45 protein-coding genes and 1 pseudogene (1 of these 46 only partly in view) are annotated in these 56,940 nt (G+C 75.0%); 22 read left to right on the forward strand and 24 right to left on the reverse strand.

Annotated features, from left to right (window positions below; all coding sequences use genetic code 11):
• The 4 genes and pseudogenes from ACIOHG_RS17705 to ACIOHG_RS17720 all read right to left on the reverse strand — a co-directional run.
• Positions 1-422 (reverse strand): annotated as a pseudogene (locus tag ACIOHG_RS17705) (electron transfer flavoprotein subunit alpha/FixB family protein); the annotation flags it as partial.
• A gap of 221 nt (positions 423-643) precedes the next feature.
• Entirely contained in the window at positions 644-1,429 is a 786-nt protein-coding gene (locus ACIOHG_RS17710) for an electron transfer flavoprotein subunit beta/FixA family protein (protein ID WP_400951214.1), read from the reverse strand.
• A 124-nt stretch (positions 1,430-1,553) separates the two neighbouring features.
• Positions 1,554-2,000, reverse strand: coding sequence for a hypothetical protein (locus ACIOHG_RS17715; protein WP_400951217.1), 447 nt, complete (start codon positions 1,998-2,000; stop codon positions 1,554-1,556).
• Between the two features lie 135 nt (positions 2,001-2,135).
• Entirely contained in the window at positions 2,136-3,758 is a 1,623-nt protein-coding gene (locus tag ACIOHG_RS17720; RefSeq protein ID WP_400951220.1) for an FAD-dependent oxidoreductase, read from the reverse strand.
• 108 nt (positions 3,759-3,866) lie between these two features.
• On the opposite strand from ACIOHG_RS17720, the gene ACIOHG_RS17725 reads away from it, so the two are divergent.
• Positions 3,867-4,514, forward strand: a complete 648-nt coding sequence (locus ACIOHG_RS17725; RefSeq protein ID WP_400951223.1) for a helix-turn-helix domain-containing protein — start codon at positions 3,867-3,869, stop codon at positions 4,512-4,514.
• Positions 4,515-4,581: 67 nt separating this feature from the next.
• Here ACIOHG_RS17725 and ACIOHG_RS17730 read toward each other — a convergent pair whose 3' ends face one another.
• Both ACIOHG_RS17730 and ACIOHG_RS17735 read right to left on the reverse strand, forming a co-directional pair.
• Positions 4,582-5,244 (reverse strand): Tat pathway signal sequence domain protein, encoded by a 663-nt coding sequence (locus tag ACIOHG_RS17730; protein WP_400951226.1) that lies wholly within the window; start codon positions 5,242-5,244, stop codon positions 4,582-4,584.
• Between the two features lie 253 nt (positions 5,245-5,497).
• Positions 5,498-6,460, reverse strand: coding sequence for a hypothetical protein (locus ACIOHG_RS17735; protein WP_400951229.1), 963 nt, complete (start codon positions 6,458-6,460; stop codon positions 5,498-5,500).
• A gap of 650 nt (positions 6,461-7,110) precedes the next feature.
• Between ACIOHG_RS17735 and ACIOHG_RS17740 the strand changes: the two genes are divergently transcribed.
• The 4 genes from ACIOHG_RS17740 (at position 7,111) to ACIOHG_RS17755 (ending at position 10,263) form a co-directional block, all read left to right on the forward strand.
• A complete protein-coding gene (locus tag ACIOHG_RS17740; RefSeq protein WP_400951231.1) occupies positions 7,111-7,740 on the forward strand; it encodes a DUF6230 family protein in 630 nt (209 codons plus the stop codon).
• The gene (locus tag ACIOHG_RS17745; RefSeq protein ID WP_400951233.1) at positions 7,730-8,269 is read left to right on the forward strand and encodes a DUF6114 domain-containing protein; all 540 of its coding nucleotides are present in this window, start codon (positions 7,730-7,732) and stop codon (positions 8,267-8,269) included. Before ACIOHG_RS17740 ends, ACIOHG_RS17745 begins: the two co-directional genes overlap by 11 nt.
• Positions 8,270-8,655: 386 nt before the next feature.
• Positions 8,656-9,312 (forward strand): allophanate hydrolase subunit 1, encoded by a 657-nt coding sequence (locus ACIOHG_RS17750; protein ID WP_400951235.1) that lies wholly within the window; start codon positions 8,656-8,658, stop codon positions 9,310-9,312.
• An 18-nt stretch (positions 9,313-9,330) separates the two neighbouring features.
• On the forward strand, positions 9,331-10,263 hold the full coding sequence (locus ACIOHG_RS17755) for a biotin-dependent carboxyltransferase family protein (RefSeq protein ID WP_400951238.1): 933 nt from the start codon (positions 9,331-9,333) through the stop codon (positions 10,261-10,263).
• A 47-nt stretch (positions 10,264-10,310) separates the two neighbouring features.
• Here the strand turns inward: ACIOHG_RS17755 and ACIOHG_RS17760 are convergent, their stop codons facing one another.
• From ACIOHG_RS17760 to ACIOHG_RS17770, 3 genes are read right to left on the reverse strand one after another with little or no spacing between them, the layout of a single operon-like run.
• Positions 10,311-11,594: a VWA-like domain-containing protein gene (locus ACIOHG_RS17760; RefSeq protein ID WP_400951241.1), complete on the reverse strand. Its 1,284-nt coding sequence runs from the start codon at positions 11,592-11,594 to the stop codon at positions 10,311-10,313.
• Positions 11,591-12,898 (reverse strand): AAA family ATPase, encoded by a 1,308-nt coding sequence (locus ACIOHG_RS17765; RefSeq protein WP_400951243.1) that lies wholly within the window; start codon positions 12,896-12,898, stop codon positions 11,591-11,593. The genes ACIOHG_RS17760 and ACIOHG_RS17765 overlap by 4 nt, the downstream gene beginning before the upstream one ends.
• A 58-nt stretch (positions 12,899-12,956) precedes the next feature.
• Entirely contained in the window at positions 12,957-14,348 is a 1,392-nt protein-coding gene (locus ACIOHG_RS17770; protein ID WP_400951244.1) for a hypothetical protein, read from the reverse strand.
• 163 nt (positions 14,349-14,511) lie between these two features.
• Between ACIOHG_RS17770 and ACIOHG_RS17775 the strand changes: the two genes are divergently transcribed.
• From ACIOHG_RS17775 to ACIOHG_RS17785, 3 genes are all read left to right on the forward strand, one after another.
• Entirely contained in the window at positions 14,512-15,486 is a 975-nt protein-coding gene (locus ACIOHG_RS17775) for an oxygenase MpaB family protein (protein WP_400951247.1), read from the forward strand.
• 472 nt (positions 15,487-15,958) lie between these two features.
• A complete protein-coding gene (locus ACIOHG_RS17780; RefSeq protein WP_400951250.1) occupies positions 15,959-16,141 on the forward strand; it encodes a hypothetical protein in 183 nt (60 codons plus the stop codon).
• Between the two features lie 178 nt (positions 16,142-16,319).
• Positions 16,320-16,613, forward strand: coding sequence for a WhiB family transcriptional regulator (locus ACIOHG_RS17785; protein ID WP_400951253.1), 294 nt, complete (start codon positions 16,320-16,322; stop codon positions 16,611-16,613).
• Positions 16,614-16,688: 75 nt separating this feature from the next.
• Here ACIOHG_RS17785 and ACIOHG_RS17790 read toward each other — a convergent pair whose 3' ends face one another.
• The 3 genes from ACIOHG_RS17790 to ACIOHG_RS17800 all read right to left on the reverse strand — a co-directional run bounded on the left by ACIOHG_RS17790 (position 16,689) and on the right by ACIOHG_RS17800 (position 18,823).
• Positions 16,689-17,156: an ATP-binding protein gene (locus tag ACIOHG_RS17790; protein ID WP_400951256.1), complete on the reverse strand. Its 468-nt coding sequence runs from the start codon at positions 17,154-17,156 to the stop codon at positions 16,689-16,691.
• Positions 17,157-17,391: 235 nt separating this feature from the next.
• The gene (locus ACIOHG_RS17795) at positions 17,392-17,760 is read right to left on the reverse strand and encodes an STAS domain-containing protein (protein WP_400951259.1); all 369 of its coding nucleotides are present in this window, start codon (positions 17,758-17,760) and stop codon (positions 17,392-17,394) included.
• Positions 17,761-17,887: 127 nt separating this feature from the next.
• Entirely contained in the window at positions 17,888-18,823 is a 936-nt protein-coding gene (locus ACIOHG_RS17800) for an RNA polymerase sigma factor SigF (RefSeq protein ID WP_400951260.1), read from the reverse strand.
• A gap of 411 nt (positions 18,824-19,234) precedes the next feature.
• On the opposite strand from ACIOHG_RS17800, the gene ACIOHG_RS17805 reads away from it, so the two are divergent.
• On the forward strand, positions 19,235-19,624 hold the full coding sequence (locus ACIOHG_RS17805; RefSeq protein WP_400951263.1) for a hypothetical protein: 390 nt from the start codon (positions 19,235-19,237) through the stop codon (positions 19,622-19,624).
• Positions 19,625-19,707: 83 nt separating this feature from the next.
• Complete coding sequence (locus ACIOHG_RS17810) at positions 19,708-20,103, forward strand: SsgA family sporulation/cell division regulator (RefSeq protein ID WP_400951265.1); 396 nt, start codon at positions 19,708-19,710, stop codon at positions 20,101-20,103.
• Between the two features lie 96 nt (positions 20,104-20,199).
• Here ACIOHG_RS17810 and ACIOHG_RS17815 read toward each other — a convergent pair whose 3' ends face one another.
• A complete protein-coding gene (locus ACIOHG_RS17815; protein WP_400951268.1) occupies positions 20,200-20,556 on the reverse strand; it encodes a PRC-barrel domain-containing protein in 357 nt (118 codons plus the stop codon).
• 215 nt (positions 20,557-20,771) lie between these two features.
• A complete protein-coding gene (locus tag ACIOHG_RS17820; RefSeq protein ID WP_400951270.1) occupies positions 20,772-21,257 on the reverse strand; it encodes a MarR family transcriptional regulator in 486 nt (161 codons plus the stop codon).
• 53 nt (positions 21,258-21,310) lie between these two features.
• Between ACIOHG_RS17820 and ACIOHG_RS17825 the strand changes: the two genes are divergently transcribed.
• Positions 21,311-22,174: an SAM-dependent methyltransferase gene (locus ACIOHG_RS17825; protein WP_400951272.1), complete on the forward strand. Its 864-nt coding sequence runs from the start codon at positions 21,311-21,313 to the stop codon at positions 22,172-22,174.
• Positions 22,175-22,256: 82 nt separating this feature from the next.
• Here ACIOHG_RS17825 and ACIOHG_RS17830 read toward each other — a convergent pair whose 3' ends face one another.
• Together ACIOHG_RS17830 and ACIOHG_RS17835 are read right to left on the reverse strand one after the other, a co-directional pair.
• Complete coding sequence (locus ACIOHG_RS17830) at positions 22,257-24,104, reverse strand: cellulase family glycosylhydrolase (protein ID WP_400951273.1); 1,848 nt, start codon at positions 24,102-24,104, stop codon at positions 22,257-22,259.
• Between the two features lie 208 nt (positions 24,105-24,312).
• Positions 24,313-25,530 carry a PucR family transcriptional regulator gene (locus tag ACIOHG_RS17835; protein ID WP_400951276.1) on the reverse strand — a complete coding sequence of 406 codons (1,218 nt, stop codon included), beginning with the start codon at positions 25,528-25,530 and terminating at the stop codon, positions 24,313-24,315.
• A 149-nt stretch (positions 25,531-25,679) separates the two neighbouring features.
• Here ACIOHG_RS17835 and ACIOHG_RS17840 point away from each other — a divergent pair, with 149 nt between their 5' ends.
• Positions 25,680-27,206, forward strand: coding sequence for a flavin-containing monooxygenase (locus ACIOHG_RS17840; protein WP_400951279.1), 1,527 nt, complete (start codon positions 25,680-25,682; stop codon positions 27,204-27,206).
• Positions 27,207-27,260: 54 nt separating this feature from the next.
• Here the strand turns inward: ACIOHG_RS17840 and ACIOHG_RS17845 are convergent, their stop codons facing one another.
• The gene (locus tag ACIOHG_RS17845) at positions 27,261-28,637 is read right to left on the reverse strand and encodes a glycosyl hydrolase family 28-related protein (RefSeq protein WP_400951282.1); all 1,377 of its coding nucleotides are present in this window, start codon (positions 28,635-28,637) and stop codon (positions 27,261-27,263) included.
• Between the two features lie 122 nt (positions 28,638-28,759).
• Positions 28,760-29,968, reverse strand: a complete 1,209-nt coding sequence (locus ACIOHG_RS17850; protein ID WP_400951285.1) for an FAD-dependent monooxygenase — start codon at positions 29,966-29,968, stop codon at positions 28,760-28,762.
• Positions 29,969-30,106: 138 nt separating this feature from the next.
• Here ACIOHG_RS17850 and ACIOHG_RS17855 point away from each other — a divergent pair, with 138 nt between their 5' ends.
• A complete protein-coding gene (locus ACIOHG_RS17855) occupies positions 30,107-30,754 on the forward strand; it encodes a TetR/AcrR family transcriptional regulator (protein WP_400951288.1) in 648 nt (215 codons plus the stop codon).
• Positions 30,755-31,041: 287 nt separating this feature from the next.
• Positions 31,042-32,331 (forward strand): enoyl-[acyl-carrier-protein] reductase FabV, encoded by a 1,290-nt coding sequence (locus ACIOHG_RS17860; RefSeq protein WP_400951290.1) that lies wholly within the window; start codon positions 31,042-31,044, stop codon positions 32,329-32,331.
• A 61-nt stretch (positions 32,332-32,392) separates the two neighbouring features.
• On the opposite strand, the gene ACIOHG_RS17865 is transcribed toward ACIOHG_RS17860, so the two are convergent.
• Complete coding sequence (locus ACIOHG_RS17865) at positions 32,393-33,025, reverse strand: SMI1/KNR4 family protein (RefSeq protein ID WP_400951293.1); 633 nt, start codon at positions 33,023-33,025, stop codon at positions 32,393-32,395.
• 371 nt (positions 33,026-33,396) lie between these two features.
• On the opposite strand from ACIOHG_RS17865, the gene ACIOHG_RS17870 reads away from it, so the two are divergent.
• The 3 genes from ACIOHG_RS17870 to ACIOHG_RS17880 all read left to right on the forward strand — a co-directional run bounded on the left by ACIOHG_RS17870 (position 33,397) and on the right by ACIOHG_RS17880 (position 45,501).
• The gene (locus tag ACIOHG_RS17870; RefSeq protein WP_400951295.1) at positions 33,397-36,600 is read left to right on the forward strand and encodes an AMP-binding protein; all 3,204 of its coding nucleotides are present in this window, start codon (positions 33,397-33,399) and stop codon (positions 36,598-36,600) included.
• Positions 36,601-36,715: 115 nt separating this feature from the next.
• Positions 36,716-42,382 (forward strand): amino acid adenylation domain-containing protein, encoded by a 5,667-nt coding sequence (locus tag ACIOHG_RS17875; RefSeq protein ID WP_400951297.1) that lies wholly within the window; start codon positions 36,716-36,718, stop codon positions 42,380-42,382.
• The gene (locus tag ACIOHG_RS17880; RefSeq protein WP_400951300.1) at positions 42,379-45,501 is read left to right on the forward strand and encodes an amino acid adenylation domain-containing protein; all 3,123 of its coding nucleotides are present in this window, start codon (positions 42,379-42,381) and stop codon (positions 45,499-45,501) included. The genes ACIOHG_RS17875 and ACIOHG_RS17880 overlap by 4 nt, the downstream gene beginning before the upstream one ends.
• 11 nt (positions 45,502-45,512) lie before the next feature.
• On the opposite strand, the gene ACIOHG_RS17885 is transcribed toward ACIOHG_RS17880, so the two are convergent.
• Complete coding sequence (locus tag ACIOHG_RS17885) at positions 45,513-46,160, reverse strand: NADPH-dependent F420 reductase (protein WP_400951302.1); 648 nt, start codon at positions 46,158-46,160, stop codon at positions 45,513-45,515.
• Between the two features lie 89 nt (positions 46,161-46,249).
• Between ACIOHG_RS17885 and ACIOHG_RS17890 the strand changes: the two genes are divergently transcribed.
• On the forward strand, positions 46,250-46,621 hold the full coding sequence (locus ACIOHG_RS17890) for a winged helix-turn-helix transcriptional regulator (protein WP_400951303.1): 372 nt from the start codon (positions 46,250-46,252) through the stop codon (positions 46,619-46,621).
• Positions 46,618-46,887, forward strand: a complete 270-nt coding sequence (locus tag ACIOHG_RS17895; RefSeq protein WP_400951305.1) for a hypothetical protein — start codon at positions 46,618-46,620, stop codon at positions 46,885-46,887. Before ACIOHG_RS17890 ends, ACIOHG_RS17895 begins: the two co-directional genes overlap by 4 nt.
• On the opposite strand, the gene ACIOHG_RS17900 is transcribed toward ACIOHG_RS17895, so the two are convergent.
• Positions 46,859-50,032 carry an AMP-binding protein gene (locus tag ACIOHG_RS17900; RefSeq protein WP_400951687.1) on the reverse strand — a complete coding sequence of 1,058 codons (3,174 nt, stop codon included), beginning with the start codon at positions 50,030-50,032 and terminating at the stop codon, positions 46,859-46,861. The genes ACIOHG_RS17895 and ACIOHG_RS17900 overlap by 29 nt on opposite strands.
• Positions 50,033-50,480: 448 nt before the next feature.
• Between ACIOHG_RS17900 and ACIOHG_RS17905 the strand changes: the two genes are divergently transcribed.
• Positions 50,481-51,413, forward strand: a complete 933-nt coding sequence (locus ACIOHG_RS17905) for a hypothetical protein (protein WP_400951307.1) — start codon at positions 50,481-50,483, stop codon at positions 51,411-51,413.
• A complete protein-coding gene (locus tag ACIOHG_RS17910; protein ID WP_400951310.1) occupies positions 51,410-52,345 on the forward strand; it encodes a hypothetical protein in 936 nt (311 codons plus the stop codon). The genes ACIOHG_RS17905 and ACIOHG_RS17910 overlap by 4 nt, the downstream gene beginning before the upstream one ends.
• A gap of 56 nt (positions 52,346-52,401) precedes the next feature.
• Here the strand turns inward: ACIOHG_RS17910 and ACIOHG_RS17915 are convergent, their stop codons facing one another.
• Genes ACIOHG_RS17915 through ACIOHG_RS17925 form a run of 3 tightly spaced genes read right to left on the reverse strand, consistent with a single transcriptional unit; the run spans position 52,402 to position 55,630 of the window.
• Positions 52,402-53,307 carry a hypothetical protein gene (locus ACIOHG_RS17915; protein ID WP_400951313.1) on the reverse strand — a complete coding sequence of 302 codons (906 nt, stop codon included), beginning with the start codon at positions 53,305-53,307 and terminating at the stop codon, positions 52,402-52,404.
• Entirely contained in the window at positions 53,304-54,731 is a 1,428-nt protein-coding gene (locus ACIOHG_RS17920) for a hypothetical protein (RefSeq protein ID WP_400951315.1), read from the reverse strand. The genes ACIOHG_RS17915 and ACIOHG_RS17920 overlap by 4 nt, the downstream gene beginning before the upstream one ends.
• A complete protein-coding gene (locus ACIOHG_RS17925; RefSeq protein WP_400951317.1) occupies positions 54,731-55,630 on the reverse strand; it encodes a hypothetical protein in 900 nt (299 codons plus the stop codon). Before ACIOHG_RS17925 ends, ACIOHG_RS17920 begins: the two co-directional genes overlap by 1 nt.
• A gap of 425 nt (positions 55,631-56,055) precedes the next feature.
• Between ACIOHG_RS17925 and ACIOHG_RS17930 the strand changes: the two genes are divergently transcribed.
• Positions 56,056-56,940, forward strand: the 5' portion of a protein-coding gene (locus ACIOHG_RS17930) for an RCC1 domain-containing protein (protein WP_400951319.1). 363 nt of this gene lie beyond the right edge of the window; the window shows 885 of its 1,248 coding nt (coding positions 1-885); the start codon lies at positions 56,056-56,058; the stop codon falls past the right edge of the window.

Genomic DNA, 56,940 nt, shown 5'->3' on the forward strand with positions numbered 1-56,940 from the left:
TTCACCTGGAAGGAGGCGGCGAACACCGACTGGGTGGCGACGGGGCCGTCCGTGCCGGCTTCGAGGTCGACGGCGTCGGTGATCAGGCCGGAGCCGAGGCGCAGGGCGGTGCGGGCGGCGATCTCCTTGCCCTCGCCGGAGGAGGTGACCAGGACGGCGGCGGCGCCGGTGTGCTGGGCGATCTGGGTCAGGGCGTCGACCTTGGGCACGACCAGCTGCGCGGCGAACTCGGCGGCGTCGGCGGTGTAGACCTTGGCGGCGCCGTACTCGGCGGCCTTGGCGGCGATCTCGGCGGCGGCGTCGCCGGCGCCCAGGACCACGGCGGAGGGGGTGCCCAGGCGGCGGGCCAGGGTCAGCAGTTCGAGGGCGGGCTTGCGCACCGCACCGTCGACGTGGTCGACGAGGACCAGGATCTCGGTCATGATCGGTTGCTCCTGACGAGGATGCGTGGAGAGGGAGGCGGAGGAGGGGCGGACGCCGGGGCCCGTCGGGCCGCGTGCGGCGCCGCACCCGGAGGACGGCCTACCGCGCGGGCGGACCGTCGGCGGCGCGGCCGAGCCCGGTGCGCCGGGGCCCGGGGCGCCGTCCGGGGCCGGTGAACGGCCCGGACGGGACACCGCGGGGGCGGCGCGCCGAGGGTGCGTCAGATGAACTTCTGCTCGGCGAGGTAGGCGGCGAGCTGCTTGCCGCCCTCGCCCTGGTCGGTCACGATGACGCCCTTGGTCCGCGCCGGGCGGGCCGCGACGTCCTCGACCTTGGTCCACGACCCGGCCAGGCCGACCGCGTCGGCGTCGATGCCCAGGTCGTCCAGGTCCAGCGAGGCGACCGGCTTCTTCTTCGCCGCCATGATGCCCTTGAACGACGGGTACCGGGCCTCGCCCGACTGGTCGGTCACCGACACCACCGCCGGCAGCGCCGCCTCGACCTGCTCCGAGGCCGCGTCACCGTCCCGGCGGCCCTTCACCGCGCCGCCCTCGACCGACACCTCCGACAGCAAGGTGGCCTGCGGCACGCCCAGGCGCTCGGCCAGCAGCGCCGGCAGCACACCCATCGTGCCGTCGGTGGAGGCCATGCCGCACACCACCAGGTCGAACCCGGTCCTCTCCAGCGCCGCCGCCAGCACCGCCGAGGTGGCGATCACGTCCGAGCCGTGGATGTCCTCGTCGTTGACGTGCACGGCCTTGTCCGCACCCATCGACAGCGCCTTGCGCAGCGCGTCCTTCGCGTCGTCCGGGCCCACCGTCAGCACCGTCACCTCGGCGCCCTCGTTCGCCTCCGCGATCCGCAGCGCCTGCTCCACGCCGTACTCGTCCAGCTCCGACAGGAGGCCGTCCACGCCCTCCCGGTCGGTGGTGGCATCGTCCGCGAAGCGACGGTCACCGGTCGCATCGGGCACGTACTTCACACAGACAACGATCCTCAAGCTCACGGCTGCGTCGTCCTTTCCTGCCGGAGGGAACTCAGTACCCCCACTAGACCACACTCCGTGCCACAGATCCACTCCCGTGCGGAGTGATGGGGGCCTCAGTGTCCAGGGTGGAGGGAACTGAGTGTCAGGGGAGTGGGCGCAGTGGCAGCGGGCGGGGGCGGGCGGCCCAGCGCAGCGCGTACCAGGAGAGCAGGGAGAGCAGGACGGCGCTGGGGAGCTCGGCGCTGTAGGCGAGCAGTTCGGCGGTGCGGAACGCCTCGCCGCGGTGGGCGGACCAGAGGTCGAAGAAGGCGTCCATGCCGAGCAGTACGGCGGTGGCGGAGGCGATCGGGCTGGTGGCCAGGTGGCGGCGGCGGATCAGGGCGGCCAGCAGCAGGAGCGAGGCGGACTCGATCACGTCCAGCCAGATCCAGGAGTTGGCGAGGTTGCGGGCGCCGAAGCGGCCGTGCACCGTCAGCGCTAGGTCGACGATCCACGGCAGTAGCAGGACGGCGGCGACCCGCAGGGCGATCGGCAGGACGCGCAGGACGGTGTCCTCGTGGCGGGCCGCCGCTTTTCGGAAGTCGAACACCCGGCGATCATAGGGCGGCCGACGCCACCGGCCCGCACCGCGCCCGGCCGGTGGGGCTTGGCGGTACGGGCCGGGCGGCGGTGCGGGCCGGGTGTGCGGTACGGGCCGACGACGGCCCGCCCGGCGGACGGGGCGTCAGGCGGTGCGGCGCACGCGGACGGTGGAGTCGCGGTGCGGCCGGGCGTCGGGGTCGGCGACGGGGTGGCCGGCGTGGTCGTGCCGGGGGTGCTCCTCGGCGCGCTCCACCGTCCACGCGCCGGGGTCGAGCCGCAGCGCGGCCAGCGTCTCCGCCGGGGTGGGGAAGTGCATCTCGGGGTGCGGGTGGCCGGGCCGGGCGGGGTGCACGGCGTGGCTGGTGATCAGCAGGGTACCGCCGGGCGCGACCGCCTCGGCGGCCCGGCGCAGCACCCGCTCGCGCGGGAACTCGGCGGGGGAGTGCAGGAACTGCGCGGACACCAGGTCGTAGGAACCCAACGGGAAAGCGTTTTCCAGGTCCACGGCCAGGTCCACCCGCCGCCAGTCGATCCGGTCGGCCACGCCCTCGACGGCGGCCCGGGCGGCGGCCCGCTCCAGGGCGACCCGGGAGAGGTCGACGGCGGTGACCCGCCAGCCCCGTCCGGCCAGCCAGATCGCGTCGCCGCCCTCGCCGCAGCCCAGGTCCAGCGCGCTGCCCGGGGCGAGGTCGGCGGCCTCCACGGTCAGCGAGGCGTTCGGGCGGCCGCTCCAGATCTGCTCGCTCTCGCCGTAGCGCCGCTCCCAGAACGCGACGGCCTCGACGGCGAGCCGGGTCTCCTCGGCGATCAGGTCGGCGTTGATCGCGGCGGCGGCGCGCAGGGCGTCGGCGGTGGCGACGGCGACCTGCGCGAGCGGGTCGGTGAGGTTGCCGGCCGCCCACACGCCGGGGACGCCGGTGGCGCCCGTCGGGTCGGTGGTGGCCAGGTGGGTGCCGAACCGGACGCCCTCGCGGACCAGCTCGGTGGTGGTCAGGCCCAGGTCGGCGAGGAACGGCGCGTCCACCGCCAGTTCGGTGCTGACCGCCAGCGCCTCGCAGGCGACCTCGGTGCCGTCGGCGAGCCGGACGCCCGTCAGCGCGCCCGCCCCGTCCTCGGGCAGCACGGCGGCGACCTCGCCCGCGACGACGGTGACGCCGCGGGCGGCGAACTCGTGCAGCTGCTGCTCGGTGAACGGCTCGGCGGTGTGCGCGAGCACCGTGACCTCGGCCGTCCACTGCCGCCACAGCAGCGCCTGGTGCGCGGCCACCGCCGGGTGGCCGGCCAGTACGGCGATCCGGCGGTCGCGCACTTCCCAGCCGTGGCAGTACGGGCAGTGCAGCACCCCGCGGCCCCAGTGCGCGGCCAGGCCGGGCAGCTCGGGCAGCAGGTCGGTGGTGCCGGTGGCCAGCAGCAGGCGGCGGGCGTGCACGGCGGTGCCGTCGGACAGCTCGGCGCGGAACCCGCCGTCCGCCTCGCGGACCACCGAGCGCACCTCGCCGTCGTGGAACTCGCCGCCGTACGAGGCGACTTCGGCCCGGCCGGCGGCGACCAGCTCGGCCGGGGACACCCCCTCGCGGCCGAGCAGGCCGTGCACGCCCGCGGCGGGCGCGTTGCGCGGCCGGCCCGCGTCGACGACCAGGACGGAGCGGCGGGCCCGGGCCAGGGTCAGGGCGCCGCCGAGACCGGCGGCGCCGCCCCCGACGACCAGGACGTCGTGGTGGCGGGTGGGGTGCGGGGGCTGCTGGTGGCGGTGCGTCGTGGTCATGGCTCGATGGTGCGCCGGGCCCGCCGGATTGACAAACATTGTTGCTGGGGCGGCAAATAGTGAGGTGGGGGCGGGTGCGGGGCCGGTGCGGAGCGGAAGGAGCGGACCATGGGCGAGCGCGGCGAGCGGGACGGACAGGGCGGCCAGGGCGTGCCGGGAGAGGACTTCGAGGCGGTGCTGACGGCGGTCGGGCCCCGGCTGCGGGCGATCCGGCAGCAGCGCGGCACCACGCTGGCGCAGCTCAGCGAGACGACCGGGATCTCGGTCAGTACGCTCTCCCGGCTGGAGTCCGGCGGCCGCCGTCCCACCCTGGAACTGCTGCTGCCGCTGGCCCGGGCGTACGGCGTCGCCCTGGACGAACTGGTGGACGCCCCGCCGACGGGCGATCCGCGGGTGCGGCTGCGCCCGTTCGTCCGGCACGGGTGGACGTACCTGCCGCTGGCCCGCAACCTCGGCGGGATGCAGGCGTACAAGATGGTGGTCCCGGCGGGCAGCAGCCGGGAGGACTGCGAGCAGCGGACCCACGAGGGGTACGAGTGGTTGTACGTGCTGTCGGGGGAGCTGCTGTTGCGGCTGGGCGAGCACGAGGTGGTGCTGAAGGCGGGCGAGGCCGCGGAGTTCGACACCCGGACGCCGCACCTGTTCACCAACGTCGGCCGTCGGCCGGTGGAGTTCCTGAGCCTGTTCGGCCCGCAGGGCGAGCGGGTGCACGTCCGGGCCCGGACCGCCGAGTCGCCTGGAAAGAAAGCGAATTGACTGGCAGCCACGGCGGAGAGCCGCGCCCTGGGGTGGGCGCGGCTTCCGAACTGTGTTGCGGGACGGTTCAGTTGACGAAGACGGTGCCGCCCAGGGTGGTGTCGGTGACCGGGCCGTACGCGGCGGAGAAGTCGATCGACGCGAAGCAGATGCTCGGGCCGGTCAGCTTGGTGAAGTTCTGGTTGGACATGGTGATCTTCGGCGGGGTGTTGGTGGCGCTGCCGTTGAGGCTGCCGGAGGTCGACTTGTAGGTGCAGATGGCGTTGCCCGCCAGGGTCTTGAGGTTGACGGCGGCCTGGACGGAGCCGCTGGCCGCGGTGAGGCTGACCGGGAAGCCGGCCGCGTCGGAGATGCTCAGCGTGTAGGGCAGGTTGGTCATGGTCAGGCTGTTGACGCCGGTGACGCCGACCACGTTGGAGGTACAGCCGGAGAAGGTCAGCGTGGAGACCGGACCGGAGGCGGTGCCCGGGGCGGTCGGGTTGCTGCTGACGGTGCCGCCGATGGTGGAGACGGTGCACTTGACGCCGGTGGTGGTGCCCGGGTTGTACATCGTCGCCAGGGTGCCGCTGACCAGGCCCGCCGAGAGGCTGTCGCCGACCGCGACCGCGGTGGAGGTGCCGGCGATGGTCAGCACGGGCGTGCCGGTCGCTCCGGCGGGGGAGGTGGTGAGGGCGAGCAGGGCGGTGGCGGCGGCCACGGCGGCGGCGCCGGCGTAGAGACGGTTGCGCACGAGGGTTCCTTCCGGTGGGTGGGGCATCCGGGTGGTGCCGTCCCGGCGGTGTCGCCGGGACGTGCGGCTCCGCAGCGCGGAGCCCGTGCCCGCCCCGGTCGAGGGTGGGGCGGGCACGAGTCGGTGGGGGCGCGAGCGGGGAAACGCGGCCGGCGGCTTCTGACGGCTCCCGGCGGCTCCGGGTGGTTCGGGGCGGCTCTCAACGGCCGGCGGTGGTCCGGGCCGGCTCTCGGGGGTGCGGGGCGTCGGCGACTCAGTGCGCGGCGCTGTCCTGGAGCGAGGCGGTGAGGTCGGCGATGTCGGTGTCCAGCACGAAGGAGGCGTTGGTCTGCTGGAAGCTCACCGAGTTCTTGCCGGGGGCGGCGGGCAGGTTCATGGTCCAGTCGATGATCTGGTCCAGCGAGCCGAGCAGGCCGCAGCCGTTCGCCCCCGGGGTGGCGAAGGTGTTGTCGACCATGGCGGCGTTGGTCTCCGAAATGACCAGCGCGTTGTGGCCGTTGGGGTCCATGGTGTACCCGAGCGTCCCCGGGTCGCCGGTCATGGGGGAGGCCGGCGCGGGCGGGGCGGTGATCCCGGTGGTGGGCTTGAGGATCAGCGGTGCGGAGTCCGAGCCGACGTAGCAGTGCGAGCCGAACAGCGCGTTGTAGAGGTGGAGTTTGATCGGCAGCTGGAACACCGGGTACGGCTCTCCGGTCGCCAGCGGGGTGAACTTGGTGACGGGGCCCGCGAGTTCGACCTGCGCGAAGACGCTGGTGATGCCGGGCAGGAAGTTCTGGATGCCCGGGATGGTGATCTGCACCATCGGCGCGCTCATCAGCGGGCCGTTGGTCGGCGGCACCACGGTGTACTGGTTGGCCGTGCTGCCGTCCGGGAACGACACCTCGGGCGCGGACTTGTCCCAGTAGAAGCCGAACTGCAGCTTGATCGGTGAGTTGAACGGCACCACCGTGCTGCCGAGGGTGAACTTCCCCGCGTTGGTGACCGACACCAGGCAACCCACCTGGAGGTTCTCCGGGTTGGTCATGGCGGGCGCGGCCAGCGGACAGTTCCCCATCCCGGTGTACGGGGCGCCCGGCGTGACGGCGGCCGCCGACGCCGGGGCGGTGGAGGCCAGCAGCGCGGCGGCGGCGAACACCGCGACCGGTGGCGCGAGGCGTCCGAGCCGGCGACGACGGGAGGCGGTGCGGGGGGAACCGGCGCGCGGGGTGGGGCGCATGGGGACTCCTCAAGGCAGGACGGCAGGAGAGCGGGACGACAAGAGAAGGGGGACGGCAGGGCGGAGCTGCGCGGCGTACAGGAACAGCGGCGCAGCGGCACTGCGGGGCGCGGCGGTGTGCGGCGCGGGTGCATGCGGTGCGGGTGCTGGACGTGGCGGACGCGGCGGACGCGGCACGGAGAGGTGGGCGAGAACGTGGCGCAGGAGGTGCGCGGGGCGGGCGCTCGACGCCACGAGCGACCGGCCCCGGGGTGCGACTGCGACTGCCACTGCCGCGCCGCGACGGTCCGCCCTGCCGGGGGCGCGCCGTGACGACGCGGTTACCGCCGGGTACCCGCCAAGTTCTAGGCCGCGCTCGGCTTCAACGTCAAGGAGGGGAACGGAAGTTGGAATGAAGGTGAGTGGAGTTTCGATCGTCCGTGTGCTCAATTTCCTCTTCAGTCACAGGAGTTGACTGGAGTTCCGGCAACCGGAAGCGGTGCGCGAAGTATTGACCCGCCATGTACCCCGGGGTAACTTCCAGTCAGCTCGCCGTTGTGAGAATGATCGTCAATTATGCTGCCGGGCAAGAGAGTTGATCGATCGATCGTCCACGCCAGGGCCTCGCCGGTGCGCTGCGGAATCCCCCACTCGACCCTCTGGAGCTGCACATGGCCCCCTCCGCAGAACAACCCGCCGCCACCTCGAACGGGCGCGGCCGGGTCCGGCTGCGCCGCGCCGCCCTGATGGCGATACCCGCCTGCGTGACCGCCGGCGTCCTGGTGACGCTGACCGCGCAGAGCGTCCTCGCCAACCAGTTCGCGATCTCCGGCATGGCCTTCCAGGTCACCGCCGACCGCCTCGACGGCTCCGGGTTCGAACAGTTCGGCACCCTGGACAACATGATCGAGAACAGCCCCAACGCCGGCGACACCGGCGGCCAGCTGTTCCTGATCCAGACCGTGGTGAAGAAGGCCTCGCTCGCCAAGCTCTGCCAGAGCGTCAACCTCGGCGGCATCAACCTGCTGATCACCGCGGGCGACAAGGGCACCCCCGTCACCGCCGAGAACCTCACCACCGACTCCGACCTGATGAGCGGCGACGCCGAGTTCAAGGGGCTGGAGGTCGGCCGGGACGCCAGCACCTTCGACAAGGGCGGCGTGGCCGGCCCGCCCGGAATGTTCGGCCAGCAGGGTGACACCGTGGCCGTCGACCACTTCCGCCAGCAGAACTACGCCACCACCGCCGGCACCTTCCGGCTGCCCAACATGCACCTCAGCTTCAGCGCCGATGGCTGCTGAGCACGACCCGGCACCGGACCGGGCGGCCGACCCCACGGCCGCCCGGCCCACCGGGGCCGGGAACGCAGGGGACGCCGAAGCCGCAGGGGCCGCGGCGGGGGACGCCGGGGAGTCCGGGGCCGCCACGGCTGCGCCCCCGGGCGGCTTCGCCGGGTGGCGCGGGCGGCGCCCGTTCTGGGGCGGCCTGATGGTCGCCCTGGCCGGGGCCGAGATCCTGTTCACCGAGAAGGCCCCGATGCGGATGATGATCCGCATCGGACTGCTCGGTCTGGCCGGCTACGTCATCCCCGTGCTGATGGTGCTCTGCGGCCTGCTGCTGATCTTCCATCCCGTGCAGCGGGTCTTCTACTCCCTGCTCTCCGTCCTCGCCACCCTGGGCAGTTGGATCACCTCCAACCTGGGCGGCTTCTTCGTCGGCCTGATCCTCGGACTGGTCGGCAGCACCCTCGCCTTCGGCTGGCTGCCCGACCAGCCCCGGCGTGTCGGCCGACGGGCCCGCCGCGCCGAACGCCGAGCGACCCCGGCCTGACCGGGGCGGACCGGCGGCGGAGCGTGGCCGCCGCCGGGTACGACCGGTCGTGGTTCCCGCACACCGAGCGGGCGGGGACCGCGACCGGACCCCAGCGCGTTCCGGGGTGCCCCGGAGGCATGCTGATCGGTCGGACGGGCAGTCGGGCGGTCGGACGGTCGGGCAAGCGAACGGTCCGATGATCTGACGGTCCGACAGAACGCCAATCCGAATCGGATGATCGGACGATCCGCTCGGAGCGCGGCCCCGGAGGTTCGGCCGGGTGCCCGGAGGAGCGCCGGTCGGCACTGCGCCCCGGTACGGCACTGCGCCCCGGCGCGGCCGCTTGGTAGCTTGGCCGCTGACGGCCCGTGGGCGGAGCGGCGAACCGACAGGTGGGTGGGCGAATGGGGCGCACGGACGCGGTACGGGTACTCCGGTGCGGCAGTGACGCCGTCCTGGTCGAGGCCGAGGACGCCGAACGCGCCCAGCGGCTGCACGAAGCGTTGCGCGCCGCCGCGCCGGATGGGGTCGTCGAACTCGTCCCCGCAGCCCGCACCGTCCTGGTCCGCTACGACCCGGGCGTCACCGACTGGCAGCGCCTGGGCGCCGCCGTCACCGCCCTCCCGCTCGCCGAAGCGCTCGCCGAAGCGGTAGGCGCCGCCGGGGCCCCGGCGGACGCCGGGACGGTGCTGATCCCCGTCCGCTACGACGGGCCCGACCTCGCCGAGGTCGCCGGACTCACCGGGCTGACGGAGCGCCAGGTCGTCGAACGGCACACCGCCGCCCGCTACCGCGTCGCGTTCTGCGGCTTCGCCCCCGGCTTCGCGTACCTCACCGGGCTCGACCCCGTGCTGCGCGTGCCGCGTCGCGCCGAGCCCCGCACCCGGGTGCCCGCCGGGGCGGTCGCCGTCGCCGACGAGTACACCGGCGTCTACCCGCGCCCCAGCCCCGGCGGCTGGCGCCTGCTCGGCAGCACCGCGCTCACTCTCTGGGACACCGCCGCCGACCCGCCCACCCGGCTGCTCCCCGGCACCGCGGTGCGCTTCGTCGAGACCGACTGAAGGACCGGAGGACCCCCGATGAGCCACCCCACCCCCGTCGGCCCCGTCGGCCCTGCCGTCCCCGCCGGCCCCGCCGTCCCGGCAGCCGCTTCGAACACCGGCATCCTGGTCGTCCGGCCCGGATACGGCGCCACCGTCCAGGACCTCGGGCGCCCCGGCCTGGCCGCCCTCGGCGTCGGACGCTCCGGTGCCGCCGACCCCGACGCGCTGCGTCTCGCCAACCGCCTCGTCGGCAACCCCGAAGGCGCCGCCGGCCTCGAAGCGCCCATGGGCGGAGTCGAGTTGGAGTTCCGCGCCACCACCACCTGCGCCCTGGTCGGCGCCGACTGCCCCGCCCACGCGGCCGGCCGGCCCGTCGACGGTCGCACCCCCTTCACCGTCCCGGCCGGCGCCCGGCTGCGCCTGGGCACGCCCGCCCGCGGCCTGCGGGTCTACCTCGCCGTCCGCGGCGGGCTCGACGTCCCCGCCGAACTCGGCTCCCGCGCCACCGACACCATCGCCGGACTCGGCCCCGAACGCCTCACCGCCGGCCGGCTGCTGCCCGTCGGCCGCGCCGCCACCGGCTGGCCCGCCACCGACCTCGCCCCGCCGCCCGCCACCCCCGGCCGCACCGTGCTGCACGTCGTCCCCGGCCCCCGCGACGACTGGTTCACCGCCGACGCGCTGCACACCCTGCTGACCGCGCCGTACACCGTCACCTCCGACAGCGACCGGGTCGGCATGCGCCTGGACGGCCCCGCGCTGGCCCGGGCGCGCGGCGGTGAACTGCCCTCTGAGGGCATGGTCGCGGGCGCGCTCCAGGTCCCGCCCGGCGGCCGGCCGATCCTGTTCCTCGCCGACCACCCCGTCACCGGCGGCTACCCCGTGATCGCGGTGGTCCGGCGCCCCGACCTCGGCGCGGCCGCCCAGGCCAGGCCCGGCGACACCCTGCACTTCCGGCTCGACGGATAGGCCCGCGGAAACCAGGGGAAACCCCGGGAAAGGGGGCCCGGCGCAGCTCAGCCCAGTTCCACCACCCGGGCCCAGGACGGCGGGAGGTCCGGCTGGTAGTCCGGGTCGTCCTCCCGCACCCCGGGGCGGGGGCGCGGGAACAGGCCGATCACGGTGCGGCACGGCGGCGGCTGCGAGGGCCACGGGGTCTGACCGTCCGTCAGCACCACCACCACGTCCACCGGCGGACGGCGGCGCAGCGCCGCCGCGAACCCCGCGCGCAGGTCGGTGCCGCCGCCGCCGATCAGCTCCAGGCCGCCCTCCGCCGCGACCTGCCGGACCTGCCGGGCGGCGGCGTCGCAGGCCACCACCGACACCAGCTCGCGCCGGCAGCCGACCGCACGGACGATCGCCGCCGTCTCCAGCAGCGCCGTGCCCAACTCGCCGTCGCTGACCGAGCCGGAGGTGTCCACCACCACCGCGACCCGCGGCGGCCGCCGCCGCAGCGCGGGCAGTACCACGCCCGGCAGGGACGCGGCGCGGCGGGCCGGACGGCCGTAGCTGTAGTCGTCGCCGCGCCCCGCCGCCGCGGCCGCCGAACGCACCGCCGCGCCCAGCAACTGCCGCCACGGCTGCGGCGGGTGGAACGCCTGCTCGGCCCAGCGCCGCCAGCCCGCCGGGGCCCGGCCCGGCCGGGCCAGGATGCCCTCGGCGACCCGGAAGCGCACCAGGTCGCGCTCCTGGTCGCTCAGCCCGTGCGCGTCGTCCGGCCCCAGCTCCCAGGCCCGTTCCAGCCCGTCCGCACCGCTGCCGCACTCCAGCCACACCAGGTCCTGGAACTGGGTGCCGAGCGAGAACTCCCGGACGTACTCCTCCAGCAGCCCGCCCTCGGACAGGCCGAGCGTCTTCGGGTAGACCGCGTCGGCGGGATGGACCAGGCCGTCGCCGAACGCGTCGTCGTTGATCTCGCAGTCCGCCGCCAGGTTGATCCGCAGCCGGTGGCCCGGCCCGTCGAGGTCGAGTTCGCGCATCACCCGGTCGCCGCGCCGGGCGTGGTCGCGCAGCAGGTGCGACACCTCGTGCACCCACACCGAGGCCAGCACCTCCTCCGGGGTGCGGGCCACGAACCGCGGGGACGCGTAGCAGCGCCAGTGCCGGTCGACCGCCATGGTCGGCACCCGCGCCGTCTCCACCACGTGCAGCGCGAACAGCGCCGTGGCCAGGTACGGGCGGGCCCGGGCCGCGTGCAGCCGGGCCGCGTACAGCTTCTCCCGGTCCTCGGGGGTGAGGCGGTCCTCCGAGGTGAGGCGGTCCGCCCGGTCGGCGGGCAGCGCGTCGGCCGGGCTGCTCATCGGCGGCCCGGGCCCGTGGTGGGGCGGGCGCCGACCCGGGCGGCCGAGCGGTCCGCCCGGCGGGAGAGCTTCAGCGCACCCGCGAAGCGTTCGATCAACTCCGGTACCTCCCAGTCGTCCTGGCGCAGTGCGGCGAGCGTGGTGACCGGCACCACCAGCACGTCCGGCGCGCCGTCGGCCAGCGCCAGGGCCATCAACTCCCAGGCCGCGTCCCAGCGTTCCCGGGACGGGCGGGCCCGGACCGCCGCCACCACGGCGTCCAGCACGGTCTGCCGCAGGTCGCCGCGCTTCGGCAGGACGGCGGCGGCCGGGTCGGCGAGCAGGTCCTCCGGGGCGGGCAGGTCCATCCGGTCGACGGCGGCCAGCAGTTCGAGGCCCGGGCCGTCGCCGACGGTGCCGCGCACCAGCAGCGACATCACCTCGCGGTCGGCGCCCGCCGCGGTGGAGAAGGCCAGCAGCCGCACCGTCATCTCCCAGCTGCGCGGCGACGGCCAGGCCCGGCCGCGCCCGGTCTCGTGGCCCGGGACGCGGTGCGTCAGTTCGGGCCGCACCGTCAGCAGGCCGCAGACCGCGCGGCGGCCGAACTCCACGGCGGCGGGCAGCCGTTCGGGATCGAGCCGGGGCAGTTCGGCGCGCGGCCACACCCCGCCGAGGCCGCGCACCACCACCTCCGCCTCGTGTACCCAGTCCAGGTGGACGAAGCGGTTGGCCAGCGGGGCGCTCAGCTCCCAGCCGTCGGCCGCCGAGGAGCGCGGGTTCGCCGCCGCCACGATCCTTACGCCGGGCGGGAGTTCGAGCGAACCGATCCGGCGCTCCAGCACCAGCCGGAGCAGCGCGGCCTGCACGGCGGGCGGCGCGGTGGACAGCTCGTCCAGGAACAGCAGCCCGCGCCCCTGCCGGGCCAGCCGGACCGCCCAGTCCGGCGGAGCCAGCGGCACGCCCTGGCGGGCCGGGTCGTCCCCGATCACCGGCAGGCCGGCGAAGTCGGAGGGCTCGTGCACGCTGGCGATCACCGTGGTGAGCGGCAGGTCGAGTTCGGCGGCGAGCTGGGTGAGCGCTGCGGTTTTCCCGATGCCGGGCATTCCCCACAGAAGAACAGGCAGATCGGCGGCGACGGCGATGGTGAGGGCTTCGAGCTGGAGGTTCCGGCGCGGCTCGGTGCCGGACTGCCGCAGCAGCGCCAGCAGTTCGTCGGCGACGTTGAGCCGGGACCTCGGGACGGCCGGGGAGGGTGGGGCGGTCGGGGAGGGGGGAACGGCGGGGGCGGTCGACAGCGGGGCGGTCAGGGGCATGGTCGAAGACATGGCGGAATCACCTGTGGTGGGGAGGAGGGAAGTCGAAGGGCTTGGCGCGCAGGGGTGTTCAGTGGGGTCGGCCGCACCCGCACTGCCGGGGCCGGTGGGCGCGGTTCGTGCGCAGCCTCGGGTGCGGCCGGTGCGGACGGCCGTCGGGCAGGTGGACGCGGTCGTGGACCACCGGGGCCGGGCCGTTGAAGCGGCGCCCCGGGTCGAGGCCGCCGGCGTACAGGCTGCGGTCGATCAGCCGCCGGGAGTCGGTGCGCAGCACCTCGGCGAGCGGCCCCTCGCGGGGAACGCCCTGCTCGCCGAGGAGTTGGCGCAGCGCGTGCAGGGCCCCGGCGCGGTCGCCGTGCAGCAGCCGCTGCCGGATCGCGTCCAGGCTCTCCGGTGCGCGGTGCGCGCGGTCGACCGCCCGCAGGCAGGGCAGCGGGGTGCCGCCGAGCTCCACCAGCAGTTCTTCGCGCCGCAGTTGCTCCGGCGCGTGGTCGAGCGGCACCAGCACGCCGTCCACGACGGCGAGTTGATGCAACTCGCCCCGGCATTCGACCCACAGCGGGCCGTCGCCCGGCCGTGTGGCCGGGGCGTTGCCCTCCGCGGTGCGGCCCGGCGCGTGGTCCGGTGCGAGCGCGGCGGCGACCAGCGGGTGCAGGCGTGCCGGGTCGATCAGGCCCGCGCGCAGCAGCAGGACGTCCGGGGGCGTCCAGGTCGCGGCGTCCGGCAGCACCGGGTGACCGCGCGCGGCACGGACCGGACCGGTCTCACCCGAGGGGCTCAGCAGCAGGTGGCGGCGGGTGCCGATCCGCACCGCGACCGGGGTGTCCGTCGGCAGGCCGTCCGCCGAGCGCAGCAGTCCGGCCTCGAACGTCCAGATGGTGTAGGCGAGTTGACCGTCCGTCAGTTCACCTGTCGGGGGAGGGGGTTCGGGGGCGCGGGTGGCGAGTTCGGGGGCGCGGCGGGCGTCCCAGAGGTGCCGGTGCAGGTCGAGGCGGAAGCGCGGGTCGGGGTGCGGTGTCCCGTGCGTCCCGTCCCACAGCGCGAGTTCGACCCGCTGGCCGGCCGAGGCGCAGGCAGGGGCGGTGCGCGCCACCAGGTGCAGCGGCGCGGCCCGCGCGTCCGGGCCCGGCCCGTCGCGCGGGTAGCGGGCCAGCGTGAGCGTCAGGCCGGTCCGCAGCAGCCCGTCCGGAGCGGTGCGCGGCAGGTGCCAGCGCAGCAAGTCCGGTGCCAGGTGCCGCAGATCGGCTCTCAGTCGGGCCGCCGACTCGGCGCCGTACATACGGGACACGGCGCGCAGGTCGAACCTGGGGTCGAATCCGGCTGCCGCGCAGGCGCCGCCCCAGTCGCCGGATTCGCGGCGGGCGGTGGCGCTCTCGATCATGGCCGGGGGCACGGCGAACTGCCGTACGCGGGGCCAGAAACGGGTACGAGGGTCCTCGTCCGGGAGGGAAGTGTCGTGCATCAGCACTCACTTCGGACGGACGGGGCCTCCAATCCATAAGTAGTCATCGCGGTGATGGTAACGGTGTTCCGGCCGTTCTGTCAGCCCCGTTCTTCGACGACCCCGCCCCGACGTAGGCTGGCGGCAGGGGCCGGGACCGGCCTGGAGCGGGAGGTGGGCGGCGGTGGCAGGCAGGTGGGGGCGGCCGGTGGAGGCGCTGCGGCACAGGCTGCTGCGGGAGATCAACTCCACGGTGCACGGGGGCGATCTGCACCTCGAACGCTACGACCGGCCGCCCGGGGACCCGGGACTGTTCGGCCCGTCCAGCGTCGTCTGGCAGGTGCACGGGCACCCCGCGGGCATGTTGGTCGGCGGGTTCGCCGCGCTGATGCTGCAGTCCCTGCACCCCGTCGCCATGCGCGCGGTGGCCGAGCACTCCGACTACCGCACCGACCCCACCGGCCGGTTGCACCGCACCGCGCGCTTCGTCTCCACCACCACCCTCGGTTCGTCCGCCGCCGCCGAGGCCGCGATAGCCGCCGTGCGCCGCATCCACACCCACGTCCGCGGCTTCGACCAGCAGGGCCGCCCCTACCGGGCCGACGACCCCGCGCTGCTGTGCTGGGTGCACACGGCGGAGGTCTCCTGCTTCCTGGCGGGGCACCAGGTCTTCGCGGGCCGCCCGCCGGGGGACGAACGCGTGGCCGAGCACGCGGCCGAGCGGCCGGGCGGGCCGCTCGGCGCGGCGCAGTGCGACGCGTACCTGGCGGAGGTCGCGCTGATCGGCGAACTGCTCGGGGCGCACGAGGTGCCCGCCTCGCGGGCCGAGCTGGCCCGCTACCTCGGGCGGGTGCGCGGCGAGCTGCGGGCGACCCCCGAGGCGCTGGAGGCCGTCACCCTGCTGCGCGGCTTCGGCCGGACGCGGCGCGAGCGGCTGGCCGTGCACGTGCTCACCAACGCCGCGGTCGGCCTGCTGCCCGGCTGGGCGCGGCGCGAACTCGGCATCCGCCGACCGTGGCCGGTCCGCCGCTTCTGGGACCGGCCGCTGGCCCGGGCGCTCGGCGCGGCCATGGTGTGGGCCTGCGGCCTGTCCCCGATCCGCGCGGCCGCCGAGGCCCGGGCCCACGCCGAACCGGCGGTACGGGTGACGCGCGGCTGAGGACCGCCCGGGCGGGACGGCGCGGGACGGCCGGGGGGAGCAGGGGGAGCAGGGGGAAGACAGCACGGGGAGACGGGCGGGGAGAGACGGCGCTGGGCACGGCGAAGCGGCCGCCGCCCGGGGCTGGGACCGGGTGGCGGCCGCTGTGTCGCTGTCGTCAGTGCTCGGCGACCGGTGCGGAGCGGAAGGGCGTCAGCACTGGGGCCGACGGCCGTGGTTCGCTCCCCGCTTGGCGCGGGCCTTCTTCTTGCGGCGTCGCTTCGATGACATGGCCTTCTCCTCTCACGGCGGTGCACAACGGCCCCCCGTCCACGGTGCCCCGACCCGCTCCGGTCCGCCAGCCGAGGTGCCGGAGCGGGGCCGCAGGTCCGGCCGTCCGCGACGCGCGGATGACACGCCGGAGGCGGAGTCGGCGGGGGCGCACCATGGAGAGTGGGGGAGCAGGGGGCCGCACCCAGCGACGGGAGACGAGATGTCGCACCACACGCACGGACACCACGACGGGCCGGCCGACGAGTGGCCGCCCACCGAGACCCCCGAGGCCCGGATGACCGCCGAGGGCGCACCGCCCCCGGACGAGGCCGAGAAGACCCCGGCGGACGGCCCCGAGTTCGCGGTCCTGGTCTCCTCGCCGCCGGAACCCGAGGAGGACTGACCTCCCCGGGCCTTCGACCCGGGCCTTCGACCCGGGCCTTCGAAGGAAGCAGGTGCGGCAGCGGGTGCGGCTGCGGGAACGGGGGCGGTGCATCGCGTCGCCGATCCGGGTTAGACGAACAGGAGATATGTCCGTCAGTTCGTCTGTCGACCCGATCGTTCGACGGAAGGAGCATCCGATGACCGTGATCTCGCGGCTCCCCGGGGCCACCGAGGAGGAATGGGACTGGCAACTGCGCGGGGCCTGCCGTTCGGCCGACGCGCGGCTGTTCTTCCACCCGCCCGGTGAGCGCGGCCAGGCCCACGACGACCGGGACCGCGCCGCGAAAGCGGTCTGCGCCCGCTGCCCCGTCCGGGAACGCTGCCTGGGCCACGCCCTGGAGACCCGGGAGCGCTACGGGATCTGGGGCGGCCGCACCGAGGAGGAGCGCCAGTCCCTGCTGCGCCGTCACCGCCGCAACCGCGGCCGGTGAGCGGGCGCGGCCGGTGGGCAGACAGTCAGTGTGCCGGCCAGTGCGCGGAGGAGGTCGGCGCCACCCGGGCGGGGCTCAGGCGAGCAGCCGGGTGGCGTCGATCTCGGCCCAGATGGACTTGCCCTGGGCGTGCGGGTCGGCGCCCCAGCGGTCCGCCGTGCGCTGGACGATGTAGAGGCCGTGGCCGCCGGGCAGGCCGGGGCGGTGCGGGGTGCGCAGGGTCGGCAGCACGGAGGACGCGTCGCTGACCTCGATGCGCAGGCGGGCCGGAGTGGCGTCCAGGACCAGCTCGATCGGGCCGCCGGCGTGCAGCATCGCGTTGCCGACCAGTTCGGCGACCAGCAGGACGACGTCCTCGGCGAGGTCCGGGTCCGGCGGGGTGGCCCAGGACCAGTCGGCGAGCGCCTCAGCGGTGAAGGCCCGGGCGCGGGCCACCGGGCGGGGCACCGAGGCCAGCCGCAGGCGGCGCCGCTGGCCGCCCGGCGGAAGGGTGGGGCCGGTGTTCGGGCGGTCGCCGTCGAGGGTTCCCCGGCTGGGTGTCACGTGCGGGTTCCCTTCGGGCTCGACGGCGGGTTCACAGATCGGTTTCCCGCCCGTGCTCGGATTATGCCGGGTGCGACCGGCGGGACGGACGGGATGGTGGGCGCCGCGCGGGCGGAACGCGGGCGGAGCGCCCGGTGTCACGGGGGCGGAGCGGGTGCGGGGCGTGCCGGAAGGGGGTGTCACAGGAGGGACCGCCGGTGGTCGCGGGGCCGCGCCGGACGCGCGGCGGAGGGGGTCAGCCGGCCGCGGAGAGTGCCTCGTCCACCGTGTCGTGAATGGTGAACACGGCTTTCGCGCCGGTGAGTTCGAGCAGGTGGCGGACATTGCCCGAGAGCGCCGCCAAGTGGAAGGAGAGGCCGCTGTCGGTGGCGGCCATCCGGGCCTGCAGCAGCAGGTTGAGCCCGGAGGAGTCGCAGAAGTCGATCCGGCCCAGGTCGACCACCAGCAGCCGGGGCTGCTCGGCGATCAACCGGTCCAGTGCCTCCCGGGCGGGCTCCAGGCTCTCGATGTCCAGATCGCCCGCGAGCGTGCACACCGCCGCGCCGTCCGGTGCGTGCCGGACCTCGACCGCGAGCGGGGCCATCGGCATGTTCTCGGCTGGCATCCTCGTCCTGTTCCCTCGACCGTTCTGCCTCGACCTTACGCACTACCGGGCCCGGCGGTCGAGACGGGGGCCCGATGGGCGGGGCGGCGGCCGGGCCGCCGCCCCGGGAAAGGTGTGTCACGGGGCGTCAGTCCGTGGCGGTGAGGCCGGCCCGGAGCTTGGCCAGGGCACGCGACAGCAGTCGGGAGACGTGCATCTGGGACAGCCCGAGCCGGGCGCCGATCTGCGACTGGGTGAGGTCCTCGGTGAACCTCATGGAGAGGATCTCGCGGTCCCGCTCCGGCAGTTGGGCGATCAGCGGCTTCAGCGCGACCAGGTTCTCGATCAGCGCGAACCGGCCGTCCACCGCGCCCAGCCGCTCGGCCGGCTGCTGCCCGTCGCCCTCGCCCGACGAGGTCAGGTCCAGCGACCCGGCGGTGTGGGCGTTGGCCGCGGCCAGGCCCTCGATCACCTCCTCCTCGGGCAGCGACAGGTACTCCGCGAGGTCGGCGACGGTGGGTTCGCGGTCCAGCGTCTGGGCGAGCGCGTCCTGCGCCTTCGCCAGGTCGAGCCGCAGCTCCTGGAGCCGCCTGGGCACGTGCACGGACCAGGTGGTGTCCCGGAAGTGCCGGCGTATTTCGCCCACGATGGTCGGCACCGCGTACGTGGTGAACTCCACGCCCAGCTCCGGGTCGAACCGGTCGATGGCCTTGATCAGGCCGACCGAGCCGACCTGCAGCAGGTCCTCGTACGGCTCCTTGGAGTGGCCGAAGCGGCGGATGGCGAACCGGACCAGGGACAGGTTCAGTTCGATCAGGGTGGCCCGGACGTAGGAGAACTCCCGGGTGCCCTCCTCCAGCCCCGCCAGGCGGCGCAGCAGCACCTTGGTCATCGCGCGGGCGTCCGCGGGCGCGGTGTTCGCCGGGTCGGCCAGGGCCGCCGGGTCGATGCCCTCGATCTCCCCGAGCTCCCCGAGGCCGCGTCCCAGGACGGTGCCGATGGATTCGGGGGCGGGGGCTCCGAGCAGGTCGGAGTCCGCTCCGATGGATGCGGTGGGGAGAAGTTCATCAGTGGGCACAGGCATGCCAGTCCTTTCCTCGTCTCCGGCCGGTCCGTCCCCGGGTACCCGGTCCGCCGGAGGCCATGCCCCCTGCGAGTGTGAAGTTTCCGTGGAGGATTCGTGTGGTCCGTGCGCGGCAGTGGTCTGTCAGTACTCCCGGGCCAGGTGGCGGTCCGGCTGCAGGCGCCGCCGAGGCTGCGCTGCCACGGCCGGGCTTCCGGTGGCCACCCCAGCCACCGTACCGGTACCGGCGCCGCGCCCCGCCTGCCCCGGGACGCGAGGGCGGCGGGACGTACGGGCGGACGGGCGCATGGGCGGCGGGACGCATGGGCGGCGGGGGACGGGGCAGGCGGCATCCGGACGCGGACCGCAGTCGGTGCGGCCGCGCTTGCCGCGAGTCGGACGAGAGCGGGACGAGAGCGAGAGGGAGACGCCATGGGCCGGATCGAGGAATCCGTCGAGGTCGACGCGCCGATCGACGCGGTCTACCGGGAGTGGACCGAATATCGAGCGGTGCCCCTTTGCATGCGGGGCGGCGCCGAGCACGGCGCCGCCGCGACGGAGGTGATACCGCAGGACCGGATCGCCTGGGACGGGGGCCCGGACCTCTCCGGGCACTCCGGCGTGGTCACCTTCCACCGCGTCACCGACCGCACCAGCCGACTGATGCTGCAGCTCGACACCGAGCCCCACGGCCTGTGGGACCACCTGGTGGAGGGTCTCGGCTTCACCGATCGTCGGATCATCGACGTGCTCGCCGCGTTCAAGGAACAGGTGGAGCACGGCGGGTCCGGCGGGGCCGGTGGCTCCGGCCTGGCCGCCTGAGCCGGGGCGGCCCGGCCACGTTCTGTCCCCCCCGCGCGGGCAAGCCCGCGGGACCGCGCGAGACCACGGAAGGGAGTACCGCCATGGGCCCCGTCACCGAGCGGATCACCCTGTACCTGCTGACCCCCGAGGGCACCGCCGCCGCCCTGGAGACCGAGTGGCACTACCGGCCGGACGACCCGTACGCCGTCCGGCTGGAGTTCGGGCCGGAGACCGCCGGCGCCTGCTGGGTGCTCTCCCGCGAAATGCTGGTGGCGGCGCTGAGCTGCCCCGTGGGGGAGGGCGACATCCAGCTGGCGCCCACCGAGGACGGCCTGCTCTGCCTGGCGCTCGGCTCCCGGGCGGGCGTGGTGCTGCTGAGCACCGAGGCCGCCCCGGTCGAGCAGTTCCTGAACGCCACCGCCGAACTGGTGCCGTTCGGCACCGAGTCCGAACGGATCGACTGGGACGGCGGGTTGGCGGCGCTGCTGTCCGCCTGACCCGCCGCCACCGCCGCCACGACGCCGTCGGCACCACGCCCGTCCGGAGGGGTCCGGCGGGCCGGAGGGGTTCGGCGGGCCGGGCCGGCGGCGGTCTCAGCGGCGGGCCAGGCGCCGTTCGCCGCCCGCGCCGGTGATGTACTCCAGCTGGTAGTGCGCGAACACCTCGGGCTCCTGCTCGGCGGGCAGCACCCCGTCCGGGTCGATGGACGGCGCGTTCTTCACGTCGCCGCGCCCGTACGGGACGCGCAGGTAGCCGGGCCCTGCCACGGACTGCGTGATCGGTACGAACACCAGGCGGTGGCGCCCCAGCATGCCGACCGTGACGGTGGCGAAGAACGGCTCGTCGGTCGCGGTGTCCACGTAGATGTTCTCCAGGCTGCCGATCTTCTTGCCGTCCTGGTCGACCACGTCGTGGTTGCGCCACTCCCGGATGTCGGCGATCTGGATCATGCGGGCCTCCCGTTGGCTGGGCGGGCACCCGGCACGGGCGCCCCGACCCGTCCATGGTCACCGAGCCCGGCCCCGCCCGCCCGTTCGGACCTGCGGCGTTGGACCGGACGGCGGTGCACCGGGCGGAAGGTGGGCGGCCTGAGTGCGCGTCGGGTGGCCGACCGTCGGACGGCGGTCCGGGTCGGGTGGCTGTGCGGGGCAGGTGACTGCGCGGGTCAGGGCAGCAGCAGGTCGGCCAGCTCGTCGAGCAGTTCGGCGACCCGGCGGGCCCGGGCGGGGTCGCCGACCGCCTTGGCGATGACCGGCCCGGCCGGGCGGGCGGCCCGGGCGCGGACGTAGCCGCGGGCGAGCCCGGAGGCGGAGAGCAGGGTGCGCCGCCCGTCGGACGGGTCGGGGGCGGCGTCCAGCAGGCCGCGTTCGCGCAGCCGGGCCACCGAGGTGGAGACGTGGCTCTGTGCGAACCCGGTGCGGGCCCGGATGTCCTGCACCGAGGTGCCGGGGTGGCGGTACACGTCCGCGACCACCGCGATCTCGCCCGGGGTGAGCGTTCGCGCGGCGTGGTCGGTGACCGTCTCCCGGCCCAGCTCGGTCAACCGCTTGCCGAGGCGCAGCAGCCGGACGCCGTCGACCCCGGCCGGGTCGCCGGGGGACGGCGGTGGCGGCGGTACGGGCGGTGGCGTCGCGGGCGGGGGCGTTTCCATGGCGCAGAGGGTACATCTTCACAGATGTATCGGTGGCGATGTAGTTTTCCGCCATGACGACAGACGAGTCCGACCTCCCCGCCGGCCCGGTGGAGGGCCTGAGCCCCGTGTCCCGGACCGCGCTGGCGGTGGCCCGGGTGCGGGCGTACGAGAGCGCCCGGGCGGAGCCGCTGTTCACCGACCCGTACGCGCTCGCGTTCCTCGCCGCGGCCGGTGCGGAGCGCCCCACCGAAGGACCGGTCGGGCCGTTCGCCCGGCGGCTGGTCGCGCACGGCATCCTGCGCACCCGGTACTACGACGACCGGCTGCTCGCCGCTGGGACGGAACAGGTCGTGCTGCTCGCCGCCGGGCTGGACGCCCGGGCCCACCGCCTCGAATGGCCGGACGGGACGAGGCTGTTCGAGCTCGACCTGCCGCCCGTGCTGGCCTTCAAGGAGCGGGTCCTCGCCGAGCACGGCGCCCGGGCGCGGTGCGCGCGCACCGTCGTGCCTGCCGACCTCACCGATCCGGCCTGGCCCGACCTGCTGGTCGACGCCGGCTTCGACCCCGACCGGCCCACCGCCTGGCTCGCCGAGGGCCTGCTGGTCTACCTGGAGAGCGACCAGGCCGCCGAACTCCTCACGGCCGTCGGCCGGTTGTCCGCCCCTGGCAGCCGACTGCTGCTCGAACAGGGCCGCGACGTCACCGGCACGCCCGTCGAGGAGGGCCTGACCGGGATGACCGACCTGTGGCGCGGCGGCCTCGGCCCCGGCACCGGCGACTGGCTCGACGCGCACGGCTGGACCACCGCCTTCACCGCGCTCGCCGACCTCGCCGCCGCTCTCGGCCGCCCCCTCCCGCCGACCGTCTCGTCCGCCGGTGGCAGTGGCCCGGTGGGCGGGACGGGGCCCGGTTTCCTGGAAGCCCAACGGAACTGACGGTCCGTCGGGCGGACGGCGATCCGCCGCCGACCGGTGAGGTGAACCGGACGGCGGCGGAAGGCCGTTGGAGGTGAAGGGATCAGGAAGTCGCGGTGCAGGCCACCGTGGTGGCGGCCGACGCCGAGGCGTCCGTCCGGGTCGCCTGGACGCCGAAGCCGGTCGACGCGTTCGGGGCCAGCACGCCGTTGTAGGCGAGGTCGGTGGCCGTCACGACCTGGCCGCTGCGGCTCACGTTCGCGCTCCAACTCCCGCTGATCTGCAGGCTGCTGGGCCACGACCAGGACACCTGCCAGCCCTTCGTCGGCGCGCTGCCGGTGTTGGTGACGGTCACCGTCGCGGTCAGGCCGCTGCCCCAGTCGTTCAGCGAGACCACCGCCGAGCACCCGGCATTGCCCCCGCCGCCCGGTGAGGTGGTCGCCGACACCGCCGCCGAGGCCGCCGACACGTTGCCCGCCGCGTCCTTCGCCCGGACCGTGTAGCTGTACGTCGTCGCCGCGCTCAACCCGCTGTCGCTGTACGAGGTTCCGGTGACGGACGCCACCTTCACCCCACCCCGGTACACGTCGTAGCCGGTCACCGCCGTGTCGTCCGTCGACGCCGTCCAGGACAGCGACACGCTGCTCGCCGTGCTGCCTGTCACCGTCAACCCGCCGGGCACGGAAGGCGCCTGGACGTCACCGGTGCCGCCACCGCCGCCACCGCCGAAGTTCGGGGCCTTGATCGAGGCGAGGTAGGCGTCCTTGACGGTGTTCACCGTCGTCCAGTCGTCGTTCAGGATGCCGCCGGTGTCACCGGAGTTGGGGTTCCACGACCAGAACGTCCACTGGAAGGAGTCCGCACCGGCCGTTGCCGTCGGGCGCAGGTACTGCACCAGCGCCTTCAACCAGGTCTGGTCGACGGCGGACTGGAGCGTGGTGCCGAACTCGCCGACCCACACCGGGGCGATGTTCTGGTTGAACAGGTAGCCCCAGTTCTTGTCCCAGATGCCCGGCATGTTGGACGGGAAGCTCGGGTCGGAGAACCAGGTCTGCTGCGCCACGCTGGTCGCGTAGTCGTGCGCGGAGTACACCACCCGGTCGGCGACGCTCAGTTGGACCGGGTACTGGCCCGCGCCCTGCAGGTTGCCGCCCCACCAGTAGGAGCTGCCGTTGAAGCTCTGCACGCCCTCGACGAAGACCAGCAGCTTCGGGTTGGCCGACAGTACCGCCTCGCCGCCTCGCTGCGCCGCCAGCCGCCAGTCGGTGGCCTGGTCGCCGCAGCCCCAACAGGCCGGGTCGTGCGGCTCGTTGTGCAGGTCGATGCCGATCACCGCGGAGTTCCCGGCGTACCGGGCGGCGATCGACTTCAGGTTCGCCAACCAGGTCGACTCCGGCACCGCCGAGGTGTACCAGAGCGCCGACTGCCCGCCGGAGTCCGGGCGGTGGCGGTCCAGGATCACCTTCATGCCGATGCTGCCGGCGTAGTTGACCAGCTTGTCCATCACGCCGAGCGAGTTGAGGCCGACCAGGTCGGCGTTCATCCCGCTCGACGTGTTGATGCTGCTCGGAGAGGTGCCCTTGAAGATGTCGTCGCTGTACGGCATCCGGATGGTGTTGTAGCCCAGCGACTTCATCTGGTCGATCATCGACTTGTAGTCGCGGCTCCACAGGCCGTGGGGCACGTAGTTGGAGGTCTCGAAGCCGAACCAGTTGATGCCGGCGATCCGGACCGGGTTGCCAGCCTCGTCCAGGATCCGCCGCCCGCTGGTGTGCCAGTAGCCGGAACCGGCGGTGGCGGTGGTCGCGGCGGTGGCGGAGGCGGTGCTGCCCGCCGCGGAGGGAGCGGCGTGCGCGGCCGGGGCCGCCGGGAGGAGCAGGGCGGCCGCGAGGGCGCCGACGGCCAGGGCCGCGAGCCGGTGCGACAGGCGCCGGCGCAGGGAGGTGCGCATGGGGCTCGTTCCTCTCTGGACGCGTGGGGACGTCCGGGTGGGGGAGAGGGGGAGGAGTGGAACGCGAAAGGGAGCGCTCCCACAACTGAGTGGTGTGGCTGGGCACATGAAGCCAGATGGGGGATTGTTCGTCAAGAAACCTGGGAGCGCTCCCAATGGGAGTGGGGGAGCGGCGGGCGAGGCGCTGAAACGTACACGCCCCCGGGGGTCAGGGGCGGCCGCGCCACTGGAGGAGGGCGAGGGCGGCGCCGACCTCGACGGGGTGCTCGGCGAGCGGGCGGGGGAGCAGCAGGTCGGCGCGGGCCAGCCGGCGCAGCAGGGTGTTGCGGTGGGTGAAGAGCCGGGCGGCGGCGCGGGTGGCGTTGCACTGCTCGGCGAGGAACGCGCGTACGGTGTCGGCGAGTTCGGGCGGTGCGGTCTCCAGCGCGCCGAGGGTGCGTTTGACGAAGCGGTCGGCCCGTTCGGGGTCGGTGCTGAGCAGGGAGACGAGTTCCACCTCGTGGTGGAAGGCCAGCCGGGCGGGCGAGGTGAGGCGGACCAGCAGCTGCTGGGTGGTCAGGGCGTCGAGGTGGCTGCGGCGGAAGCCGTCCAGGCCCGGGGCGGTGGAGCCGACCGCGACCCGGACGTCCGGCAGCAGTTCCAGGGTGGCGTGGACCCGGTCGCGGTCGGGGCGGCCGTCCACCCAGAGCCAGCGGGTGGCGGTGCCGGCCAGGACGCTCAGTGCACGCGGCCGGTCGGCGGACTCGGCGAGCGCGTCGGCGGCCCGGTCGAGCTGCTGCAGGTCGGTGTCGGTGGCGTCGGTCCAGACGATCGCGGCGGTGTGCGTGCCCTGCAGCCGGTAGCCCAGCCGGCGTTCGGCGCGCTCCCGGGTGATCGGCGCGCCCTCCAGCAGCAGGGTGACGGTCTCCCGGCGCTCCGCGTGGGTGCCGCGGGTCAGCTCGTCCCGTTCGGCGCGCATCCGGACCGAGATCGCGCCCACGGTGTCGTCCAGGAAGGCGGAGATGGAGCGCAGCGACACGTCGAGGAGTTCGCGCAGCTCCTGCGGGTCGGTGGTGAGGGTGCAGGCGAGCTGCGTCCAGAGCCGCACGGCGGTGCTCTCGCCGACCCGGTAGGCGTCCAGGGCGGATTCGTCCAGGCCGCGCCGGACCATGTCCCGGGCCACGGCCAGCGGGGCCTCGGTGTCGTTGGCGGGGACGGGCTCGCCCGGGGCGCGGACGTTGGAGGCGGCCCAGAACAGCAGGTTGGAGCGGTTGGTGCGGCGCGTCCCCGCGGCCAGCACCGGGTCGGCGGCGATCTGCTGCCGGGACTCGCCCGCCAGGACCGCCGCGTCCAGCTCGGCGAGCCACTCGGGCGGCGGAGTGAGCGCGAGCTCGGCCCCGCAGCGGATCAGCTCCCGCACCCGGGGCGACGGTGGTGGCCACGACATGCGGTTCATCGTAGCGGTGCGGATCGTCACCCATGGCGCGCCCGGACGGTGCAGTCTGCACCTTGCCGGGCCACTCCGGCCGGTACCACCATGAACCCACTCCCGCCGCGCTGCCGCGGAGCCGCCCTCGACGTACGCCGGAGTCGCCCGTGTCCCCCACCTCTTCCCCCGCTGCCGCCGGTGCCGCCGCGGACTCCGCCGTCGAACACCTGGACGTCCTCGTCGTCGGGGCCGGTATCTCGGGCATCGGCGTCGCGCGGTACCTGAAGACCGAACTGCCGGCGAAGAGCTTCGCCGTCCTGGAGGGGCGCGGGGCGTCCGGCGGGACGTGGGACCTGTTCCGCTACCCCGGCATCCGCTCGGACTCCGACCTGCACACCTTCGGCTACGAGTTCAAGCCCTGGCGCGACCGGCAGTCGATCGCCGACGCGCCCCGGATCCTCGCCTACCTCCGGCAGACCGCCGCCGAGAACGGCATCGATGCGCACATCCGCTACCACCACCAAGTGCTCGGCGCGTCCTGGTCGACCGACCGGGCGCGCTGGACGGTCGAGGTCGAGCGCACCGACACCGGCGAGCGCACCACGCTGACCTGCGGCTGGCTGTTCAGCGCGGGCGGCTACTACCGCTACGACGAGGGCCACACCCCGCACTTCGAGGGCCGCGAGCAGTTCCGGGGCACCATCGTCCACCCCCAGCACTGGCCCGCGGAGCTGGACTACGCGGGCAAGCGCGTGGTGGTGATCGGCAGCGGCGCGACCGCCGTCACCGTCGTCCCCGCGATGGCCGCCACCGCCGGGCACGTGACCATGCTGCAGCGCACCCCGAGCTACGTCATGCCGGTGCCGCGCAAGGACGTGATCGCCAACGCGTTGAAGCTCCTGCTCGGCCCGCGGCGCGGCTACGCGCTGACCCGGCGCAAGAACATCGCCCAGCAGCGGCTGGTCTGGTCGTTCTGCCGCAAGCACCCGAAGGCCGCGCGCCGCCTGATCCGCTGGGTCAACTCCCGGATGCTGCCCGCCGGTTACCCCGTCGACGAGCACTTCAACCCGCCGTACGACCCGTGGGACCAGCGGCTGTGCGCCGTCCCCGACGGCGACCTGTTCCGGGCGATCCGGGCGGGCCGCGCCTCGGTGGTCACCGACCGGATCGCCGGCTTCACCGAAACGGGCCTGCGGCTGGAGTCCGGCCGGGAGTTGGCGGCGGACGTGGTCGTCACCGCCACCGGCCTCAACGTCCAGGCCTTCGGCGGCCTGCGGCTCACCGTCGACGGCCGGGAGGTGCGGCTCGCCGACACCCTGGCCTACAAGGGCATGATGCTCTCCGGCGTGCCGAACTTCGCCTTCGCGATCGGCTACACCAACTCCTCCTGGACGCTGAAGATCGGCCTGCTGTGCGAGCACTTCTGCCGCCTGCTGGCCCACCTGGACGCCCACGGCCACGACACCTGCCGCCCCGAGCCCGCCGACCCCGACATGCCGACCCGCCCCTTCCTCGACTTCGGCGCCGGGTACGTCCGGCGCGCCGTCGACTCGCTGCCCCGCCAGGGCGACCGGATGCCGTGGCTGACCTCGATGGACTACCGCGACGACGTCCGGCTCCTCCGCTCCGGCACCGTCGCCGACCCCGAACTGCACTGCTCCCGCTCCGCCGACCGGGCCCGGGTGGACGTGTGAGGCGGGCCGTACCGCCCGTTCCGGCTGGGTTCGGGCGGAACGGGCGCCGAGGGATCAGGAGTTGAGGGCCGACCACTTCCAAGTGCCGTTGACCCGGACGTACAGGCGCTGGTTCGCGGTGTCGACGGCGAGGGTGCCGTTGGCCGGCTGCTTGCTGAAGGAGGCGTCCGAGACCGGGCCGTTGACCAGGCGCAGCGGCGGGTTGGGTGCGTTGGTCGCGGGTACCGTGTTGCCGCCCTGGCTACCGGTGTTGGCGTAGGTGTTCTCCAGCCGGAAGTCGCCCGCGCTGCCGGTCTGGTAGTACACGTGGTGCCCGGTCGGCGCGGTGCCGTACAGGCCGACCACGTCGCGCAGCACCGCCGTGGTGCCCGGCCCCGCGTACAGGTCGATGCCCGAATTGACGGTCGCCACCGAGCCGTTGGCGATCAGCACGTTCTCCAGGCTGGAGGCGACCGGCGCCCAGCCGATGATGTTCTGCGGCGTCGCGGCGCTGCCGGCGGCGAAGTTGCCCGCGTAGCAGTAGATGTTGCGGGCGTGCACGTGCTTGCTGGACGCGTCGACCTTGAAGTGCGGGCCGCCCTGCATCTGCGAGGTCTCGAACTTGCAGTCCGTGACGTAAATGCCGTTCGGGTTGTTGGAGTTGCTGCCCGCGGTGATCCACAGCGCGCCGGTGCCGAACGCCTCGAACCGGCAGCCGACCACGTGCACCTGGTTGGTGTTGTCGACGCTGGAACCCCACCCGGTGATGGCCGAGGCGTTGCGCAGCCACATGTTGGGCTTGCTGGAGTTCGCCGGGCCGGTGCTGGACTCCACGACCAGGTTGGCGAAGCGCGAGTCCCACAGCTCCACGCCGTCGACGCAGATGTCGAGGTTGTTGGTGATGTAGACGTCCCGGACGACGGTGTTGTCGTTGTAGTACAGCTCCAGGACCAGGCCGGACCTGTTGTTGCCGTTGAAGCCCAGGTCCTCCACCGCGCAGTAACGCCGGTGCGTGGCGCCGCTGTTGTCCGGTCCCGCGCCCGAGATCCGGAGCAGGATGCCGTCCGCGCCCTTCACCAGCATCGCGGCCTTGCTGCTCGCGCCGACCAGCCGGATGCCGTTGCCGCCGACCGTGAGCGCGGGCGTGCCGCCGTTCGGCTTCACCAGGTAGCGGCCGCCCGGGAAGTACACCGTGCCCCCGCCCGCCGCGGCCGCCGCGTCCAGCGCGCCCTGGACGGCGGCCGTGTCGTCGGTGGTCCCGTCGCCGACCGCGCCGTGGTCCCGGACACTGAACCAGTCGCCCGCCCCGCCGGTGGTCGTCCCCGCGGCGGCGGCGCTGCCACTGCCGGCGGCGACGGTCGCGCCCGCGACGCCCGCCACCGCGCCGGTCAGCAGTGCGCGACGGCGCAGCGCGTCCGTCCTGGTGCTGCGGCCGGATGCGTCCTTGGTCATTCGAGGCCCCCCTCTGCGATCGCCCGGGCGTGTCCCGGGCGCACGGCAAGATCGCACGGACACGGAGCAACGGTCAATGACAGAACGGTGGAGGGTGGGGGCAAGAGGATGCTGATGATTCGTCAGGAAAGCTGTGGTGGCAGCCAGTTGTAGGTTTCGGCGGACCGGTCGAGCAGAACCCGGGTGGGGAGCCGGCCGGCCAGGGCGAGGGCGGTGTCGCGGAGGGCGGTGCCCGGCCGGGAGCGGATCGCCACCAGGCGTCCCACGGTGCGCGAGCCGGCCACGATCCGGGAGGTCCGGGGCAGGCGGGCGGCGGTGTAGGCGGCGAGGGCGGCAGCCGGGTCGGGGACGGGGGTTGGGTCGGGGGCGGAGCCGGGGCGGGCTGCGGCGGCCAGGACGAGGGCGTCCTCGACGGCCTGGCAGGCGCCCTGGCCCTGGAACGGCGACATGGCGTGCGCGGCGTCGCCGAGCAGGGCGACCCGGCCGCGGTGGAAGGCGGGCAGGGGCGCCGCCGACTCCAGCACGTCGTGGCGCAGCACCCGGTCCGGCGCGACCTGCCGCAGCAACTCCGGGACGGGCGCGCACCAGGAGCCGAAGCGGCGCAGCAGTTCGGCGTGCTCGTCGCCGTCGGCGGCCCGCCCGCCGGCCGGGGCGAGGGCCGCCGCGTACAGGTACACCCGGCCGGCGGCCAGCGGGACGACGCCCACCAGCGCGCCGCGTCCCCACACCTCGCCGACGGCGGCCGGGGCCTGCGCGGGGCGGTCGATGACGGTCCGCCAGGTGGTGAACCCCGAGTAGTGCGGCCCCGGGTGGTCCGGGAACAGCGTGCCCCTGGTCGCGGAGCGCAGGCCGTCGGCGCCCACCACGAGGGCGGCCCGCCGCTCGCCGTCCGGGGTGGTGACGACGGCGGGCCGGAGCGCGTCGCCGGGATCGGTCAGCGCGGCCGGGGAACCGGTACGGACGGTGCCGGGCGGGAGGGCGTCCAGCAGGGCGGCGATCAGCTCGGCCCGGGCGACGGCGAGCACCGGGTCGCCGAAGTGCGCCTCGACCGCGCCGGTGTCGGTGCGTGCCAGCCAGCGCCCCGATGGCCGCCGCAGCCCGACCGCCGGATGCGTCACGGCGAGCGCGCGCAGTCGGGCGCCGAGGCCGAGCGCGTCCAGGGCGCGCAGGGCGTTGGGCGCGAGGGTCAGCCCGGCCCCGACCGGCTCCAGGCTCGCCGCGCGCTCGTGGACGGTGACCGGCAGGCCGCGGCGGTGCAGGGCGAGGGCGGCGGTCAGGCCGCCGATGCCGCCGCCGATGACGATCGCGTGCGGGTGGCTGGTCCAGCTCATGGCAGTGCCTTCCCTTTGCCGACTACAGGTGTAGTGTGCGGCTCCGCGGTCGAGCGTACTACTCCTGTAGTTCCGGGGGAGGGTGGCGGGGGTGAGCTGGTTTTGGGGAGCGGGCGGGGCGCGGGGCATGATCGGGGGGTGACCGTGCCGCGCCCCGTCCTGATCGCCGATGCCGCGATCGTCGTCATCGCCGAACGCGGCCTGCGCGGCCTGACCCACCGTGCCGTGGACGAGGCGGCCGGACTGCCCACCGGCTCCACCTCCAACCTGGCCCGGACCCGCTCGGCGCTGCTCGAACTGGCGCTGGTGCGGATCGCCGAGGTCGAGGCGGGCAGCCTGACGGGCGGCACGGTGCCGGGCGGGGGCGGGGGCGGGGCATCCGGCGGTGGCGAGGCGGTTGGCGGGGTGGCCGACGGGGCAGTCGGCGGGACGGTCGACGCGGCGCGGGAACTGTTCGTGGGCGTGATCGCGGACGGGCTGCACCACGCGCTCACGGCCGGGCGGGTGCTGACCGTCGCGCGGATCGAACTCGCGCTGGAGGCCGCCCGGCGGCCCGAACTGCGCGTCGTCTACGACCGGCTGGGGGCGGGCTTCCTGGCGGTGGCGGTCGCGCTGCTGGAGCGCTGCGGGGCGGCGGACCCGGTCGCGGACGCCCGGCGCCTGGTGCGCTGGTGCGAGGGCGTCCTGTTCAACGGGACGGCGGGCAGCGGCCACGCGCACCCACCGACCCGGGCGGAACTCGCCGCCGACGCCTCCCGCTACCTCGACGCGCTGCTGGCAGGGTAACGGCGGGGCACGGGGCAGCGGCGGGACACGGGGGAGCGGCGGCCGGGCGGAGGGCTCGCGCCGGGGAGTCGGTAAGCGCTTTCCCGTTGGGTGGAGACGGGGGTCGTGGGTACGGGGGACTCCGACAAGATCGACGGGCGGAAGCTGGTAGCTGTCCCCACCCCGCGGGCTCCGTCCGGGTGGAAAGGATGGAGGTCCGGCCGACCATGTCGACGGGTGGTGTGCGGCGGTGGGTGCCGTCGGCGCTCCCGTGCGGTGGCGGCGAGGGTCCAGAACCGAGGAGACCGATGACCGTCCGTGAGATCAAGCCCGGCAACCGTGGCTTCCTGTACGTCAACTGCCACCCGCAGGGCTGCGCCGACGTGGTCGACGACCTGTGGCGGCGCACCCCCGGACCGGTCGCGGCGGCGGAGGAAGCGGCGGCGGAGGAAGCGGCGGCGGAGACGGGTGCGGGCGCGGGAACGGGCTCGGGTGCGGGCTCGGGTGCGGGCGCGGGAACGGGCTCGGAGCGGCCGGTCGCGCTGATCATCGGCTCCAGTGCCGGGTACGGTCTCGCGGCCACGGTGGGGGCGCTGCGCACCTACGGGATGCGGGGGCTCGGGATCGCCTTCGAGGCGCCGGAGACCGAGCGGCGGACCGCCTCGGCGGGCTGGTACCGGACCGCCCGGGTGGCCGAACTGGCCGGTGCGGGGAGCGGGTTCGCGTTCCTCAACGCCGACGCGTTCTCGGCCGGGGCGAAGCAGCGGGCGCTCGACCACCTGGCCGAGCGGTACGGCCGGGTCGATCACGTCCTCTACAGCGTGGCCGCGCCGCGGCGGACCGATCCGGCGACCGGCGAGGTGCACCACTCGGTGATCAAGCCGCTGGGCTCCGCGTACCGGGCCAAGACGCTGCAGTACGAGGGCGACACGCCGACGGTCGGTGCGCTGGAGCTGGAGCCGGCCACCGAGGCGGAGCGGGCGGCGACCGAGCAGGTGATGGGCGGCGCGGACTGGGAGCTGTGGATCGAGGCCCTGCTGGAGCGCGGGCTGGTCGGGGAGGGCTTCCGCACGGCGGCGCTGTCCTACGTCGGCTCCGAGCTGACCGCGCCGATCTACCGGGCCGGGACGATCGGCGCCGCCAAGCAGCACCTGGAGGACACCGCCCGCCGCCTGCACGCCCGGCTGGCCCCGCTCGGCGGGCAGGCCCACACCGTGGTGGCGGGCGCGGCGGTGACCCAGGCGTCCACCGCGATCCCGTCCATCGCCCTCTACACGGGTCTGCTCCGGGCCGTTCTCGGCGACGGTTTCCGGAGCACCGCCGACCAGGCCGCCGACCTGTGGCGGCAGCTCACCGGCGCGGCCCCGCTGCGGCTCGACGCGGAGCAGCGGGTCCGGCTGGACGGCTGGGAGTTGGACCCGAAGGTGCAGGAGGAGGTGCACGCGCGCTGGGCCGCCGCGGACCCCGGGTCGGTGGCCGGGCTGGCGGACACCGAGTGGTTCCGGGCCGAGGTCGGCCGGCTCTACGGCTGGCACGTGCCGGGCACCGACTACACCACCCCGGTCGAGACCACCGTCCCCTGGCCGAACGGCAGTTGAGGGCTGTCGATCGGCCGGCCGGTCGGTCCGGGGTTCCTGTTTCGGGCCCCGGAGCGGCCGGTCAGTCGTCGGTGTCGGTGCCGGTGCCGGGGGCGTTGTCGGTGCTGGTGTCGGTGTCGGTGGACGCGTCGAACCAGTCGCGGCCGGCCGCCCAGTGGGTGACCCAGTCCGTGAAGCCGAGGGCGGCGGTGGTGCGGCCGAAGTCGGCTTCGGACGGGCCGCCGTAGGGGGCGGCGCCCTCGCCGGTGTCCAGCCAGAGGCGGCCGCGCTGCGGGCCGGTGACCACCAGGTGCCAGTACATGCCGCAGCCCTCGGTGCCGAGCACGATCGAGCCGTGGTCGGTGACCCGGCCCACCAGGTCGTCGAACTCGTCCTCGGGGGTGTCCTCGTCGTCCTCCCAGAGCCAGGCGGCGTCGAGCGGGAACGGCTGCGACAGGTCGCGCTCCGGTCGGCCGGCGCCCCAGTCGGAGGGCAGGTCGGCGAGGGCGACCAGGCCGTACTCGGGCGGGCCGGCGGGTGAGCCGTCGGCGATCTCCGCGACGAAGGTGCGGTAGGGCTCGGGCAGGACGACGCCGTGCGCGGCCTCGAAGGCGTGCACGCCCGCCCAGCCGAGAGCGGTGTCGCTACGGCCGTCGGCCGCGAACGCGGCCCGCAGGGCAGCCAGTTCGGCCGGATCGGGAGACTCGGTGTTCATGGGCCATGCCTACCACGGCGGTCGGACGCCGGACCGGTGGGCTGCGGGCGGACGGTGGGCTGCGCCGGTGCGCGGGCGCTGTGCGCGGCGGTCCGTCAACCGGCCGGGAATGGACATCTGTTGGGGTGCTGTCGACCGAGTAGTGGCCAGAATCCGCTGTGGTCGCGTCGGTTGGCGGTGGAATCCGACAGTTCGCTTACCGTGAAGGACTCTTGACGGTCTGTGTGTTTTTTGAAAATCTCTCCGGGGTCTGGGCCGACGGCTCCCGCCGTGCGGGTGGGGACCGATGCTGATCCGGCGGTGCGCAGGGGGAGGTCGATCGGTCCGACAGGAAAGCGCACTGTATACGGATCGTCGAATCGAGCAGCCCCATGTCCCTGCCGTCAGTCGTGCCCGCGTCTCCCTTTCAGCAGGGCATCTGGTTCACCGAGCGCCTTGCCGAGGTGCACGGGGCGTACCACCTCGCGGTGCGCCTGTCCTTCGCGCGGGTGGACGAGGAGGCGCTCGCGCGGGCGGTGGCGGTGGTGGTGGAGCGGCACGCCGCGTTGCGGCAGGGGTTGGTGGAGCAGGGCGGCGAGATCGTGCTGGTGCCCGCGCCCGTGCCGGTGCTGGAGGTCGTGGACGGGGCGGCCGGGGAAGCGCTGGACGGGCTGCTGCGGGCCGAGTGGTCCCGGCCGTTCGAGCCCGGGGCGGCCCCGGCGCGGTTCCGGCTGTTCCGGGGCGCGGACGGGGCGGCCGACCTACTGGTGACGGTCCATCACGCCGTCTTCGACGGCGAGTCCAAGGACGTGCTGCTCGCCGACCTGGCGGCGGCCTACGCCGGGCACGTGGTCGGGGGCGAGGGTGGGGTCGGGGTCGGGACCGGTGCGGCGGTCGGTGCGGGGGAGGACGTCGGGTGGGTGCCGCCGAGCGCCGAGCAGGTGCGGCGGGCCGCCGAGTGGTTCGGGCCGCGGTGGGCGGCGGCCACGGAGCCGGTGCTGCCCGGACTGCCCCGGGCCGTCACGACCGCCGCGCCGGGCGAGCAGGTGCGGTGGCTGCTGGACGCCGGGGCGCGGGCGCGGGTCGCCGGGGCGGCGCGGCGCAGTGGGGTCACCGTCTTCGAGTACCTGCTGGCCGCCCTGCACGGGCTGCTGCTGCGCTACGGCGGCGGGTCGGTGCCGGTCTCGGTCCCGCTGTCCGCCCGGACGCCCGAACTGGACGGTCGGATCGGCCTGTTCGTGAACGAGTTGCCGGTGTGCGCGCCGGCCGGCGTCGATACCGGGACGCCGTTCGCGGCGTACGCGCGGGCGGTCCGGGCCGAGGCGCGGGCCGGGTACCCGTTCCGGACGGTGCCGTTCGCCGCCGCGGTGCCCGGGCTAGGTCCCCGGGTGGCGCTGGCCCCCGTCTCGTTCGGCTACCGCCGTTCGGCAGAAGGCGAGTTGCTTTTCCCGGATGGCGAAGTCCGGGTGGACCGGGCGGTGTTCACCGGCGCGGCCCGCAACACCCTGCACCTGCAGGTGGTGGACAGCGCCGACGGCCTGTGCTTCTCCCTCCAGTACGCCCCCTCCGTGCTCGCCGCCGAGGCCGCCGACCGGATCGCCGGACACTTCCGCACCCTGCTGGACGGCGCCGTCGCCGACCCCGAAGTTCCGCTCGGCGAGCTGCCGTTGCTGACCGCCACCGAAGCCGGGCGGCTGGCCGGGTGGGCCACCGGCGGGCGCGTCCGCATCGACCACGACGCTCCCGGGGGCGCCCGTACCGTGCTCGACCTGGTGCGCGAGCAGGCCCGGCTCCGGCCGGACGCGCGCGCCGTGACCGCCGTGGACAATGAACTGACCTACCGTCAGCTGATAAGAAGAATCGAGGAGTTGGCCGGTCGGCTGCGCACGGCCGGGGTCCGGCCCGGGGACGTGGTGGCACTGCTGGTCGGACGGACGGCCGAGCTGCCCGCCCTGCTGCTGGCCGTGCACGCGGCTGGCGCCGCCTACCTGCCGCTGGACCCGGCGCACCCGAGCGAGCGCTCCGCGTTCGTGCTCGCCGACTCCGGTGCCGCGCTGCTGGTCGCGGACCGCGACCCCGGTCCCGAGCTGGCCGGGTCGGTGCCGGCGGTGCTGCGCCTCGACGGCCCCGGTGCGGAGTCGGGGGAGGACATCGGCGGTGGCGGCCCCGGCCCGGGCCAACTGGCGTACGTGCTGTACACCTCGGGTTCGACCGGCCGGCCGAAGGGCGTGGAGGTCGGGCACCGGGCACTGCTGAACCTGCTGCGCTCCTTCGCGGCGGACCTCGGGTCCGGCCCGCCGGACGTGTGGCTGGGCCTGACCTCGCTCTCCTTCGACATCTCCGGGCTGGAACTGCTGCTGCCGCTGGCCACCGGCGGCCGGCTGGTCCTCGCCGCCGACGGCGCCGCCACCGACGGGCCCGGCCTGCGCGACCTGCTCCGCCGCGAGGGCGTGACGCACGTGCAGGCCACCCCGTCCGGCTGGCGGGTGCTGCTCGGCGGCGGTGCTCCGTCGTCCGCTGCCGGGCGGCCGAACCAGGGAGTCGGGCTGCCGGACGAGGGTGCCGGGCGGCCGGAGGACGGTGGCGTGCTGCCGTTCGGTCTGACGGCGCTGGTCGGCGGCGAGGCGCTGCCGCTCCCGCTGGCCCGTGAACTGCGCGCCGCCGTGGGCCGGTTGATCAACGTGTACGGGCCGACCGAGACCACCGTCTGGTCCACCGCCGCCGAGATCGGCCCGGACCCGGCGGCCGTGCGGATCGGCCGGCCGATCGCCAACACCCGTGCGTACGTGCTCGATCCGGTGCTGCGGCCGCTCCCGGCCGGCGTCCCCGGCGAGCTGTTCCTCGGCGGCGACGGCTTGGCCGAGGGCTACCGGGGCCGCCCCGGGCTGACCGCCGAACGCTTCCTCCCCGACCCGTTCGCCGCGGGCCGACTCCTGGACGGTGCAAGGATGTACCGCACCGGGGACCTCGCCGCCTGGACCGCCGACGGCGAACTCGAGTACCACGGCCGGCTCGACCAGCAGGTGAAGCTGCGCGGCCACCGGATCGAACCGGGCGAGATCGAGTCCGCGCTGCTCGCCCACCCGGCGGTGGCCGAGGCGGCGGTGAGCGTGCACACCCCGCCCGGGGGCGAAGCCGTCCTGGTCGGCCACCTGGTGCCCGGCGCCGCGCCCGTGCCGGACGCCGAGCTGGTCGAGCACCTGCGGCGCACCCTGCCCGCGGTGATGGTGCCGCGCCGCTGGATCCGCCTGGAGCGGATGCCGCTCACCCCCAACGGCAAGCTCGACCGTCGCGCGCTGTCCGCTCTGCCCGAACCGGTGCCGGAGGCGCTGCCGGTGACCTCCGTGGCGGACCCCGACGGTGGTGGTGACGGTGACGGGCTGGCGGCGGCGGTGGCGGAGATCTGGGCGCAGGTGCTCGGGCTGCCCTCGGTCGGGCCGGAGGAGGACCTGTTCGATCTCGGCGGGCACTCGCTGACGATCGTCCAGATCACCTCGCGCATCCGCGAATCGCTGGGCGTGGAACTCGACTTCGACGTGTTCTTCGACGTTCCGACGCCGGTCGGCATCGCCGCCGCCGTCCGCGACGGCCGCTGACCGTCCGGCGGCCGCTGACCGCCCCGGCGGCCGCTCCGCCCGCCGTCCCGGACCCGTGCCACCGGTGGCGCCCCGCCCCGGCCGTGCCTTCCCCTCCCTGCCCGAACGGACACCGATGACCGAGACCCAGGACCTGCCCGCCGGCTGGTCCGACGCGAAGAAGGCCCTGCTGGCCCGCCGGCTGCGCGGTGGCGCGGCGCCGGTGCAGGTGGTGCGGCCGAGGGCGGCCGGGAGCCGGCCGCCGCTGTCCAGCGGGCAGGAACGGCTCTGGTTCATGGACCAGTTCACGCCCGGCAGCACCGCCTACGCGCTCGCCCCGGCCCGCCGGCTGCGCGGCCCGCTGGACCGGGCGGCCGTGGACGCCGCCCTCGGGGCGCTGGTGGCCCGGCACGAGAGCCTGCGGATGGCGTTCCCCTCGACCGAGGACGGCACCGCCGAAGTGCTGATCGCCGAACCCGGGCCGTTCCCCGCCGAGTTCACCGACCTGTCGGCCGCCGAGGATCCGGCCGCCCGGGCGGCGGAGCGGATCGGCCGGTCGCTGGCCCGCCCGTTCGACCTGGCGGCGGGACCGCCGGTGCGGGCGCTGCTGCTCCGCCTCGGCCCGGAGGACCACGTCCTCGCGCTGGTGCTGCACCACATCTGCTGCGACGGCTGGTCGATCGACCTGCTGCACCGCGAGTTCGCCGCCCTGTACGCCGAGTACGCCCACGGGACGCCCGCCGCGCTGCCCGAACTCCCGGTCCAGTTCGGCGACTTCGCACAGTGGCAGCGCGAGCGCCTGGAGTCCGGGGAGCTCGCCGCCGCCCGCGCCCACTGGCGGGCCGAGCTGGCCGGGGTGCCCGCCCTGGACCTGCCGGTCGACCGGCCGCGCCCACCGCTGCTGACCTTCGACGGCGCCGCGCTCGAACTGCACTGGGACCCCGAGCTGTTCGCGGCGGTCCGGGCCTGCGCCCGGGCGCACGACGCCTCCCCGTACATGGTGCTGATGGCGGGCCTCCAGGTGCTGCTCGGCCGCCACGCGGGGCAGCGCGACTTCGCGGTCGGGTCGGCCGTGGCCGGCCGCCTGCACCGCGAACTGGAGGGCGTGGTCGGGGCGTTCGTCAACATGCTGCCGATCCGGGCCCGGCTGGACGGCGACCCGGACTTCACCGAACTGCTCGGCCGGGTCCGGGAGACCACACTCACCGCGTACACCCACCAGGAGGTGCCGTTCGAGCAGATGGTCGCCGACCTGGACGTGGAACGGGACGTCAGCCGGTCGGCCGTCTTCCAGACCACCTTCGCCTTCCAGAACTACGGCGACAGGTCCGTCCAGGCCGGGCCCGCGACGGAAGCCGCGGCCGGGCCCGGGACGGAAGCCGCGGCCGGGCCCGGGACGGAAGCCGCGGCCGGACCCGCCACGGAGGCGGAGGGTTTCGGCTACCGGGCCGTCAGCACGCACGCCGACCTCTCGTTCTACCTGCGCGAGCGCACCGACGGCGGCCTGTACGGGCTGGTGACCTACCGCACCGACCTGTTCGACGCCGCGACGGTGCGGGCCCTGGTCGACCGCTACGAGACGCTGATGGCCGCCGCCCTCGCCGACCCGTCCCGTCCGGTCGCCGAACTCCCGCTGCTGACCCGGGCGGAGCGCACCGCCGTCACCGGGGCCTGGTCCACCGGCCCGCAGGTGCCGTCCGGCGGCCCCGCCACGCTGACCGCGTTGCTCGCCGAGACCTTCCGGACGGCCGGGGACCGCCCCGCCGTCGTCGGCGAGAGCGGTGGACTGACGTACCGTCAGCTCGACCGGCGGGCCAACGGGTTGGCCCGTGCGATCAGGGCGGCGGGCATCGGGCCGGACGACCGGGTCGCGGTCTGCCTGGAGCAGTCGCCCGAACTGGCCGCCGTCCTGGTCGCCGTGCTCAAGGCCGGCGGCGCCTACCTGCCGCTCGACCCCGAACAGCCGCCTGCCCGGCTGACCCGGCTGGTCGCCGACTCCGGCGCGAAACTGCTGATCACCGACTCCGCGCTGCGGGAGCGCTTCGGCGAGCACGGCGCGGCGGAACTCCTGCTCGACCGGCAGGAGCCGGTGGAGAGTGCGGACGCCCCCGAGGAGGTCTCCGGCCCGGACCACCTGGCCTACGTCATCTACACCTCCGGCTCCACCGGGCACCCCAAGGGCGTCGCCGTCCAGCACCGGCAACTGCTCAACTACCTGGCGGGCGTGGCCGAGCGGCTGCGGATCGAGCCGCACGGCCGCTACGGGCTGCTCCAGTCGCTGGCCTTCGACTTCAGCATCACCATGCTCTACCTGGCGCTCACCACCGGCGGCACCGTGCACCTGCTGCCGCGCCGGATCTCCGGGGCCGAACTCGCCGCCAAGAACGCCGAACTCGGCCTGGACTACCTGAAGATGACGCCGTCCCACCTGGCGGCGCTGACCGCCGACGCGCCGGCGGAGCGACTGCTGCCCGCGAAGGCGCTCGTCCTCGGCGGCGAGGCGTCCGCCTGGGCCTGGGCCGCCGAACTCGCCGCCCTCGGGCGGTGCGCCGTCTTCAACCACTACGGCCCGACCGAGGCCACCGTCGGCGTCACCGTCTTCGAGGTCACCCCGCAGGACGCGGCGCCGCCCGGCAGCACGCCGATCGGCACGCCGCTGGCCGGGGCCCGCTGCTACGTCCTCGACGCGAGGCGGCAGTTGGTACCGCCCGGAGTCACCGGCGAGCTGTACCTCGGCGGCGACCGCCTCGCCCGCGGCTACCTCGGCCGACCCGAGCAGACCGCCGAGCGCTTCCTGCCCGACCCCTTCGCCTCCGGTGACACGGCTGTGGGGGCGGGGACGGGGAGCGAGGGATTGACCGGGGGGAGCCGGGGCGCCCGGATGTACCGGACCGGGGACCTCGTGCGCTGGCGTGCGGACGGCGCGCTGGAGTACCTGGGTCGGGCCGACGACCAGATCAAGGTGCGGGGCTACCGGGTCGAGCCCGGGGAGGTCGAGGCGGCGCTGGCCGCGCTGCCCGGGGTGACGCAGGCGGTGGTGCTGGCCCGGGGGGAGGGGGTCCGGCAGGGACTGGTCGCGTACGTCGAGCGGCCCGGGGGCGAACCCGGGCCCGGTGCGGCCGAGTTGCGGGGCGCGCTGGCCGAGGTGCTGCCCGAGTGGATGGTGCCCGCCAGGTACGTCGTACTGGAGCGGCTGCCGCTGCTCGCCCACGGCAAGGTCGACCGGAGGGCGCTGCCCGAGCCCGAGGCCGCTGCGTCGACCGCCGAGCACGTCGAACCGGAGGGGGAGGTCGAGACCGTCGTCGCCGGGATCTGGGCGGCCCTGCTCGGGGTCGAGCGGGTCGGAGCGGACGACGACTTCTTCGAGCTGGGCGGACATTCGCTGCTGGCCACCCAGGTGGTCGCCCGACTGCGCCGGGCCTTTCCCGAACTCGCCACCCCGGTCGGGGTGATGGACCTGTTCCGGTTCCCCACCGTGCGCCGGCTCGCCGCACTGGTCGCCGACCCGGCGGCCGACCGGGGGCCGCGGGGCCTGCTGCACCGGCTCACCCCCGACCGGGCCCGCACCGTCGGCACGGTCGTCTGCACCCCGTACGGCGGCGGCAGCGCGCTGATCTACAAGCCGCTCGCCGACGCGCTGCCCGCCGACTGGGCGCTGTACTCGCTCGCCGTGCCCGGGCACGAGCTGGGGGAGGAGGCGATGGACATCGACGAGGTCGCCGAGCGCTGTGCGCGCGAGATCGTCGACGGCGTCACCGGGCCGATCGTGCTCTACGGGCACTGCGGCGTCGGCGTCCGGCTCGCCGTCGAGGTCACCCGCCGGGTCGAGGCCGCCGGGCGGACCGTGGACGCCGTCCACCTCGGCGGGATCTTCCCGTTCGCCCGCCCGCGCGGCCGCGGCGCCGCCGTCGGCGAGTGGTGGGCGGATACCGTCGACCGGCTGCGCAGCGACCAGGGCATGATCAACGCGCTGGCCGCGGCCGGACTCGACACCGAGGACACCGACCCCGAGCAGCTGCGCCTGATCGTGCGCAACCGGCGCACCGGAACGCGGGACGCCGAACGGTACTTCACCCGGCTGTTCGAGAGCGCGGACGGCCGGATCGCGGCCCCGGTGGTCGCGGTGTGCGGCGAGCGCGACCCGTCCACCGAGTTCTACCAGGAGCGCTACCGGGAGTGGCACCGGCTCAGCGACACCGCCGCCGTCGTGGTGCTCGACGAGGCCGGACACTTCTACCTCAAGTACCGGGCCGCCGAACTCGCCGACATCCTCACCGGCGTGCACCGTTCGATCGCCGACGGGCGCGAGGACCGGCACCGCCGCACCGAGCGCTCCAGCTGGTGGCTGGAGGGCATCTCGCGCGACAACTCGGCTGCGCCCGAGGCGACTTCGAGCAGGGTCCGGCCGACCGTGCGGCGCTTCCTGACCGTCGCCTCCGGGCAGCAGGTGTCGATGATCGGCTCCGCGCTGACCGAGTTCGCGCTGCCGGTCTGGATCTACCTGCGGACCGGCTCGCTCGCCCAGTTCGGCCTGCTCGCCGCCTGCGGACTCGTCCCCGGCATCCTGGCCGCCCCGCTGGCCGGCGCCGTCGTCGACCGCGGCGACCGCCGACGCACCATGCTGTACGGCGACCTGGCGGCCGGGCTCACCCAGGCCCTGCTGCTCGTCCTGTACCTCACCGGGGGCCTGCGGGTCTGGCACGCCTACCTGCTGATCGGCGTGCTCTCCGCCGCGCTGACCTTCCAACGGCTGGCCTGGAACGCCGCCGTCCCGCAACTCGTGCCCAAGCGCTACCTCGGCCGGGCCAACGGCGTGGTCCAAATGCTGTTCGGACTGGCCCAGTTCCTCGTCCCGGTGTTCGCCGTCGGCCTGCTCGCCGCGATCGGGCTCGGCGGCATCCTCGCCCTCGACGTCGGCAGCTACGCCTGCGCGCTGGCCGTCACCCTCACCGTCCGCTTCCCCGACCTGATGGGCGCGGTGCGCCGGGAGAGCGTCGCCGCCGAGATCCGGGCCGGGTTCCGGCGCGCCCTGGGCAGCCGCAACTTCCGCGCCATGCTGCTGTTCTTCGCCGTGCTGAACATCTTCCTCTCCCCGTTGTTCCTGCTCACGACCCCGCTGGTGCTGTCCTTCGCCCGACTCCCCGCCGCCGGCTGGGTCGCCACCGCCGCCGGGGCCGGCGCCGTCCTCGGCGGGCTCACCCTGCTGGTGTGGGGCGGGCCGCGCCGACTGCGGCTGCGCGGCGTCCTGCTGTGCACCCTCGTCCTCGCCGCGGCCTGCCTGCTCACCGGCCTGCGCCCGTCGCTGGCCACCGTCGTCCCCGGCGCGTTCGCCATGGCGTTCGGCCTGGCCCTGGTCAACGGCGTCTACGCCACCATCGTGCAGACCAAGGTCCCGCTGCGCTTCCACGGCCGCGTCATCGCGGTCAACACCATGGTCGCCTGGTCGACCCTCCCGGTCGGCTTCGCCCTGGTCGCCCCGCTCGGCCCGAAGATCCTGCAACCCCTGATGGAACCCGGCGGCGCCCTCGCCGACACCGTCGGCCGCCTGATCGGCACCGGCCCCGGACGCGGGATCGGCCTGCTCTACCTGCTGTTCGGCCTCGCCATGGCCGCCCTGGTCCTGGCCTGCCTCGCCGTCCCCGCGCTGCGGCACTTCGACCGCGACGTGCCCGACGCCGAACCCGACGACCTGATCGGCCTCCAGGCCGTCCGGGAACGGGCCGCCGCGGCCCCGCCCCCCGTCTGCTCCGCCGTCCCGTCCTCCGCAGCGCAGCCCGACCCGACGAAGGTGACCGCCCGGTGAGCAGCACCGCCCTCCACCCGCTGACCGGCGAGCAGCGCCGGCTCTGGTTCCTCCAGCAACTGCGCCCGGACGACCCGGGGTTCAACATGTACCTGAACCGGCGCTGGAGCGGCCCGCTCGACGCCGACGCCCTGCGCGCCGCGCTGCGTCGGCTCACCGGGCGCCACGAGATCCTGCGCACCCGCTTCGACCTCGACCCGGACGGCGGCGAGCAGCCCGTCCAACTCGTCCAGCCGGCGGAGGAGATCAGGATCGTTCGGGTGCAACTCCCGGACGGGGCAGACGAGTCGGCGTTCACGGCGGCCTGCCGCCCGTACGTGAACGCGCCGTTCGACCTGGCGGCCGGGCCGCCGCTGCGGGTGGTGCTGGTCAGCTCGGGGGAGCGGGAACACGCGTTGAGCGTGCTGGTCCACCACATCGTCGCCGACGGCTGGTCGTTCACCGTGCTGTGGCGCGAACTGCTGGCGCTGTACCGGGAGGAGACCGGCGAGGGACCGGCCGCCCTCGCCGAACTCCCGCTGCAGTTCGGCGCGTTCGCCCGGGCCGAGCAGGAGGCGGGGAGCGGCGGGGAGGCCGCGTTCGCCTACTGGGCGGAGAAGCTGGCCGGGACCGGCGCGCTGCGGCTGCCGCTGGACCGGCCGCGCCCCGCCGACCCGGCCCGCCCGGCCGGATTCGCCGTGGTCGACCTGGGGCCCGAACTCACCGCCGAGGTCGACGCGTTCGGCCGCCGCGAGCGCTGCACCCCGTTCATGGTGCTGCTCGCCGCGTACAGCACCGTGCTGGCCAGGTGGACGGGCTGCCCGGACTTCGCCGTCGGCACCCCGCTGGCCGGGCGCAACGAGGCCGCCCACGAAGCGATGATCGGGTACTTCACCCGGACGGTCCCGATCCGCGCCGACCTCACCGGCGAACCGGACTTCCGCACCGTGCTGCGCCGGATCCGCACCGGCACCCTCGGCGCGCTCGCCCACCAGGACGTCCCGCTGGAGCGCCTGGCCGCGCACCTCGGCCTGCCCGCCGAGCCCGGTTCGGCCCCCGTGCACCGCGCCGTCTTCGTCCACCAGAGCCAGTACGAGCTGGCCGGCGAGGGCCCGGTGCTGCCCGCCGGGGTCACCACCCGCAGCATGGACTCCGGGTTCGCGCACGCCAAGACCGATCTTCTGCTGGACAGTTGGCGCACCGCCGGGGGCAGTCTGGTGCTCTCGTTCTGCTACGACCGGGAGGTGCTGGACGCCGCCACGGTGGCGGCGATCGGCGGCCACTGCCGCACCCTGCTGGCCCGGACCGTCGCCGACCCCGAACTCCCCGTCCACGGCGACTGGTTGCCGTCCGCCGCCGAACGCGCCGACCTGCTGGCCCTCGGTACCGGGCCCGCGCCCGGCCCCGCCCCGCACGTGCTGGAGCGGTTCGCGGCGCAGGTCGCCGAGCGGCCGGACGCCGTCGCGCTGGAGTGCGCCGGCGAACTGCTCGGCTACGGCGAACTCGACCGCCGTTCGGAGGCGTTGGCGCGCAGCCTGGGCGAGGTCGCCGGGCGGGTGGTGGCGGTCTCGATCGCCCCGTCGCCGGACCTGGTGGTCGCGCTGCTGGCGATCTGGAAGGCCGGGGCGGCCTACCTGCCGCTGGACCCGGCCCACCCCGAGGAGCGCCGCCGCCTGATGGTCGAGCGGGCCGGGGCGGTCCGCGTCCTCACCGACGCCCGCCCGCAAGGCAGTTCGACGCCTTTGCCGGAGCCCGAACCGGCCCGGACCGCGTACGTGCTGTACACCTCCGGCTCGACCGGCACCCCCAAGGCCGTCGCCGTCGACCACGCCGCGCTGGCCGCCCGGCTGGCCTGGATGGCCGGCCCCGATGGCTACGCGCTCACCCCCGGGGACCGGGTGGTGCAGTTCGCCTCCCTCGGATTCGACACCCATGTCGAGGAGTTGTGGCCCGCGCTGGCCTCCGGCGCCCGCGTCGTCCTGCTCCCGGGCGGCGGCCGGACCTTGCCCGACCTGCTGAACTCCCCGGCCGGGGCGGCCGTCACCGTCCTGGACCTGCCCACCGCGTACTGGGCCGAACTGGTCGCCCAAGGGCCCGACGCGCACTGGCCCGCCGCGCTGCGGCTGGTGGTCCTGGGCGGCTCCGCGCTGCCCGCCGAGGCGGTCGCCGCCTGGTACCGGCGGCACGGCTCCCGGGTCCGCCTGGTCAACACCTACGGCCCGACCGAGGCCACCGTCGTCGTCACCGCCGCCGAACTCGCCCCCGGCGACGGCGAGTCGGCGGGCCGCCCGCCGCTCGGCCGCCCGCTGCCCGGCGTCCGCCTGTACGTGCTGGACGCCCGGGGCGCGCTGCTGCCACGCGGTGCGGAGGGCGAACTGTTCATCGGCGGCACCGGGTTGGCGCGCGGCTACGTCGGCCGGGACGACCTGACCGCCGCCGCGTTCACCGCCGACCCGTTCGACCCCGCCGGGCCCGGGGCCCGGCGGTACCGGACGGGCGACCGGGTGCGCTGGCGTGCCGACGGCCAGTTGGAGTTCCTCGGGCGCACCGACGAGCAGCTGAAGCTGCGCGGCCACCGGATCGAACCCGCCGAGATCGAGGCCGCGTTGACGTCCCACCCCGCCGTCACCCGGGCCGCCGTGGTCCTGCGGGACGGCCGACGCCTGCTCGCGTACGCCGTGGTGGCCGGGACGGTGGCCGGGACGGACGGAGCTGCGCTGCGGGCCCACCTGGAGGGGGTGCTGCCCGGGTACCTGGTCCCCGACGCGGTGGTGCTGCTCGACCGGCTGCCGCTCACCCCCAACGGCAAGCCCGACCTCGCGGCCCTCCCCGAACCGGCCGTCTCCGCCGGGTACCTGGCGCCCCGCGGCGACGCCGAACAACTGGTGGTCGAACTCTGGCAGGACGTCCTCGGGCTGCCCCGGGTCGGCGTCCTGGACGACTTCTTCGAACTCGGCGGCGACTCCCTGCTGGTGACCCGGGTCGCGGCCCGGATCCGGGCGGGCGTCGGACTCGACCTGTCGATCCGCGAGGTCTTCGAGAGCCGCACCGCCGCCGCCCTGGCCGCCCGGATCGAGGCCGCGCTGATCGCCGAGATCGACGCCCTCAGCGAGGCGGAGGCCGCCGAACGCCTGGCCTGAGGGCGCGCGGGTCAGGCGGGGCCGGTGGCGTGGGTCAGCGGGGGTGCGATGGCCTGGGCGTCGGCGTGGTGGCCGACCCAGAGGGTGATGAAGAGGGCGGCGGTGGCTTCGAGGAGGGTGGCGTTGGCGAGGGGCCCGGCGGGGAGGGGAGTGCAGCCGAGGTCCTGGGTGAGGCGGGAGACCTGGGCGAGGGCGGTGGGGTGGTCGGTGCAGAGCGGGACGGCGAGGGGACGGCCGTCGAACACCGGCGGGTGCATCCGCCAGACGTCCTCGTGGCAGAGGTTGAAGGCCTTGACGATCCGGGTTTCGGGGACGGCGGCGGCCAACTGTTCGGCGGCGGACGGGCCGTGGGCGGTGAGCAGGCGGAAGCCCGGGCCGACGGGGTTGGTGCAGTCGATCAGGGTGCGCCCGGCCAGGGCGGTGCGGAGCGCGGCGGCCAGCGGGGTGGCGGCGCCGAACGGGACGGCCAGCAGGGCGACTTCGGCGTGTTCGGCGGCCGTGCGGAGGTCGGCGGCCGCGGCGCCGTGACCGATCCGGTCGGCGAGGCGGCGGGCCTTGGCGAGGTCGCGGCCGCCGACGACCAGGTGGTGGCCGGCCCGGGCCCAGTGGGTGGCGAGGGCGTCGGCCATGTTGCCGGTGCCGAGGATGCCGATGCGCATGGATGTCTCCAGGAAGTCCGGGAAGGGGAGAGGGGGAGGAAGTCGGGTCGGTTTCGAGCCTAGGGAGCGGGTCGGGCACCATTCGGTACGTGACCGCCGATCCCTTCCTCGCCGACTGCCGGGCCCGACTCGCCTTCGACCTGCTCGCCAACACCTGGAACGCCGTGGTGATCTGGGCGCTCCGGGACGGGCCGTGCCGCCCCGCCCAGTTGCGGCGCCGGATCGGCGGGATCAGCTCCAAGGTGCTCACCGAGACGCTGCGCCGCCTGCAGGGCAGTGGCCTGGTCGAGCGCCGGGAGAGCGCACCGGGCCGCAGCGGCGTGGAGTACGAACTGACCGCGCTGGGACGGACGTTGCTGGAGCCGATCGACGCGTTCGGGGTCTGGGCCTTCGAGCACGGCGACGAGGTGGCCGCCGCCCAGGAGGCCGCCTGGCAGCAGGAGGGGGAGAAGGAGAAGTGACGGAGCGGCAGCCGGACGCGGCGGAGATCGAGGGGTGGCTGCTGGCCGTCGCGGAGGGCCGGGCGGACCGGGACGCGGCGGACCGTTGGGCCGCCCGCTGGGTGGGCGACGACGCGTTGCGGTGGAGCGAGCGGGAGAGCTGGGCGCTGATGAAGCTGTTCGGCATCGACCTGCGGCCCGGCCCGGGCGAGCCCTACCTGCACAGCGCGGAGCAAGTCCGGGAGTGGGTCGCGGAGTTCAGGAGACGAGGGGCGGCGGAGGAGTGAGCCGGACGGCCGTGTGCAGGGCGGTGGTGAAGGCGTCGGCGAGGTCGGCGGCCCCCGTCGCGGTGAAGGCGAGCGCGTTGTAGCGCAGCCGGCAGTGCAGTGAGCCGTCGGGCTGTTCGGTGACGGCGAGTTCGGGGACGTGCAGGTCGCCGCCGGGGACGGGGTAGGGGGCGGTGGCCTGCCGGGGGAGCTGCCAGGGGGCGCAGGCCAGGCCCGGGAGGTGGGCGGGGGCGGACCAGGCCTCGTAGCGCAGCCAGGCGGGGAACGGGACCTGCGGGCTGAACTCGGCGAACGGGTACAGCTGGTGGTCGAGGGCGGCGGCGGTGGCGGTGCGCAGCCGGTCGAGGAGTTCGGCGAACCCGGGCGTGCCGGAGGCGTCGACCCGCACCAGCAGCGACTGGACGAAGCAGCCGACGGCGTGTTCGGCCTCGGGCCGGGTGCGGCCCGGCACGGGCGTCATCAGCACCAGGTCGGGCTGCCCGCTGCGGGCGGCGAGCAGGCCGGTCCACAGGGCGGCGACGGCGAGGAACGGGGTGGCGCCGAGTTCGGCGGCCCGGTCGCGCAGCGCGGCGGCCGGTCCGGCGGGGACGGTGAACTCGTGGACGGCGCCGAGCACCGTTTCGGCGGGTGCGCGGCCCGGGAACGGGTCGACGGCGGCGGGTGCGCCCGCGAGGACGGTGGCGAAGTGGGCGCGGTTGGCGGCCCACTGGGTGTGCGACCGGGCGACGAGTTCGCGGTGCCCGAGGCCGCCGCGCGGTGCGGGGGCGGGCCGGTCGCGGCGGAACGCCGAGTAGTGGACGGCGAGTTCGCGCAGTAGCAGACCGACGGACCAGCCGTCGGAGACCAGGTGGTGGACGCTGAGCAGCACCACGTGGTCGTCGGGGGCGCGGCTGACCACGGCGAGCCGGGCGGTCGGGTCGGCGGCCAGGTCGGTGGGCCGGTCGCGCTCGGCGGTCAGCAGGGCGTCGACCTCGGCGTCGGTGGCGCCGGGCACGTGGTGGACAGCCAGGTCGGCGCGCGGGTCCGCGTCCAGGACGGCCCGCCGGACGCCGAGTTCGCCACCGCAGGCGTCGGCGGGCACGGGGACGAAGCGGGTCCGCAGCGCGGGATGACGGCGGACGGCCTCGGTGAGGGCGCGGCCGAGCAGGTCGGCGCGCAGCGCCTCGGTGACCCGGAAGGCGACGGCGACGCTGCCGATCCGGCGCCCCGGGGCCTCGGCCAGCCAGCGCAGGAAGTTCTCCTGCTGGGAGGTGAGCGGCAGGTCGTGCGGCTGGGCGCGCAGCGCGGCGAGGAAGGGGGAGAGGACGGGCGCGGGGGTGGCGGGTGCGGGTGCGGGGGTAGCGGGTTGCGGGGGTGCGGCCCGGTGGTGGTCGAGCCAGTCGGCCTGGGCGCGCAGCGAGGGGCGTTCGAAGACCAGGGCGGTGCCGGCCGGGACGTCGAACCGGGCACTGATCGCGGCGGCGAGCTGGACGGCGCGGAAGGAGTCCCCGCCGAGCGCGAAGAACTCCTGCCCGACACCGGTGACGGGCCTACCGAGGACGGAGCGCCACAGGGCGGCGAGGGCGGTCTCGGTCGGGCTCCCCGGCGGGCGGGACGGGGAGGAGTTCTCCGACGGCTCGTCAAAAGCGTTGCGCAGCAGGTGTTTGACCACCTTGCCGCTCGGGTTGCGGGGAAGCGAGTCCACCAGCAGGATGCGGACGGGCAGTTCGGGCCGGGCGAGGCGTTCGGCGAGGAACAGCCGCAACCCGTCCAGGTCGAGCCCGGTGGGCCGCGGCACGACGGCCGCCACCGGGACGGCGCCCATCACGGGGTGCGGCAGGCCGAGCGCGGCGGCGTCGGCGACCTGCGGGTGCTCGTGCAGCACCTCCTCGATCCGGAGCGTGGAGACCTTCAGGGCACCGGACTTGACGAGGTCGCTCTCCCGGTCGACCAGGTGCAGGCAGCCGTCCGCGTCGAGCCGCCCGAGGTCGCCCATCCGGACCCAGCCGTCCCGGAAGGTCCCGGTGGAGCGGCCCGGGTCGCCCGCGTAGCTGCGCGGCGGCCCCGGCTGGCGCAGCCACACCTCGCCGGTGACGCCCGGCGCGACCGGGCGGCCGTCGGGGTCGAGGATGCGCAGGGCGGCCGGGTCGGCGGGCCGGCCGAGCGAGCCCGGGCGGGCCGGGTCGACGATCGCGGACAGCTGCGCGGGCGAAGCCTCGGCGGAGGTGTACGTGTTGACCAGGGTGGCCCGCGGCAGGGCGGCCGCCAGCGCGGCGGCGACGGCGGGCGGCAGGGCGGCGGCCGAGCAGGAGACCAGCAGCACGCTGCCGAAGTCGTGCCCCGCGAGGGCGCCCGAGTTCAGCAGCTCGACCGCCATGGACGGCACCAGGAACACCGTGCCGACCTTGAACTCCTCGACGGTGCGAGCGAGCCGGACGGCGTCGAAGCGCGGCAGGCAGATCGTCGCGGGCTGCCCCACCAGGGCGTTGACCAGCACCACCTGGGCCGCGTTGGTGCCGATCGGGAAGGCGTGCACCGCGTACGCGGAGTGCGCGTACGGGCGCGGCCGCGGGTCAGTCCGCAACCCGGCCGTCAGGCTGCCGTGCGCGGCCCGCACGCCCTTCGGGGTGCCGGTGGTGCCGGAGGTCCCGATGATCTGCGCCGGATCGGCGGGGGTGACGGTGCAGGGCGGTGTGGGAGGCGTCAAGTCGGCTGTTGTGGACAGGAGTTCGCCGAGCGGGACGGTGGGGAGGTCGCTGGCCGGGACGGCGGGGTCGGTGCCGGTGACGGCGAGGCTCGCGCCGGTGTCGGCGATCAGGCTCCGGACGTCCGCCGCGGTGAGGTCGGCGCGTACCACCAGGGCGGCGGCGCCCGCGTAGTGCGCGGCGAGAAAGGCCACCGCGTAGCCGTCCCAGTCGTGGCCGGTGAACAGGAGGGCCACCGTCCCGCCCGGTCGGAGGCCGTGGGCGGCCAGGCCGTGCGCGGCCCGTACCGCCCGTTCCCGCCACTGCCGGTACGTCAGGGTGCCGCCGCCGGGGACGAGCAGGGCCGTCCGGTCCGGCTGCGTCGCGGCCCGGTGGTCGAGCAGGTCGGGCAGGGTGAGGGCGGGGCCGGCCGGCCGGGCCGGGCGGGTGGCGCGGGCGGACTGGGCGGACTGGGCGCTGATGACGGCTCCCCGGGCGGGCGCAGGCGGGCGGTGGAGGGGCGGGCGGAGGACGGGCCGGCGGCTCGGACAGCGGTCCGATCCGATGATCGGCTGATCCCTCGGACGCTAGCGGACCGGGTGCACGGCGCGCCACACCCCTCTGACACCCCGTCACCGTGGAAGGCCATTTGACGTCCCGCCGGGTGACGGCCCATCGAATGGCGCACCCGCGCCGACGACCGTTCGCCCACGCTCGACCTGTCCCGGAGGATGGGGCGGGGGGCAGTGCCGCGGGGGTCGTCGACGAGTGAGGAGAGCATCCGTGCCTGGTTCCGCATGCCCACTGAGGAGCCCCGCCGATCCGGGAGACCCGGCACACCGGGGAGGCCCGGCCCGCCCGGCAGGCACAGCCCGCCCGCGAGGCGCTGGACACCCGGGGGACGCTGGACGCCCGCGCCGGACCCGGACGGTGCTGCTGCCCGCCGCCGGGCTGGCCGGGCTGGCCGCGCTGGCCGTACTGGTGCCGCTCGCGGCCCCGGCCGGGGCGGCCGAGTTGGCACCGCTGCCGCCGATGCCGGTGGCCGAGGCGTACGACGGCGACACCCCGCTGGCTTCGCCCGAGGAGGTGGTCGCGCTCTGCGACCGGCCCGGCACCTGCACGTTCCGGGCCACCGACCGGATCGTCGGGCTGTTCGGCAGCGCGGTCGCCTCGATCGGCAACGCGGCGATCAACTGCACCAGCGATCCGATGGAGATCGACCGCACCCTGACGGTGGCCAGCAGCAGCACCGACAACATCAGCGGCTCGATCTCGGGCAAGGCCACGGTCAGCGGCGGGGTGGACACCACCGTGACCGCCTCCGCCCAGGGCAGCCTGGCGAACGGCGTCACCGACGGCACCGTCCAGTACGGGCCCAACAAGGACAAGGGCCCCACCACCCAGGACAAGCTCCAGAACGGCAAGGACACCACCGTGACCGTGGCCGGGAGCAACGCCCTCCACCTGGGGGCGAAGGCGAGTTTCGAACTCGCCTTCCAGGCCTCGTACAGCAAGCAGTGGCAGGCGACCGTCCGGGAGAGCACCCGGGTGGTGTTCACCGTCTCGCCCAACGACGAGCTCCAGTTCGGGACGCTCACCGCGGTCACCCGGGTGGTCGGGGTCCTGTCGGTCGACCACACCGGGAAGTTCATCAGGAACGTGGTGGTGGACAGCCCCTCGATCGCCACCGCCAGTTCGATCGTCGCCCAGACCTTCTCCCGGCCCGACGTCTGCCTGTCGCTGCGCCCGCCGGGGCGGTCGGTGGCCCGACCGGGGCCGGTGGAGGCCGCCCCGGAGCCGCCGGGACGGGTGCCGGACGCGACGTACGTGCGCACCGCCGAGGGCACCTGGAGCCGGTGGTGAGGCGGGCCGCGGTGCTGGCCGCCGCGCTGCTGGCCGTCCAGACCGCCACCGGCGCGGCGGCCGCGCGGGCCGAGGAGGTGGCGCCGGAGGCCGCCGAGGAGTTGGTGGCGCGGGCCTTCGACGGGGAGCGGGAACTGCCGGACGCGGTGGCCGTCGCGCACGGGTGCGGGCGCGACTACGGGTGCACCTTCCGGGTGCTGCCGGGGCTGTCGGCGGAACGCACCGCCGCCGTCGTCTCGGTGGGCAACACCGTCATCAACTGCACCAACAAGAAGATCACCGTGTACCGGACGGTGGTGCTGGAGTCGAGTACCACCGACAACCTGGCCGGCGAGATCTCCGGCTCCGCCACGATCGAGGGCACGGTCGACAACACCACCGCCGTGTCGGGCACGATCGCGGGCTCGGACAAGACCGACACCTCGCACACCGACAGCACCGCGCCGAAGGACAAGGGCCCCAACACCGACACCACCACCGGTAGTTCGACCACCGTCAGCGGAAGCGCCACCGCCGCGGGGCAGCTCAAGCTGAGCGCGACGGCGGCCTTCCAACTGGCCTTCAAGGCTGCGTACTCGCACGAGTGGAAGCGGACCAACACCGAGACCACGCAGGTGAAGTTCATGGTGGACACCGAGAGCGAGCTGCAGTTCGGCATGCTCAACGCGATGACCCGTACGGTCGGCGTGCTCTCGGTCGACGGCACCGGGACGGCGATCAAGAACATCCTGGTGACCAGCCCGTCCAGCAGCAACGTCAGCACCGTGGTCGCACAGACCTTCACGGCCAAGGACTACTGCCTGTCCCTCCGGCAGCCGGGCCGGGCCCTTTCCGAGGGCGGCATTTACGAAGGCAGGCCGCGCCCTTCAGGTGAAAGACCTTCGGAACAGTACAAGTTGACGGATCGTCAGGAGTGGGTGCGGATGGACTGAGGGGCGGACGGGGCCCCGGGACGCCTGGTCCCGGGGCCCCGTCGTCGTTCCCCGGTTCAGCAGTACCACCAGGTGCCGGGGGCGAGGACGGTGTCGCCGGGCTCCAGGTTGCCGGTGTGGGCGCCGGAGACCGCGCACAGTCCGGCGAGGGCCGCGTTCGGGTCCTGGTCGCGCGGGGTGTGGGTGAACGCGTCGAGCGTCTGGGTCTGTTGGGAGATCCCGGCGTTCTCCTGCGTGCCCTGCCCGGCCACGCCCGCCAGGCAGTCCCGGCTGGTGGCGGGGCAGTTGTCGATCGCCTGCTGGTTGGCGGAGGTGGTGGCGCAGGCCGGGCCGCCCCCGTCCGGGCCCGCGCACGGGTCGGCCTTCGGGGGCGTGGCCGGGGCGGGCGGCGGGGTCTGGGCGGCCCGGATATTGGTGATCATCGGTCGGCAGGACGGGTTGACCGCGGGGGTGCCGTAGCTGAAGGTCACCGTCGGGGCGTCCTCGGCGGCGGTGAAGGAGTAGGACCGACCGAGCGCCCAACTGGCCTTGCCGCTCGCCACGTTGGTGGTGTAGCTGCCCGTGCTGTTGCCGCTCCCGGAGGCCGACACCGTGTAGGGGCGGCCGCCCCCGGAGCTGACGCAGCTGTCCGGGTTGTCGTCCCACTCGACGGTGACGGTGGCCCCGGCCCGCACCCCGCGCACCCGGGTGGTGATCGGCGCGGCGGCCGGGGCGGCGAGCGCCACGGCCTGGTAGCCCTGCGGGTGCCCGGCGCGGTCGGCCGACACCAGGAGGGTCGCCCCGCCCCAGTCGTCGGCCCGGCCGCCCCAGTCCTGCCCGGCGGGCACGGCCGGGGCGGACAGGGTGCCGTTCACCACCACGGCGGGATCGGTGTCGGCCGCGCCCGCCGCCGGGGCGAGGACCAGCGCGAGGACGAGACCGAGGAGAAGGAGGGGGAGGACGGTGTGCGGACGGTTCGTCACCGGGCCTCCAGCGGAACGGTGCGGGCGGTGAGGCCCGGCGGCGGGGCGTCCAGCACGGTCAGCCCCCGACCACCGCTGTCGGTGGCGTCGGTGGCACGCTTGTCGGGGCCGGCCGTGTTGTCGGGCGTCCCGGCGGTCGGGCGGGCCGCGCCGCAGCGCTGGAGCTCGGTCTCGGTGAGCGGGCCGGTGCGCTGGTAGTACCGGTCGGGCAGCGAGGTCGCGGGGACGTCGAAGGTCGCGTCCAGCCGGTAGTCGTTGCGGGAGTTGGTGAACGACCCGGCCACCCGTTCGCGGGCCGGCTGCACCTCGATCCAGCTCACCTCGCCCGGTTGGATCACCGGGTTCAGCGCCTTGGCGGTGGTCCGCGACCAGGTCAGCGGGTTGCTGGTGGACACCGCCGCCGGGTTCCCGCCCGCCGCGGCGAACCCGGCCTCGACCTGGCCCGCCACGTGGGGGCGGCTCCTGGCCAGTTCGGAGCGGCTGGGCAGCAGCGGCGCGCCCTTGAGCGCGTAGTACTGCGTCAGGCTGTCGTAGGGCGGCTCGGTGACCTCCAGCCGCCGGTCGTCGGTGATCGGGTTGCGGGTGCAGTTCAGGTACACCTCGCCGACGATCCGGGTCTGCCCGTAGTACTGGTACGAGTAGCGCCGGTCCACGGTGAAGGCGCAGGCCGTCGGCGAGCCCTCGCAGTCGTCCACCGCCACGCCCGGCTCCAGCGGCCCGGTGCCCCGGTACGCCTTCGGGGGCGGCAGCTGCTCCTTGCGGACCTGCTGGTCGACGGGCGCGGGCGTCTGGGCGGCCCGGACGTTGGTGATCAGCGGACCGCAGGACATCGCCCCGGCGGGCTCGGCCGAGTCGAAGGACACCATCGGGTTGTCCTCGGTCGCGGTGAACGAGAACGCCCGCCCCGTCGACCAGTTGGCGGCGCCGACGGTGTCGCTGCCGCCGGTGGTGACCCGCGGGTCGGGGGCCGGGCCGTCGACGATCAGCGAGACGTTGTACGTCTGGCCGTCCTTGACCTGCTCCGGTCGGCAGCCGCCGAAGGTGCTCGGGCTGTCGTCCCAGGTCAGCGTGACGGCGGAGCCGCGCCGCACGCCCCACAGCCGGGTGCGCAGGCTCTGCGGCGCGCCGTTCCAGTTCAGCGAGGCGGCCTGGTAGCCCTGCGGGTGCTGGGCCAGGCCCTTGCCGAACACCACGCCGCCGCCGTCCGGCGACCACCCGGCGTGCCCGGCCTGGGTGCCGAACTCGGGCGCGGCGGGTTCGGCGAAGGTCCCGTTCGGGACGGTGGCGGCGACGGTGTCGGCGGCGTGCGCGGCCGGTCCGGGGAGGGCGGCCGGCGCGAGGACGGCGGAGAGCAGGACGGCGGAGGCAACGAACGCGGCGGACCCGGTGGACGCGGCGGCGGTGGGGGAGGGGTGACGGCGCATCAGCAGGCCCCCCACCGGCTCGGCGGGATCACCAGGTTCTCGGGCGGGACGCCGTCGGTCAGCGCGCTCGACAGCGGGCAGAGCCCGGCGGCGGCCGAGGCCGGGTCCTGGTCGCGCGGGAGGCCGGCGAAGTCCTGGACGGCGCCGCTCTGCCCGGCGATGCCGTCGGTGGTCTGCTTGCCGTCCCCGGCCACGCCCGCCAGGCAGTCGCGGCCGGTGGCCGGGCAGGCGGCGATCTGGTCCTGCGCCGTGCCGAGGGAGGTGCAGGCGGAGGTGCCGGCGGCGTCGCCCGCGCAGGGGTCGGCGCCGCCGGGCGGCGGGGCGGTCTGCTTGGCGGTCACGTTGCTGATGAACGGCTGGCAGCCCGGGGACGGGTTGGCGGCGTCGAAGGAGAAGGTGACGCGCGGCGAGTCCTCGGCGGCGGTGAAGGAGTACGTCCGGCCGAGGAACCAGTTCGCCCGCCCGTTCGGCTCGTTGGTGGCGAAGGCGCCGGGCGGGTTGGCGCTCCCCGCCACCGATACCGTGTACGTCCGCCGGGGGACGCCCCGGCCCGCGCAGGTGTCGGGGTTGTCGTCCCAGCTGAGGGTGACGGTGGCCCCGGCCCGGACGGCGCGCAGCCGGGTGGCGAGCGGCCGCTCCGAGTCCGGGGCGGCGAGGAACGCGGCCTGGTACCCGCGCGGGTGGGCGGCCCGCCCGGCAGAGGCGAGGCCCGGGCCGTCCCACCCCTCGACCGCCAGGTAGGCCCAGGGCCGGCCGTCCGGCACGGCCGGGGCGGCGAAGGTGCCGTTCACCACCACCGCCGGTTCGGTGTCCTCGGCCCCCGCCCGGGCTGGCAGGGCGAGCGCGAGTGCGCTACTGAGGGTGATGAGCAGGGTGCTGGCCCGTGCGGTCCGGTGCAACGGTTCCTCCGCGAACTCGGCTACTGGAGTGATGGTTTGACGCCCCGTCGACAGACTCGGCGATCATGGCTCTCGGTCATGCTTGACGGGGTGGTTACGCACCGCAACCGAGGGCGGACCGAACGGGGGGCGTGCGAGGGGTTCGTCGGCCGTGCGCTGGTCCGTTGGCATGGAAAGCGGTTCGGGTTCGCACGAACCGGGCGGCGCCGGGTTAGGCATGGGGACGAACAGATCGTCGCTCCGACCGTGCGTGCGCCGCCGTCCCCGGCCGGCCCGCCGGTCCCGACCCGCCTGCGCCCACCTGCCGACGCACCGTCAGCGGCTGTCTGCCGTCCGGCTCCCGCCCTGCCCTGCTCTGTCCGTCCTGCCCTGCTCTGTCCGCCCTGCCCCGTCCTGCCCCGTCCCGTTCACCGGAGGAACCACCGATGCACCGCACGCTGCGCCGCCTGCCCGCCGTCACCCTGCCCGCCGTGGTGGCCGGGATGACCCTGGTGTGCGCCACCGCCCTGCCGACCAGTGACGCCTCCGCCTACGACCTGCGGCTGCGCGCCTGGGGCAACAACGTCAACGGGCAGCTCGGCGACGGCTCCGCCAAGACCCAGCGGCTCACCCCCGCCTCCGTGGTCGGCATGGCCGGGGCCGAGCTCAACGGCATCGCCGCCGGCGGCACCACCACCGGCACCGGCGCGAGCGCCGCGGCCACCGGCTTCGCGCTCGCCCTGCTCGGCAACGGCACCGTCGAAGCCTGGGGCCGCAACGACAAGGGCCAGCTCGGCAACGGCTCCACCGACGACTGGGCGGTCCCCGGCCTGGTCGCCGGACTGGGCGGCGTCGAAGCGGTCGCCGCGGGCGGCTCGCACGCGCTGGCCCTGCTCAAGGACGGCACCGTCAAGGCCTGGGGCCTCAACGACAAGGGCCAGTTGGGCGACGGCACCACCGTCAACACCAACCTGCCCGTCACCGTCGCCGGACTCCAGGACGTCAAGGCGATCGCCGCCGGAGACACCTTCAGCATGGCCCTGCTCAAGGATGGCACCGTCAAGACCTGGGGCAACAACGACAAGGGCCAGCTCGGCGTCACCCAGCCGCCCGCCAGCTCCACCGCGCCCGTCCCCGCCGCCATCCCCGCCACCCGCACCACCGCGATGAGCATCCCCGGCCTCACCACCGTCAAGGGCATCGCCGCCGGAGTCGGTCACGCCCTCGCGCTGCTCGCCGACGGCCACGTCTACGCCTGGGGACTCAACGACAAGGGCCAGCTCGGCGACGACAGCACCGCCAACAAGCCCTACCCCGTGCAGGTCCAGGAA

It is taken from the genome of Kitasatospora sp. NPDC088134 (assembly GCF_044741705.1).
Lineage (GTDB): Bacteria > Actinomycetota > Actinomycetes > Streptomycetales > Streptomycetaceae > Kitasatospora.

Excerpts from the sequence above, each read along its gene's own strand:
- ACIOHG_RS17740 (WP_400951231.1), top strand. The coding sequence starts at position 7,111 with ATGGCCCCCTCCGCAGAACAACCCGCCGCCACCTCGAACGGGCGCGGC.
- ACIOHG_RS17800 (WP_400951260.1), bottom strand. The coding sequence starts at position 18,823 with ATGCCTGTGCCCACTGATGAACTTCTCCCCACCGCATCCATCGGAGCG.
- ACIOHG_RS17750 (WP_400951235.1), top strand. The coding sequence starts at position 8,656 with ATGGGGCGCACGGACGCGGTACGGGTACTCCGGTGCGGCAGTGACGCC.
- ACIOHG_RS17860 (WP_400951290.1), top strand. The coding sequence starts at position 31,042 with ATGACCGTCCGTGAGATCAAGCCCGGCAACCGTGGCTTCCTGTACGTC.
- ACIOHG_RS17780 (WP_400951250.1), top strand. The coding sequence starts at position 15,959 with ATGTCGCACCACACGCACGGACACCACGACGGGCCGGCCGACGAGTGG.
- ACIOHG_RS17760 (WP_400951241.1), bottom strand. The coding sequence starts at position 11,594 with ATGAGCAGCCCGGCCGACGCGCTGCCCGCCGACCGGGCGGACCGCCTC.
- ACIOHG_RS17745 (WP_400951233.1), top strand. The coding sequence starts at position 7,730 with ATGGCTGCTGAGCACGACCCGGCACCGGACCGGGCGGCCGACCCCACG.
- ACIOHG_RS17885 (WP_400951302.1), bottom strand. The coding sequence starts at position 46,160 with ATGCGCATCGGCATCCTCGGCACCGGCAACATGGCCGACGCCCTCGCC.
- ACIOHG_RS17815 (WP_400951268.1), bottom strand. The coding sequence starts at position 20,556 with ATGATCCAGATCGCCGACATCCGGGAGTGGCGCAACCACGACGTGGTC.
- ACIOHG_RS17825 (WP_400951272.1), top strand. The coding sequence starts at position 21,311 with ATGACGACAGACGAGTCCGACCTCCCCGCCGGCCCGGTGGAGGGCCTG.
- ACIOHG_RS17865 (WP_400951293.1), bottom strand. The coding sequence starts at position 33,025 with ATGAACACCGAGTCTCCCGATCCGGCCGAACTGGCTGCCCTGCGGGCC.
- ACIOHG_RS17835 (WP_400951276.1), bottom strand. The coding sequence starts at position 25,530 with ATGTCGTGGCCACCACCGTCGCCCCGGGTGCGGGAGCTGATCCGCTGC.
- ACIOHG_RS17810 (WP_400951265.1), top strand. The coding sequence starts at position 19,708 with ATGGGCCCCGTCACCGAGCGGATCACCCTGTACCTGCTGACCCCCGAG.
- ACIOHG_RS17820 (WP_400951270.1), bottom strand. The coding sequence starts at position 21,257 with ATGGAAACGCCCCCGCCCGCGACGCCACCGCCCGTACCGCCGCCACCG.
- ACIOHG_RS17720 (WP_400951220.1), bottom strand. The coding sequence starts at position 3,758 with ATGACCACGACGCACCGCCACCAGCAGCCCCCGCACCCCACCCGCCAC.
- ACIOHG_RS17875 (WP_400951297.1), top strand. The coding sequence starts at position 36,716 with ATGACCGAGACCCAGGACCTGCCCGCCGGCTGGTCCGACGCGAAGAAG.
- ACIOHG_RS17785 (WP_400951253.1), top strand. The coding sequence starts at position 16,320 with ATGACCGTGATCTCGCGGCTCCCCGGGGCCACCGAGGAGGAATGGGAC.
- ACIOHG_RS17795 (WP_400951259.1), bottom strand. The coding sequence starts at position 17,760 with ATGCCAGCCGAGAACATGCCGATGGCCCCGCTCGCGGTCGAGGTCCGG.
- ACIOHG_RS17805 (WP_400951263.1), top strand. The coding sequence starts at position 19,235 with ATGGGCCGGATCGAGGAATCCGTCGAGGTCGACGCGCCGATCGACGCG.
- ACIOHG_RS17920 (WP_400951315.1), bottom strand. The coding sequence starts at position 54,731 with ATGCGCCGTCACCCCTCCCCCACCGCCGCCGCGTCCACCGGGTCCGCC.
- ACIOHG_RS17725 (WP_400951223.1), top strand. The coding sequence starts at position 3,867 with ATGGGCGAGCGCGGCGAGCGGGACGGACAGGGCGGCCAGGGCGTGCCG.
- ACIOHG_RS17765 (WP_400951243.1), bottom strand. The coding sequence starts at position 12,898 with ATGTCTTCGACCATGCCCCTGACCGCCCCGCTGTCGACCGCCCCCGCC.
- ACIOHG_RS17755 (WP_400951238.1), top strand. The coding sequence starts at position 9,331 with ATGAGCCACCCCACCCCCGTCGGCCCCGTCGGCCCTGCCGTCCCCGCC.
- ACIOHG_RS17830 (WP_400951273.1), bottom strand. The coding sequence starts at position 24,104 with ATGCGCACCTCCCTGCGCCGGCGCCTGTCGCACCGGCTCGCGGCCCTG.
- ACIOHG_RS17770 (WP_400951244.1), bottom strand. The coding sequence starts at position 14,348 with ATGCACGACACTTCCCTCCCGGACGAGGACCCTCGTACCCGTTTCTGG.
- ACIOHG_RS17735 (WP_400951229.1), bottom strand. The coding sequence starts at position 6,460 with ATGCGCCCCACCCCGCGCGCCGGTTCCCCCCGCACCGCCTCCCGTCGT.
- ACIOHG_RS17845 (WP_400951282.1), bottom strand. The coding sequence starts at position 28,637 with ATGACCAAGGACGCATCCGGCCGCAGCACCAGGACGGACGCGCTGCGC.
- ACIOHG_RS17850 (WP_400951285.1), bottom strand. The coding sequence starts at position 29,968 with ATGAGCTGGACCAGCCACCCGCACGCGATCGTCATCGGCGGCGGCATC.
- ACIOHG_RS17870 (WP_400951295.1), top strand. The coding sequence starts at position 33,397 with ATGTCCCTGCCGTCAGTCGTGCCCGCGTCTCCCTTTCAGCAGGGCATC.